Source organism: Mesorhizobium sp. CNPSo 4688, assembly GCF_057784295.1.
Window position 1 is genome coordinate 341144 of record NZ_JBWLUY010000004.1, and the last position, 57120, is coordinate 398263.

51 protein-coding genes are annotated in these 57120 nt (G+C 63.2%); 21 read left to right on the forward strand and 30 right to left on the reverse strand.

Features of this window, described 5'->3' with window-relative positions; genetic code table 11:
- Positions 1–113 precede the first annotated feature (113 nt).
- From AC04SH_RS09705 to AC04SH_RS09735, 7 genes are all read right to left on the reverse strand, one after another.
- Entirely contained in the window at positions 114–1355 is a 1242-nt protein-coding gene (locus AC04SH_RS09705) for a glycosyltransferase (protein WP_488574834.1), read from the reverse strand.
- 237 nt (positions 1356–1592) lie between these two features.
- Positions 1593–2672 (reverse strand): glycosyltransferase, encoded by a 1080-nt coding sequence (locus AC04SH_RS09710; RefSeq protein WP_352582270.1) that lies wholly within the window; start codon positions 2670–2672, stop codon positions 1593–1595.
- 31 nt (positions 2673–2703) lie between these two features.
- Positions 2704–4035, reverse strand: a complete 1332-nt coding sequence (locus tag AC04SH_RS09715) for a UDP-glucose dehydrogenase family protein (protein ID WP_488574835.1) — start codon at positions 4033–4035, stop codon at positions 2704–2706.
- 55 nt (positions 4036–4090) lie between these two features.
- Complete coding sequence (gene exoK / locus AC04SH_RS09720; RefSeq protein WP_488574836.1) at positions 4091–4972, reverse strand: endo-1,3-1,4-beta-glycanase ExoK; 882 nt, start codon at positions 4970–4972, stop codon at positions 4091–4093.
- Between the two features lie 122 nt (positions 4973–5094).
- Positions 5095–5490 carry a hypothetical protein gene (locus AC04SH_RS09725; protein WP_488574837.1) on the reverse strand — a complete coding sequence of 132 codons (396 nt, stop codon included), beginning with the start codon at positions 5488–5490 and terminating at the stop codon, positions 5095–5097.
- Between the two features lie 127 nt (positions 5491–5617).
- Positions 5618–6640 (reverse strand): glycosyltransferase family 2 protein, encoded by a 1023-nt coding sequence (locus tag AC04SH_RS09730; protein WP_488574838.1) that lies wholly within the window; start codon positions 6638–6640, stop codon positions 5618–5620.
- 145 nt (positions 6641–6785) lie between these two features.
- A complete protein-coding gene (locus AC04SH_RS09735; RefSeq protein ID WP_488574839.1) occupies positions 6786–7913 on the reverse strand; it encodes a nucleotidyltransferase family protein in 1128 nt (375 codons plus the stop codon).
- A gap of 496 nt (positions 7914–8409) precedes the next feature.
- Between AC04SH_RS09735 and AC04SH_RS09740 the strand changes: the two genes are divergently transcribed.
- The 6 genes from AC04SH_RS09740 to AC04SH_RS09765 all read left to right on the forward strand — a co-directional run bounded on the left by AC04SH_RS09740 (position 8410) and on the right by AC04SH_RS09765 (position 14145).
- Positions 8410–8562 carry a lasso RiPP family leader peptide-containing protein gene (locus AC04SH_RS09740; protein ID WP_454587615.1) on the forward strand — a complete coding sequence of 51 codons (153 nt, stop codon included), beginning with the start codon at positions 8410–8412 and terminating at the stop codon, positions 8560–8562.
- Positions 8563–8737: 175 nt separating this feature from the next.
- On the forward strand, positions 8738–9007 hold the full coding sequence (locus tag AC04SH_RS09745; protein WP_352582279.1) for a PqqD family protein: 270 nt from the start codon (positions 8738–8740) through the stop codon (positions 9005–9007).
- A complete protein-coding gene (locus AC04SH_RS09750; protein ID WP_488574840.1) occupies positions 9000–9407 on the forward strand; it encodes a lasso peptide biosynthesis B2 protein in 408 nt (135 codons plus the stop codon). The genes AC04SH_RS09745 and AC04SH_RS09750 overlap by 8 nt, the downstream gene beginning before the upstream one ends.
- Before the next feature lie 3 nt (positions 9408–9410).
- On the forward strand, positions 9411–11330 hold the full coding sequence (locus tag AC04SH_RS09755) for a lasso peptide isopeptide bond-forming cyclase (protein WP_488574841.1): 1920 nt from the start codon (positions 9411–9413) through the stop codon (positions 11328–11330).
- Entirely contained in the window at positions 11327–12304 is a 978-nt protein-coding gene (locus AC04SH_RS09760; RefSeq protein WP_488574842.1) for a phosphoenolpyruvate carboxykinase (ATP), read from the forward strand. Before AC04SH_RS09755 ends, AC04SH_RS09760 begins: the two co-directional genes overlap by 4 nt.
- Positions 12305–12309: 5 nt before the next feature.
- The gene (locus tag AC04SH_RS09765; protein ID WP_488574843.1) at positions 12310–14145 is read left to right on the forward strand and encodes an ABC transporter ATP-binding protein; all 1836 of its coding nucleotides are present in this window, start codon (positions 12310–12312) and stop codon (positions 14143–14145) included.
- 46 nt (positions 14146–14191) lie between these two features.
- On the opposite strand, the gene AC04SH_RS09770 is transcribed toward AC04SH_RS09765, so the two are convergent.
- The gene (locus AC04SH_RS09770; protein WP_488574844.1) at positions 14192–14464 is read right to left on the reverse strand and encodes an exopolysaccharide production repressor protein; all 273 of its coding nucleotides are present in this window, start codon (positions 14462–14464) and stop codon (positions 14192–14194) included.
- A gap of 607 nt (positions 14465–15071) precedes the next feature.
- On the opposite strand from AC04SH_RS09770, the gene AC04SH_RS09775 reads away from it, so the two are divergent.
- The 3 genes from AC04SH_RS09775 to AC04SH_RS09785 all read left to right on the forward strand — a co-directional run bounded on the left by AC04SH_RS09775 (position 15072) and on the right by AC04SH_RS09785 (position 18383).
- Positions 15072–15749 carry a sugar transferase gene (locus AC04SH_RS09775; RefSeq protein ID WP_112560555.1) on the forward strand — a complete coding sequence of 226 codons (678 nt, stop codon included), beginning with the start codon at positions 15072–15074 and terminating at the stop codon, positions 15747–15749.
- Between the two features lie 175 nt (positions 15750–15924).
- A complete protein-coding gene (locus AC04SH_RS09780) occupies positions 15925–17175 on the forward strand; it encodes a polysaccharide biosynthesis/export family protein (RefSeq protein ID WP_488574845.1) in 1251 nt (416 codons plus the stop codon).
- Between the two features lie 116 nt (positions 17176–17291).
- Positions 17292–18383: an acyltransferase family protein gene (locus AC04SH_RS09785; protein WP_488574846.1), complete on the forward strand. Its 1092-nt coding sequence runs from the start codon at positions 17292–17294 to the stop codon at positions 18381–18383.
- A gap of 64 nt (positions 18384–18447) precedes the next feature.
- On the opposite strand, the gene AC04SH_RS09790 is transcribed toward AC04SH_RS09785, so the two are convergent.
- The 5 genes from AC04SH_RS09790 to AC04SH_RS09810 all read right to left on the reverse strand — a co-directional run bounded on the left by AC04SH_RS09790 (position 18448) and on the right by AC04SH_RS09810 (position 25788).
- Positions 18448–19731: an O-antigen ligase family protein gene (locus tag AC04SH_RS09790; RefSeq protein WP_488574847.1), complete on the reverse strand. Its 1284-nt coding sequence runs from the start codon at positions 19729–19731 to the stop codon at positions 18448–18450.
- Positions 19732–20033: 302 nt separating this feature from the next.
- Positions 20034–20861: an SDR family NAD(P)-dependent oxidoreductase gene (locus AC04SH_RS09795; RefSeq protein WP_488574848.1), complete on the reverse strand. Its 828-nt coding sequence runs from the start codon at positions 20859–20861 to the stop codon at positions 20034–20036.
- 96 nt (positions 20862–20957) lie between these two features.
- Positions 20958–21443: an acetone carboxylase subunit gamma gene (locus AC04SH_RS09800; protein WP_488574849.1), complete on the reverse strand. Its 486-nt coding sequence runs from the start codon at positions 21441–21443 to the stop codon at positions 20958–20960.
- Positions 21440–23644: a hydantoinase B/oxoprolinase family protein gene (locus AC04SH_RS09805; RefSeq protein WP_488574850.1), complete on the reverse strand. Its 2205-nt coding sequence runs from the start codon at positions 23642–23644 to the stop codon at positions 21440–21442. Before AC04SH_RS09805 ends, AC04SH_RS09800 begins: the two co-directional genes overlap by 4 nt.
- A gap of 14 nt (positions 23645–23658) precedes the next feature.
- Positions 23659–25788, reverse strand: a complete 2130-nt coding sequence (locus AC04SH_RS09810; RefSeq protein WP_488574917.1) for a hydantoinase/oxoprolinase family protein — start codon at positions 25786–25788, stop codon at positions 23659–23661.
- Between the two features lie 159 nt (positions 25789–25947).
- Here AC04SH_RS09810 and AC04SH_RS09815 point away from each other — a divergent pair, with 159 nt between their 5' ends.
- Positions 25948–26727: a helix-turn-helix transcriptional regulator gene (locus tag AC04SH_RS09815; protein WP_488574851.1), complete on the forward strand. Its 780-nt coding sequence runs from the start codon at positions 25948–25950 to the stop codon at positions 26725–26727.
- A 20-nt stretch (positions 26728–26747) separates the two neighbouring features.
- Here AC04SH_RS09815 and AC04SH_RS09820 read toward each other — a convergent pair whose 3' ends face one another.
- From AC04SH_RS09820 to AC04SH_RS09855, 8 genes are all read right to left on the reverse strand, one after another.
- On the reverse strand, positions 26748–27329 hold the full coding sequence (locus AC04SH_RS09820; RefSeq protein ID WP_477233466.1) for a DUF1349 domain-containing protein: 582 nt from the start codon (positions 27327–27329) through the stop codon (positions 26748–26750).
- An 8-nt stretch (positions 27330–27337) separates the two neighbouring features.
- The gene (locus tag AC04SH_RS09825; protein ID WP_477233465.1) at positions 27338–28777 is read right to left on the reverse strand and encodes an aldehyde dehydrogenase family protein; all 1440 of its coding nucleotides are present in this window, start codon (positions 28775–28777) and stop codon (positions 27338–27340) included.
- 164 nt (positions 28778–28941) lie between these two features.
- Positions 28942–29427, reverse strand: coding sequence for a hypothetical protein (locus AC04SH_RS09830; protein WP_477233464.1), 486 nt, complete (start codon positions 29425–29427; stop codon positions 28942–28944).
- Between the two features lie 105 nt (positions 29428–29532).
- Positions 29533–30396 (reverse strand): ABC transporter permease, encoded by an 864-nt coding sequence (locus AC04SH_RS09835; protein ID WP_488574852.1) that lies wholly within the window; start codon positions 30394–30396, stop codon positions 29533–29535.
- 20 nt (positions 30397–30416) lie between these two features.
- Entirely contained in the window at positions 30417–31376 is a 960-nt protein-coding gene (locus AC04SH_RS09840) for an ABC transporter permease (protein ID WP_488574853.1), read from the reverse strand.
- A 37-nt stretch (positions 31377–31413) separates the two neighbouring features.
- Entirely contained in the window at positions 31414–33057 is a 1644-nt protein-coding gene (locus AC04SH_RS09845) for an ABC transporter substrate-binding protein (RefSeq protein ID WP_488574854.1), read from the reverse strand.
- Positions 33058–33093: 36 nt separating this feature from the next.
- Positions 33094–33870, reverse strand: a complete 777-nt coding sequence (locus AC04SH_RS09850; protein WP_488574855.1) for a DUF427 domain-containing protein — start codon at positions 33868–33870, stop codon at positions 33094–33096.
- Between the two features lie 16 nt (positions 33871–33886).
- The gene (locus AC04SH_RS09855; RefSeq protein ID WP_488574856.1) at positions 33887–35245 is read right to left on the reverse strand and encodes an LLM class flavin-dependent oxidoreductase; all 1359 of its coding nucleotides are present in this window, start codon (positions 35243–35245) and stop codon (positions 33887–33889) included.
- A gap of 192 nt (positions 35246–35437) precedes the next feature.
- Here AC04SH_RS09855 and AC04SH_RS09860 point away from each other — a divergent pair, with 192 nt between their 5' ends.
- Complete coding sequence (locus tag AC04SH_RS09860; RefSeq protein ID WP_488574857.1) at positions 35438–37246, forward strand: dipeptide ABC transporter ATP-binding protein; 1809 nt, start codon at positions 35438–35440, stop codon at positions 37244–37246.
- 90 nt (positions 37247–37336) lie between these two features.
- Here the strand turns inward: AC04SH_RS09860 and AC04SH_RS09865 are convergent, their stop codons facing one another.
- From AC04SH_RS09865 to AC04SH_RS09875, 3 genes are all read right to left on the reverse strand, one after another.
- On the reverse strand, positions 37337–38347 hold the full coding sequence (locus AC04SH_RS09865; protein ID WP_488574858.1) for a sugar-binding protein: 1011 nt from the start codon (positions 38345–38347) through the stop codon (positions 37337–37339).
- Positions 38348–38423: 76 nt separating this feature from the next.
- Positions 38424–39404: an ABC transporter permease gene (locus AC04SH_RS09870; protein WP_488574918.1), complete on the reverse strand. Its 981-nt coding sequence runs from the start codon at positions 39402–39404 to the stop codon at positions 38424–38426.
- 52 nt (positions 39405–39456) lie between these two features.
- Positions 39457–40200: an ATP-binding cassette domain-containing protein gene (locus AC04SH_RS09875; RefSeq protein WP_488574859.1), complete on the reverse strand. Its 744-nt coding sequence runs from the start codon at positions 40198–40200 to the stop codon at positions 39457–39459.
- A gap of 139 nt (positions 40201–40339) precedes the next feature.
- Between AC04SH_RS09875 and AC04SH_RS09880 the strand changes: the two genes are divergently transcribed.
- The 5 genes from AC04SH_RS09880 to AC04SH_RS09900 are packed head-to-tail and all read left to right on the forward strand — an operon-like array spanning position 40340 to position 45196.
- Positions 40340–41575 (forward strand): ROK family transcriptional regulator, encoded by a 1236-nt coding sequence (locus AC04SH_RS09880; RefSeq protein WP_488574860.1) that lies wholly within the window; start codon positions 40340–40342, stop codon positions 41573–41575.
- 15 nt (positions 41576–41590) lie between these two features.
- Entirely contained in the window at positions 41591–42670 is a 1080-nt protein-coding gene (locus tag AC04SH_RS09885; protein WP_488574861.1) for a Gfo/Idh/MocA family protein, read from the forward strand.
- Entirely contained in the window at positions 42670–43506 is an 837-nt protein-coding gene (locus tag AC04SH_RS09890) for a sugar phosphate isomerase/epimerase family protein (protein WP_488574862.1), read from the forward strand. The genes AC04SH_RS09885 and AC04SH_RS09890 overlap by 1 nt, the downstream gene beginning before the upstream one ends.
- The gene (locus tag AC04SH_RS09895; RefSeq protein WP_488574863.1) at positions 43503–44306 is read left to right on the forward strand and encodes an alpha/beta fold hydrolase; all 804 of its coding nucleotides are present in this window, start codon (positions 43503–43505) and stop codon (positions 44304–44306) included. The genes AC04SH_RS09890 and AC04SH_RS09895 overlap by 4 nt, the downstream gene beginning before the upstream one ends.
- Positions 44303–45196, forward strand: coding sequence for an ROK family protein (locus AC04SH_RS09900; RefSeq protein ID WP_488574864.1), 894 nt, complete (start codon positions 44303–44305; stop codon positions 45194–45196). Before AC04SH_RS09895 ends, AC04SH_RS09900 begins: the two co-directional genes overlap by 4 nt.
- A gap of 19 nt (positions 45197–45215) precedes the next feature.
- Here AC04SH_RS09900 and AC04SH_RS09905 read toward each other — a convergent pair whose 3' ends face one another.
- The 6 genes from AC04SH_RS09905 to AC04SH_RS09930 all read right to left on the reverse strand — a co-directional run bounded on the left by AC04SH_RS09905 (position 45216) and on the right by AC04SH_RS09930 (position 51936).
- The gene (locus AC04SH_RS09905) at positions 45216–46214 is read right to left on the reverse strand and encodes an ABC transporter ATP-binding protein (RefSeq protein WP_488574865.1); all 999 of its coding nucleotides are present in this window, start codon (positions 46212–46214) and stop codon (positions 45216–45218) included.
- Between the two features lie 220 nt (positions 46215–46434).
- Positions 46435–47496 carry a Gfo/Idh/MocA family protein gene (locus AC04SH_RS09910; protein WP_488574866.1) on the reverse strand — a complete coding sequence of 354 codons (1062 nt, stop codon included), beginning with the start codon at positions 47494–47496 and terminating at the stop codon, positions 46435–46437.
- Positions 47493–48332 (reverse strand): carbohydrate ABC transporter permease, encoded by an 840-nt coding sequence (locus AC04SH_RS09915; RefSeq protein ID WP_454575885.1) that lies wholly within the window; start codon positions 48330–48332, stop codon positions 47493–47495. The genes AC04SH_RS09910 and AC04SH_RS09915 overlap by 4 nt, the downstream gene beginning before the upstream one ends.
- A 227-nt stretch (positions 48333–48559) precedes the next feature.
- Positions 48560–49489, reverse strand: a complete 930-nt coding sequence (locus tag AC04SH_RS09920) for a carbohydrate ABC transporter permease (RefSeq protein ID WP_112561217.1) — start codon at positions 49487–49489, stop codon at positions 48560–48562.
- A gap of 228 nt (positions 49490–49717) precedes the next feature.
- Positions 49718–50977: an ABC transporter substrate-binding protein gene (locus AC04SH_RS09925; protein ID WP_488574867.1), complete on the reverse strand. Its 1260-nt coding sequence runs from the start codon at positions 50975–50977 to the stop codon at positions 49718–49720.
- Between the two features lie 2 nt (positions 50978–50979).
- Positions 50980–51936, reverse strand: a complete 957-nt coding sequence (locus tag AC04SH_RS09930; protein WP_488574868.1) for an N-acetylmuramic acid 6-phosphate etherase — start codon at positions 51934–51936, stop codon at positions 50980–50982.
- A gap of 198 nt (positions 51937–52134) precedes the next feature.
- On the opposite strand from AC04SH_RS09930, the gene AC04SH_RS09935 reads away from it, so the two are divergent.
- The 5 genes from AC04SH_RS09935 to AC04SH_RS09955 are packed head-to-tail and all read left to right on the forward strand — an operon-like array spanning position 52135 to position 57114.
- Positions 52135–53013, forward strand: coding sequence for a glucosamine kinase nucleotide-binding domain-containing protein (locus tag AC04SH_RS09935; RefSeq protein ID WP_488574869.1), 879 nt, complete (start codon positions 52135–52137; stop codon positions 53011–53013).
- Positions 53010–53792: a GntR family transcriptional regulator gene (locus tag AC04SH_RS09940; RefSeq protein WP_488574870.1), complete on the forward strand. Its 783-nt coding sequence runs from the start codon at positions 53010–53012 to the stop codon at positions 53790–53792. Before AC04SH_RS09935 ends, AC04SH_RS09940 begins: the two co-directional genes overlap by 4 nt.
- On the forward strand, positions 53789–54820 hold the full coding sequence (locus tag AC04SH_RS09945) for an SIS domain-containing protein (protein ID WP_488574871.1): 1032 nt from the start codon (positions 53789–53791) through the stop codon (positions 54818–54820). The genes AC04SH_RS09940 and AC04SH_RS09945 overlap by 4 nt, the downstream gene beginning before the upstream one ends.
- The gene (gene nagA / locus AC04SH_RS09950; protein ID WP_488574872.1) at positions 54817–55992 is read left to right on the forward strand and encodes an N-acetylglucosamine-6-phosphate deacetylase; all 1176 of its coding nucleotides are present in this window, start codon (positions 54817–54819) and stop codon (positions 55990–55992) included. Before AC04SH_RS09945 ends, nagA begins: the two co-directional genes overlap by 4 nt.
- Before the next feature lie 9 nt (positions 55993–56001).
- The gene (locus AC04SH_RS09955; RefSeq protein WP_488574873.1) at positions 56002–57114 is read left to right on the forward strand and encodes an NAD(P)/FAD-dependent oxidoreductase; all 1113 of its coding nucleotides are present in this window, start codon (positions 56002–56004) and stop codon (positions 57112–57114) included.
- The last annotated feature ends 6 nt before the right edge of the window (positions 57115–57120 follow it).

Here is a 57120-nt window from a genome sequence, read left to right on the forward strand (position 1 = left end):
GCCCACCCGCGCAGACGTTAGTACAGGTCTTGCTGCACTGCAACATTTTTGGTGCAGCGTAGCAAGATTCCCTCGATTTGGCGTCTCTGCCGATCAATCGCTCAAGGGCGGTGTCAGCCGGCAGACGAAGGATCCGCCCAGCCCTCGGCAACGCCGACATGCCTGGCAGGTTCAGGTGCAAAGCCTTGCGCGGCCAGTTGGACAACGATCTGCGCAAAACGTTCGTTCAGAGCATCTGCGTTGAAGTCCTCCTCGACCTTGCGGCGTGCGGCAAGCGCGATACGCTCGCATTCCGCCGGATGCTCCGCGGCCCAGGCAAGCTTGCCGGCAAGCAGTGAAACGTCTCGCTCGGGTGCAAGCAACCCTGTCTCACGATCCTCGATGAGCTCCGGGATTCCGGAATGATACGTGCTCACCGCAATCAACCCGGCGGCCATCGCTTCCATGAGCGCGACCGGAATGCCTTCCATGTCACCATCACTGGCGGTGATACTCGGCAGCAAGAAGAGATGCGCCTTGCGAAGCCGCTGTTTCACCTCCGCGTGAGGGAGACTGCCGAGGAATGTTACGCGCCCGGTCAAGCCCAGTTCCAGCGCCAGCTTCTCCAGATCCATCCGCAGGGGGCCATCGCCGATAATGTCGTAGCGCCAGTCTATCTCAGGATGGGAGGCCTTGAGGGAGGCCAGGGCGCGCAAGGCGAACTCGACGCCTTTCTTTTCGACCAGGCGGCAAACCGTCGTCACGACCAATTGGGTGCCTTCCCACGATTCCCAGCGATAGCCGATTTCGAGGGAATCAATTCCCATATGATGAACCGTCGTGCTCGACTGGGACAGGCCGGCCTCCAGCAACATCGTGCGGAAGTAATCGTTGACGGGCAGGTTCAGGGTCCCATGCTTGATCAGTCCAGCGTATTGCGTCGAGAGCACTGCCTGCCGCGCCGGGATCGCCACGTCCGCGCCGTGAAAGATGGTTATGACCGGTGGTTTGAGAACCTTCCATTTCTTCAGCGCGGCTGCTCTCTCGCCGTTCTGTCCGAAGTGAGCGACAATCACGTCACAGCGGTTCAAGCGGCTTGCAAAAACAGCATCAAGAGCGGTCGAAGCCTTGTATCGCAGGCGCGGCGGCAGCCGCCGTACAAATTTGCTGAGTCCCGTGGCCCATCGCCACCAATGTTGAGTTCTGGCGACCAGCGTCGCCATCGGCTCGCTCTGCCGGTCGATTCGGTCGTCACCTTTCGTCTTGTCGCATACGACCTCCACGTCGAAGCCCCGCGCCAGCAGCCCAGCCATCTGGTCTGCGACGAAGGTTTCCGAAAGGAGGGGGAATTCGCCGACAACAAAGCCCACGCGCATGACCCGCCCATAAGGTTGGGGCTTGCCCGGACCCCCAAGCGGTCCATATCGCACAAGCCCTAATGTAGACAGGCAGAATACACGTTGATTGTTGCGGTGCCACAAAAATATTGCACTGCAGCAATCAAAAGTGATCAGGAAGCATCGGCACGCGACACCTGGAACTGGCTCATGGAGCCTTGCGCGACTGCCATCGCCCGGCGCCGCAGCGTGTCAGATGAATTCCAGCGCGACGCGTTAGGCTGCGCGCTCCAGGCCGAGACGCCTTGCGCTGTCGAGCACGCCCATGAACGTGGCAAACTGACGGTCCGGGTTCATTTGCGGCCGCTCCGAAAACTGACGTGCTGCCGCTGACAGCCGCTTGTACTCGGCCTCATCGCTCCACAGCCGTCTGACCGCTGCGACCCAGTCGGCGAGCGGGGCATCGTAGTCCAGCACCACGCCACCGGAGCCGATCGCTTCCGGCAGCCCGCCGCGCCGCGAGCCGACCACAGGAATGCCGCTGCAATGCGCTTCCGACGCCACCCGGCCCCAGGCCTCTTCCCATTTGCTGGGCGCAAGCAGGATTTTCGTGCGGCCGTAGACCGTCTTCATGTCGCTGGTGCGGCCTTCCAGCTTGACGTTTCGGAGGGGAGAGATTGTTGCTTCGATCCGGGCTCGATGATCGTCGTCGAGCTTCCAGCTTTCGACGAACAGGAACGGGATCTCGGGACAGGCGGCGGCAATGCGCACCGCAAGATCGAAGCCTTTTTCCTCATAGGGATTGATGAGGGTGACAAATTCACCGGTCGTCGGTGTGCTGTAGAACGCGGGATTGATGGTCGGCGGAATGACCGTCGAATCGATATCGAATTTTGCCTTGTAGGTACGCGCCGTGAACTCGGAATTGGCAATATAGAGCGCTGAATGCAGTTCGCGCAGATCACCGGCCAGTTCATGGAATTCGACGTTCCTGAGGTAGACGACGACAGGCACGCCTTTGGCCTGCAGCGCCTTGCCGATCGGAACCGAATTGTGGCACTGCACGACCGCGACATCCGGCCTCAACTTTTCGACGGCGAAGCCCGCCGCTTCCCAGGGAAACCACGCCCGCACCACCGGATAGCCCGGGAAATTGTCGATGACCGCGCGCTGACGAAGGAGCTTCATCTTGGCGCGCGCCCTGAAGCCGAACATGCCGTCGCCGAACAAAGCTGCCAGCACGGATGCCTCGTGACCGTTCTCACGCAATTGTTCGACCAGGTGGTGGGTGCTCGACTGAACGCCGCCGCTGAATTGCGGCGTGTAGCCGGTGCCGCCTGCAAACAGAACTTTCATGAACCTGGCTCCTCGTTGTGCCGCCCTGCCCTCACGCGGCCATCCTGCCGATCGAGAAATACTCGATGCCGTGGCGGGCGATGACCTTGGGATCGTATAGGTTGCGGCCGTCGAAGATGACCGGCGTGGTCAGCGCATCCTTGACCGCGTCGAAGGACGGGGCGCGGAAACTCTTCCACTCGGTGGCGATCAAAAGCGCGTCGGCGCCGCGCAGTGCCGCCTCCTTGGTGCCGCACAACAGAAGATCGTCGCGCAGGCCGTAGATGGCCTGGCATTCCTGCATCGCCTCGGGATCATAGGCTTGCACCTTGGCGCCGGCCTTCCACAGCGCTTCCATCAGGACGCGTGCCGGCGCCTCGCGCATGTCATCGGTGTTGGGCTTGAAGGCCAGGCCCCAGAGCGCGAAGGTCTTGCCTTTGAGGCTACCCTTGAAATAGCGGTGGACCTTGTCGAACAGAACGGATTTCTGCTCATTGTTGCGCTCCTCGACGGCGCGCAGCAGCTTGGCATCGAACTTGACGCCTTCGGCGGTCTTGATCAGGGCGCGGACATCCTTCGGGAAGCACGAGCCGCCATAGCCGAGGCCGGGATAGATGAAGTGGTAGCCAATGCGCGGATCCGAGCCGATGCCCTTGCGCACCTCCTCGATGTCGGCGCCGAGCTGCTCGGCCAGATTGGCCATCTCGTTCATGAAAGAGATCTTGGTCGCCAGCATGCAATTGGCGGCGTATTTCGTGAATTCGGCGCTGCGCACGTCCATCACGATCATCTTCTCGTGGTTGCGGTTGAACGGCGCATAAAGCTCGCGCATCACCGCCTCAGTGTCCTCGCTGTTGGTACCGACGATGATGCGGTCGGGCTTCATGCAGTCGGCGACGGCGGAGCCTTCCTTGAGGAATTCCGGATTGGAGGCGACGTCGAAAGCCAGATCCTGGCGGCCGCGCGCCTTCAGCGTCTCGGCGATTTTGGCCTTCACCTTCTCGCAGGTGCCGACCGGCACGGTCGACTTGCCGACCACGATCTTGGGGCTGTCCATCTCACGGCCGATGGTCTCGGCCACCGCCAGTACATATTTGAGGTCGGCCGAGCCGTCCTCGCCGGGTGGCGTGCCGACCGCGATCATCTGGATTTCGCCATGCTTGACGGCGGCGACGGCATCGGTGGTGAATTTGATGCGGCCGGCGGCGTGGTTCTCCTTGACCAGGGCCTCCAGTCCGGGCTCGAAAATCGGCACGAAGCCCTGGTTGAGCCGCTCGACTTTCTTTTCGTCGACATCGACGCACACCACCTGGTGCCCGACTTCCGCCAACACCGCGGCCTGCACGAGACCGACATAGCCAATTCCAAAGACCGTCAAATTCATTCGGGTTAATTCCTGTTCATGCCCTTTGGCCTGATATGGCCGAGCCGGTTCAGATCTACTTTATGCTGCTTACACTACATGCCAGCGATTCCGGAAACTGGCACGGCTGGCCGAGCGCGGTGAAGGCGACGCGTTGCACCTGCATCGACACCTGGCGGCCGGGATCCGAAAAAGCGCCCATCCAGTTGGTCAGCGTGTCGCTGCCCCACAGGCTGAAGAATATCTTCTGCGAATGGGTCGGCAATTGCTCGGGATTGGTCACTTCCTGGACCAGCTTGCCGTTGACGTACCAGCGCAACCGGTCCTTTTCCCAGATGAAGGCATAGTCGTTGAAGCCCTTGTCGGTGCCACCTTCGACTTCGGCCAGCTTCTCGTTCTTGGGTTTGCCGGCGATGTAGCTGTTGACCTGCACCTTCGACGTGTCCTTGGTCAGGACCTCGAAGTCGATCTCGTACCAGGGCTGTTTGTCGGCTGGGCCGATATAGGTGAAGAAAGCGGCGTTGAGGCCGGAACCGGTGTCCGTCTTCATCCGCGCTTCATAGGTTCCGTAGCCAAAGCGCTGCTTGGTCTGGATCTCGGCGCAGGCGAACTCGCGATCCTTCAATTTGCGCTTTTCGAAGCCGAGCGTCAGCACGTTGTCGGAAAGTTTGACCAGGCTTTTCGACCAGGTGCAGTTCTGGTGGTTGCCGTTCGACCAGCCGTCGGAGACAAACCAGCGCGATCGATCGAAACTCTTGAAATCGTCGACGAAGGACGGTGCGCTTTTCATCTCCGGCGAGGCGTCCTGGGCACGGGAGGGCTGCGCGGCGCCGAACAGAGCTGCGGCTGACGCCAGCAGAAGCGCACCAACGGACAGAAGACGCAACGGCCGATTTGGCTGCGCCGAAATCATGGCATCGACTGCCATGATAGGGGTCGTCTTCGGATCTACGTTCATATCAATTCACCTTTGTGCTGTTCCGCCCCAACCCAAAGTCACCGACTGGCCCACGTCCCAACGGGCCGATCCCGATCCTCCGTCCCCTCGAACTTTCTCGTTTGTGCCTCGTATGACCGGCTTCAGCCGGAGCGGCCTGCGGATTTGACGTATTCGGCCTGAGAATCAGGAGCCAAGGCATTCTCGTCGACAATCGCGTCGAGTGAATGACGCAGTTCCTTCATCCGGCTGGTCTGGCGCACCAATTCGGCGATGCGCTGTTCGCAGTTCAGGATCGATTTCGTCAACTCGCCGACCTCAGACATCCTGCTTGCCGAAGCCGAGCCATTCTCCATCGACTCGACCAGGAAGGCCGCGTTGGTGGACTTCGACCGATAGCGATTCTCCAGCCCGGTTTTCTCAGCCGCGATCTCGGCCGTGATCTGATCCAGCAACTTTGCCAGACGGTCGAAACGCGCCAGATCGGTCTGCTTGTCCCGGGCCGGGTCCCTGGACCTGAAGCCGAAAATTGAAGCCATCCGGTTGGCCTTCCAAAATTGCTGCACCGCAACATACAGTGCCATCGTCGGGACGCGGAGGCAACCTCCGAGTTTCAGAAAGGCAATTTTTTCAGTTTCCGTGCTCGTTGCCGCGCAATGGAGAGGCCTACTTGTTCGGGGCCGTGCTGGTCCCCGCCATCAAATACCGCAAGGGCGGCACCGGCTGCTGTCTCGGTGATAGACCGACGTGACGAAACAACGCATCGAGCTTGTCCGAGGCCACGCCGCGAACGATGGGAATGAGGTTCGACTGGCTGGCCAGCGCATAGGCGGCAGCCGACGCCATGCCGCGCTCGGCCTTCACATCGAGGAAATTGCGCAGCCGGTATTTGTCGCGCACATGCCGCTCGTGCTTGCGCAGAACGGCCTTGGAGCCTTCCGGCAGGCTGTCGATCTTGAGAAGCGCCAGATCGGCATCGGCCAGGCGCTTCAGATCCTGCGTCTTGTGCCGGCCGCTCAGCGAATCGGCGCGCACGATCGCGCCGTAGCCGCAGGACCGGATGACCTTGAAGCGCGCGCCGAGGGCAAAGGCACGGGCATAGAGTTCGTAATCTTCGCCCAGACGCAGGTTTTCATCGTAGCGCAGGCCGTGCCTGTCGAGGAAAGCCCTTGATATCACCGGTTTGAGAAAGCCGAGTTCGCCGCGCTGGACGCGCCGGCTGGAGATGTTGCCTTCGATGAAACGCTCGAAGTCGAGGAACTCCGGATCCGCCGAAAAGGCCGGGGCGACGATTTTGGAAACATCGGTCGCCGTATCGTCGCGGATCAGCATGATGTTGTCGGCGGCAAAATCCCAGTCGGTGCTGGCAAACAGCTGGCGGAACCGGCCTTCGAGAAAGAAATCGTCGGCGTCGAGAATGCTGATGAAGGGCGATTTGGAGCCGGCAATGGCGGCGTTGCGGGCGAAAGAAGGGCCGCGATTGACGTCGAGGCGGATAACCGACAGCCGGCCGCTGCCATCGTCGGCAGCAGTGGCGACTTTTGCGGTGTCGTCGGTGGAGGCATCGTCGACGACGACGACTTCCGCCACCTCCGGCTCGCGCAGCGCCGAGGCGACGGCCGCGGGAATGGTGCGGGCCGCGTTGCGGGCAGCGATGATCACGCAGACCTGGGGTACTGTCATGGACATAGGGTGGCCTTTCGATTGCATAAATTGTTGCGAGGCCCCTCGCCCTTCCGGCGCGCGGCGCCGGATCCCGATCCATCCTCCCCTGATCCATCGCCAGCGAATCGGGACGGAACTTTCTCTGCCTGCTGTCTGACGACCCTCGTCATCACCGGCCTTCCGGTCGCTCAAAGATCCGCCGGCTGAGGTCGGCGGACGCGGCCCAGCTGGCTTCGGTCAGGTAGCGGACAGGTTCGCGGCCGCATAGTTCCCACAAAACGGTGCGCCGCTGCGGCCATCTCAGCGACGATAGCCACGGCGCGATAACCATGTGGAACAGGTCTTCATTGCCGATGCGTGACAGGATCCTGGTGGCCCGATCCGAGAGCAGCGTGCCGGCGCCGCCAAGCAGCACGTCGGCGGCGCGCAAGCCCAGGAGCAGCGTGTCGGCCAGCCCCTGCTCGGCCGCGTAGTCGAGCACATTCTGCTGCTCGGCCTCGCTCAGGCGGCTGGCCGCGGCCCTGATGTCGCAGACATAGCCCGCGCATGGCTCGCGGTTGAACAGCGCCTTGGCGACGCTGATGCAGGACAAGAGCAAGGTGTCGGAAGCCGAGATGAAAGGTACGCTGGAGCCGGCGATCGCAAGTGCGCGCTTGCGGCGCAGAAAGCCGTCCGTGTCGCGTGGGCTTGGCGATCCCGGCTGCTGCAGCCGGTAGTGGAGATCGACGGTGGACAATTTCGGACCCTGGCTGCGAACCATATGCTGTTCGCCCAAAAACCGCACCCACCAGACGGAGCGGGACTTGCCGGCGACCTCGTAGCCGATCGAGCGCAGCGCATCGCGGGCTTTGAAGAAGCCGGCTGGCGACACCAATATGTCGACATCGCCGGACGGCTTCATGAAATGGTCGCCATAGAGCAGTTGCTGCTGGAACGGTCCCTTCAGGAAGACGAAATCGATCTTGCTGTCGCGCAGCGCCTTGTCGATGGCCATCGAATCCATGATGCCGGACGAGTTCATCGCGATCGTGCGCCGGCGGTAGGTGTCGAGCCACTCGAGCAGCCCAGGCGGGGTCTCGCCCACGGGTGGGCGCGACAGCGCCTTCAGTACAAAGGTCGCGACCTTGTTCAGCCGCGCGATGTCGCAGACATCGGCAACGGAGATGGCCGGTGCAGGTGCTGCGCTGGCGCTCGCCTCCGGGTTGAAGAACAGCCGCAGGCACGCCTGCACATAGGCTACTTCGTCGGCGCAGCCGGCGGCGCGCAACCTCTCGAAGGTCCCTTCCTGCAAGGCCATATGCTGCAGCATCTCCGCAAAAAATTTGTGAGGGGCGTTATATTGCAAGTGCGAAGCAAAGCATCGTCAAATTCAGCTGCCGCGTCCAGTTTTTCCTTCGGGACCAGTTTTACCACAACCATAGCGTTTAGCGGCACAATTGTGCAACGCAGCACAGGCGCCGCCGGAATCGGATCCGCCGACGGCACGCCTGCAGCAACTTCCGTGCGACTTCGCTCGAGCCTAAAACGCGGGCATTCCAAGTGAAAAATTTAGTATAATTAAATCATATGCTTAATTAATGGCCACGGATACATTGTTGAATTCAACTGGGATGCGCGGCTAGAGTGCAGGTGCAAGCGTTTTGATCACCATTGACGGCAGCCGCAACCGAGAATTGATTAACGGCAGGTAAATCAGACTTGACTCATAAATGCTGCCATGCAGCTATTGCGGTGCAGCAATAGATCGCTGCCGGCAATCGACAGGCCGCTTCCAGTCCGTATTGGAGAGTAAAATGGAACAGAATGTTGAAAAGCATGAGTACGAAACCCCAAGCCTGACGGTCCACGGCTCGATCGAGACCATCACGCAAGGCGGTAGCGGCACCACGGCACTCGACGCGTCGTTCCCGGCGCATACGCCGATCGGCGAACTCACCTTCTCCTGAGACTCTTCTCGTTGGGGTGACAAAGTACAGACTCTGAAACAGAGCGCACTACGGAGAGTCGGGGCTCGGGCCCCGGCTCTCGCGACCTGTCAGGAATTGCCGAAGCGTTGGTGTTGTAAGCAGTGTCGTGTGAGCGAGGTTTAGGATGGACTGGAACCCCTCGGAGCATGATCGGGTGAGCGCGAGCAAGGATGCGGTTGCCTGCGAATTCGGCAACGGCCTGGCGCTGCTCGATATGCGGTCCAACATCTATTACAGCCTGAACAGCGTCGGGGCCTACATTTGGGAACTGATCCAGGAGCCGAAGCCGATTGTGGAAATCCGCAGCGCCGTGCTCGAACGCTACAATGTCGAGCCCGAACGCTGCAAGGCCGATGTCGACGGATTGTTGAAAGGCCTGGCGGACGCCGGGCTTGCGAGGCTCCATGATGAGGAACTTGTCTAGAGTTTTCTCGCTGAGCGGGCCGGAGATGCTCTTCCTCGCCCACTGCCTTGCGGTGGTTGCAGCGGTGAGACTGGGGCTGACGCTGCTTTCCTACAACAGAGTTCGCAGCATAGTGACGCGGCTCGACGCTAGCGAGCCGGCCGGCATCGGCGATCTAAGGCGCGTCGCCTGGGGCGTCGCGGCCGCGGCGCGGCTGGTGCCGGGCGCAAGCTGCCTCACCCAGGCGCTTTCCGGCCAGTATTTGCTTGCCCGCCAGGGCAACGCTTCGAAGATCCGCATCGGCATCGAGCGCGATACCGGCACTGAGTTGAAGGCGCATGCCTGGCTGGTGAGCGGCGACCACATCGTTCTTGGCGGCTCGCTTGGCAGGTTTACCCATCTCGTCGATCACGGCCAGTGACCGATGAGCGGCGTCGCCGGAATTCTGCTCAGGCAGGAAGGCAAGCCGGCCGCCGCGGCTGACATCCAGCGCATGCTTGCCCGCATGCAGCATCGCGCGCCCGACGGCAGTTCGTGGTGGATGGACGCAAGCGTCGTTCTTGGCCACGCCTGGCTCAACACCACCGATGAAGCCGGCCCCGGCCCGGTGACGATGGCGGGCGGCAAGCTCGCGATCACCGCCGACTGCCGGCTGGACAATCGCGACGAATTGCTGGCCAGGCTCGGCATCAGGGACAGTTCGGTCGCTGACGCCGTGGTGTTGATGCGCGCCTATCTGCGCTGGGGCGAAGCCTGTCCCGAACATCTGCAGGGCGACTTCGCCTTCGCCCTCTGGGATGGCGAGCGCCGGCAGCTGTTTTGCGTGCGCGACCATTTCGGCGTCAAACCCTTCTACTACCATTCGAGCGACCGGCGCTTCGTCTTTGCCTCGGAGATCGGGCCGATTCTCGATGTCGGCGGCGTCGACATGCGCATCAGCGAACACCAGATTTCCGGATTTCTCGCTGGGCTGCCCGACGATCCGCAGTCAACAGCCTACGCCGACATTTTCCGCCTGCCGGCGCGCCACAGCCTGACCGTGACCGGCAATCAGGTAGTGTTGCGCCGCTACTGGCAGATCGAGCCATCACCAAGGCCGATGCGGGCGGACGCGGCCGAGGAATTCCGCCATCTGTTTTCGCAATCGGTCCGCAACCGCATGCGCGGCACGCCGGCGGTCGGCGCGATGCTGAGCGGCGGGCTCGATTCCTCCTCGATCGCCTGCGTGGCCGGCATGCAGAATGCGGCGCAGCGAAAGCCGAGGCTGCCGACCTTCTCGCTGGTGTTCGAAAAGGGTTCGCCGATGGACGAGCGGCCTTTCATCGAGGCGGTGCTGGCGCAGCAGAAGGTCGACGGGACCCTGATTTCCGTCGGCAACTATGCGCCCTTCGCCGAGTTCGAGCGCATCCTGGAAGAGCAGGAAGAAACGTTCCTGGCGCCTGGCCTGTCGCTGACCCGCGACATCTACAGAACCGCCAGCGCCAAAGGCATGAAGGTGCTGCTGGACGGCCATGGCGGCGACGAGGTGGTTTCGCAGGGCCACGGCCATCTGCACGAACTCGCCGATGCCGGCAAATGGATGGAGCTGTGGCGGGAACTGCGCAGCGCCTCCAACACTTATGGCGACGGCATGCTTGGCCTCTACTACCAGTTCCTCACCCTCTACGGGCCGGCCTGGCGCATCGCGAAAATCAGGCGGTTCGCCAACCGTGCGCTGAGCAAATTGCGGCGCCATCCCACTGGGCGGCCGGCCACAAGCTGGCGCGGCCTGATCAATCCCGATCTGGCGATGCGGACCGACCTTGTCGAGCGGTTCCGCCGGGCCGGCTACATGCCGCCCGCGGTCAGCGCCAGCGAGACCTTGACCCATCGCTGGCTGCTGTCGAACGGGATGGTGCCGCACGCTTTCGAGGTTCTCGACAAGGCCGCGGCGAATTTCGGCGTCGAGCCGCGCTACCCATTCTGGGACAAGCCGCTGGTCGAGTTCTGCCTGGCGCTGCCTGGCGCGGAAAAGCTGAACCAGGGCTTTGGCCGTTCGGTGCTGCGGCGCGCCATGGAAGGAATTCTGCCGCCGGCGGTGCAGTGGCGGCGCGACAAGATCGATTTCACCTCCAATTTGGTCAAAGGCATGCTCGGCAATCACCGCGATCTCCTCGACAGGGTGCTGGTGGCGGATGCGGCGCTGATTGCCCCTTACGTCAACCTGCCCGAAGTGACCGCCGCCTACGGCCGCATCTCGCGGCAACCGGACGAAGCCACCTTGCCCGATGTCCAGTATGTCTGGCGCTCGATCGCGCTGTCGCTGTGGCTAAGGCAGGTGCAATTGCGCGAGAGCCACGCATGATGCCGGCCAATATGCCACTCACCGCCGATCCGAACCGCGAGGCCGGTCATCCCAAGGCTCGCGCGCGACATTTCTACAAGGCTTATGGCCTGACGATCGCTTCGCAGATCGAGCTGCCCGAGCTGGAGCCGGGCGCACCAACTGCTGCCGACGTCCTGATCACGGTCGGCCCAATCGACTTGCCAAAACCTTCGCCTCAGACCGGAACTGCTTTCCGCTTCGAGCCGCGGCAGCAATATCTGGCATGGCAGACCGTCGGCGCCTTCCTGATCACCGATGCCTGCCGCATCGAGGTCGAGCCGGCGCCTGATGTCGACGATGCGCTGCTGGCGTTTCCGCTGCTCGGCCCGGTCATGGCGCTGCTGCTGCACCAGCGCGGCCTGCTCATCCTGCATGCCAGCGCCATTGCCGTCGGCGGCAAGAGCGCTGTTTTCATGGGCGACAAAGGCGCCGGCAAATCGACGACCGCAAGCGCTATGATCGGGGCCGGACATCGCTTGCTGACCGACGATGTCGTAGCGCTCGATCTCACCGAACAGCCGATGATCGTTCCGGGCTTTCCGCAGTTGAAGCTCGCCGCCGATGCCGCCGCCGCGTTTCCCATCCGGCAAGCAGAGATACGCCCGCAGGTGCATGCGGCGATCGACAAGGTGCAGCATCGCCTGCGTGGCGGATTTTCAAGCGAGATGGTGCCGGCAACGCGGATCTACATCCTCGAGCGCGGCGAAAAGGCAGCGATTACGCCGCTGCCGAACATGGGCGCCCTGCCGGCTATCATCAAATTCTCCTATGTGACGCGGTTCGGCCGCCCGGCCCTGGTCGGCGATTTTGCCACGACGCATCTTCGCCAGTGCGCCGCCTTGGCCAGCCAGGTCGGGGTCTGCCGCCTCGAAGTGCCGACCGGGCTCGACCGTATCGGCGAGGCCGTCGCCCTGATCGAAAACGATCTGGCCGCCGACAACGTGCCGCGGTGAGCAACATGTCGGGATCCAAGATCTTGCAACTGTCGTTTTACCGAGATGTCGCCGGGTTCGGCGCCGCCATGGCCCGGATTGGCGGGCGCAGGACACTGACGGCGCTGCTGTTCCTGATCCTGGGGAGCCTGACGGAAGGCATCTCGATCCTGCTTCTGGTGCCGCTGCTGCATCTGGTCGGGCGGCCCGAGCAGAATTTTGCGGTCAAGCTGCCGAACAACGACTTCGTGCGCTGGCTGGTGCCTGACGGGACGCTGCAGTTGACCACGGTGCTTTGCCTGCTGGTCGGGCTTGTCGCGCTGCAAGCAGCGTTCAATCGCTACAAATCCGTCTACATGGCGCGGCTGCTGCTCGACTTCATCAATCGCGTGCGCATGAACCTGTTCGAGAGCATCGGCAAAGCGCAGTGGGGCATTTTTGCGCGCATGCGCAGTTCCGACCTCGACCATGCGCTGACCGGCGACATCGACCGCGTTCAGTCAGCCGCCTTCTCGCTGCTGATGCTCGTGCAGATCGCTGTGCTTCTGGCAGGTTATCTCGTGGTTTCGCTGTTCATTTCGCCTGTCATGACGGCCTTCGCCATCGTCGTCGGCATCGTCACGTTCCTGGCTCTGCAGCCGTTTCGCGCGCGAGCCAGCGCTTTCGGCCGGGTTCTGACCACCAATCGTCAGGCGCAGTACCGCACGGTCTCGGAGTTCCTCGGCGGCATCAAGGTGGCCAAGAGCCTGAATGTCGAGGAGACCTATTACGCGCAGCTTCGCGCGACACTGGAGAAGATGAAGGCCGACAACATCAACTATGTGCGCAACAGCACCATCGGCACCGCTTTGTTCCAGGTCGCCAGCGTCATCGGCCTCAGCCTGTTCATCTATGTCGCCCTGGTCCGCTTCAACCTCTCGCTGGCCGAGATCGTTGTGCTGCTTCTGGTGTTCATGCGCATTGCGCCGCGCTTCATGGATATGCAGATGCAGGCGCAGCAGGTGCTGATCAATCTGCCCGCCTATGCCTCGATGCGTGACATGCAGGCGCGTTTCGACGCCGAGCGCGAGCCTGCGAACCTCGAATCCGATGCCAAGCTGTCGCTGGATATCGGGCTCAACATCCGCAATGTTTCCTTTGCCTATGAGGCCGGCGGCAAGCCGGTGGTGAGCGACATCACCTTCGGTCTTCCCGCCGGCAAGGTAACGGCACTGATCGGCCCGTCAGGCTCGGGCAAGAGCACGCTTGCCGACATGTTGCTCGGCCTGCTGGAGCCGAGCGAAGGCAAGATCCTGGCCGACGGGGTCGAGATCAGTGGTGCCAACCGGCGGCACTGGCGCGATCGGGTGGCCTATGTGCCGCAGGATGTGTTCCTGCTCCACGACACGATCGCTGCCAATCTGCGCCTTGCCGCGCCACAAGCCAGTGACGAAGAGCTGTGGACTGCACTTCGCGCGGCACACGGCGCTGACTTTGTCGAAAAGCTGGAACTGCGGCTCGACACGGTGGTCGGCGACCGTGGCGTGCGGCTCTCAGGCGGCGAACGCCAGCGCATTGCACTGGCGCGCGCGTTGCTGCGCAAGCCCTTGCTGCTCATTCTCGACGAGGCGACCAGCGCGCTCGACTGGCAGAACCAGTCTCTGATCGCCAAATCGATTGACGGCTTGCGCGGATCGATGACGATCCTGACCATCGCGCACAGGCCGTCGATGATCGCCTTCGCCGACTGGGTGGTTGCGATCGAAACCGGCCGGATCGTCGAAGTCGGGCAATATCAGAGGTTGAAGGCGAAGGCCGGCAGCCGCCTGTCGAGGATGCTTTCAGGCGAGCAATCAAAACCCGAGCCGGCCGAAGCAGGCTGAGTCCGATTGCAATGTGTCCGAGGTCGCGTACGACCTCAGCCTGTGTTCAATGCATGCTGCGCCTTGCCGAGAGTTTCTCACCTTCGGACGCCTTTTCCGCGCCGAGGCTTCGTTCGGCGCCGCGAGCCCTGTCAGCCGATGTCGGCGCGCTCCTGGCGATCATCACATAGACCAGCAGGAAATAACCGATCTGGATGAGGACAGCACAGCCAATGACGCGAAGCACCGTTGTGGAGAGCGACGCGCCGTCGAAGTACGACCACGCGACCACGATCGCGAGGGCGAAAACCATTCCGATGACGAATTTTGGTAATGACATGGTCGGCGGCCCGTCAACCGGCCCGAGCATGCAAAAGCGATGACTTACCCACCCGAGTATCTCCCCATTCGCCATGCGAGCTTATTCAGCTGCTCTTTTTCGGCCGGTTGCTTCCGGCCTTCCCAACCCATTCAGACTCTAACAGAAATAATTTGCGACTCTATTAAGGCGGGAAACTGACGGCAAGGGCAACCAGCGATAATTTTCAGTCTGCCAACGCGTTCGACTCTGCCATGCTGCGATGCACACGCAGGGGTGGTGGCCTAACTCGTCAAACGATTCTTACTTCAGTAGAATCTACAATCTTGATTAGTATTTTATTTGATTAATCCAGCAAAACGAGGGATTCGAAACCGAGCTAAAGCCATTCCCTCTGGGGCGAAGGACGATTCGTCCAAAATTGGCCGGAAAAAGGCATTACATTTCCTACCGTTGCTAATTATTCGTCACAAACTTGCCATAAAGGGCAAAATTTGGGCAGGGCGCGTTTATTATTTAGTCAATTCATGACGTGACTATTTCACTCGTATGGGAAATTGTGTGTTGCGCTGCAGCATTTTTTTGATATCGTGACATAAACCATCCGTTCAACGTATGGAGCTTTTGCATGAGGGACGTTGCCAAGTCGGCCAATGCGGCATTTTCGCAGGTCGGCGTAGATTTTCCGCCACCGATCGGCGGGCTGCTAAAGCGCAGCTTCGATATTTTCGGTTCACTTGTCGGCCTGGTGGCGCTCAGCCCACTGTTCCTGATGGTGGCCCTTCTGGTCAAGCTTTCCGACGGTGGCTCGATCTTCTACGGACACAAGCGAATCGGACGCGGCGGACGGATTTTCCCCTGCCTCAAGTTCCGCACCATGGTCGAAGACGGCGAACGCGTGCTGACCGCTTATCTCGCGGCCAATCCGGAAGCCAACGCCGAATGGATCGCGACCCGCAAGCTGAAGAACGATCCGCGCGTCACCCGCGTCGGCGCCGTTCTGCGCAAGCTCAGCCTCGATGAGCTGCCGCAGATCATCAACATCCTGCAGGGCGACATGAGCCTTGTCGGGCCTCGTCCCGTGGTGCGCGACGAGCTTGAGATCTATGGCAGCGCCGCGGTCTACTATTTGAAGTCGCGGCCGGGCCTGACCGGGCTCTGGCAGGTCAGCGGACGCAACGATGTCTCCTATGACAGCCGCGTCGCGTTCGACCGTCACTATGTCGAGAACTGGTCGCTGTTCGAAGACGTTCGCATCATCCTCAAGACTGTGCCTGCGGTGTGGATGTCGCGCGGTTCCTACTGACCGACCGCAACTGGTCAGCAATCGGGCCGGTCCGGCCCGAAGCCAATCCGGCCCAAAGCCATTCGGCGATGGGCCGGCCTTGCATTGCAGTCGAGGTGCTCAACCGGCATTCGGCAGCAGGCCTATCGGGCGGATGGGGCCAAAACGGATCGGAAACGTTCAGTTGAAAACAGATATGTCAGCCTATTTTCGCCTTGCCGGCCCGATGCGGCCAGCACGGCTCGTCGCCACATGCCTCGCTCTGTCGCTCACGGTACCGGCCATGGCCGACGAGTACCGGCTCGGCTCGCAGGACAAGCTCAACATCCGCGTCGCCGAATGGCAGACCGTCGAAGGCACGTTCCGTGACTGGGCGGCGGTGAACGGCGAATATTCGGTCGGCCCGGCCGGCAATTTGTCGGTGCCGTTCGTCGGCGAATTGCCGGCCGCCGGCAAGACCACGTCGGAGGTTGCGGCCGCCATCAGCGTTGCCCTGCAGCGCAAGCTTGCCCTGTCGGACAAGCCGGAGGCCTCGGTGGAAATGGTGCAGTTCCGGCCGTTCTACATCTCGGGCGAGATCCAGACGCCTGGCCAGTTTCCCTATGTGCCCGACCTGACCGTGCTCAAGGCGGTCAGCATCGCCGGTGGGATCCGGCGCAACGCCGACTATGGCCCGCAGATTGGCAAGGACCTGGTCACCGCCAAGGGCAATTTCGATATCTATGACGACCAGCGCGTGCGGCTGATCGTCAAGCGTGCCCGCATCGATGCGGATCTCGCCGGCAAGGCTAGTTTCGACGTGCCGAAGGAGGTCGAGGGCGATCCGCGCTTGCCAGCCATCGTCGCCGACGAGATGCAGATCCTGACGGCCGATCAGAAGGCGCTGAAGCTGAAGCTGCAGGCGCTCGACGAGTTGAAGGGTGTCCTGCAGGCCGAAATCGAAGCGCTTCAGAAGAAGATCGTCAACCAGCAGCGGCAGGTCGACCTTGCCAAGCAACAGCTCGAAAGCATCGGCCCGCTGGTGCAGAAGGGCCTGGTCGTCAACACGCGCGTACTAAGCTCGGAACAGTCCGTCGCCAATCTGCAAGGCCAGATTCTCGACTATGAGACGGCCATCCTGACCGCCAAGCAGTCGATCAGCAAGGCGTCGCAGGATGCCATTGATGTCCAGAACACCTTGAACTCGAACCTTGCCTCCAGCCGCCAGCAGGTCGAAGCCGACCTGAACGAGGCAGCGCTCAGGGTGGGCATGCAGAAAGGCCTGATAGCCCAGGCATCGGATCCCGCCACGACCGCCGCCATCACAAGCGGTGAGGAGCCGACGCTTCTCTACTCGCTGGTGCGCGTTGCCGACGGCAAGACGAGCGAGATCGAGGCCAAGGAAGACACGCCGGTTCTGCCGGGCGACGTCATCAAGGTGAAGCTGGCGCCGACGGCCAGCCAGTAGTTTCGCGCAGGGCTCGTTCCGTGAGACCGGCACGGCGGAGGCGGGAGGAACAATTTTGGCTCGTTCGCGCCCAGGCGCGGGCGAGCAATTCTATCCGGACCGCTTGAAGGCATACAATGCAGCCCGCCGCCCCGCGCCATGTCTACCTCAATCTCGACGCCATCCGCGGCGTGGCGGCGATCAGCGTGATGCTCTACCATTTCTCGCCGTTCCTAGCCGCCGGCAAGGTGCTGCCGTCGAGCTATCTCGCGGTCGATCTGTTCTTCCTGCTCAGCGGTTTCGTCATCGCGCATGCTTATGACCGGAAGATCGAAAACGGCATGGGCTTCGGCACGTTCGTGGCGATCCGCCTGATCCGCCTCTACCCGCTTTACCTTGCCGGCACGTTGCTCGGCTTCTTCTATTTGCTGGTCAAGAATCGGCTGATCCCGACGGAATACATGCCCCTCTCGGAGATCGGCACTATGCTGACGACCGGCATGTTCTTCATCCCGCTGGTCAGCGATGCCTATCACACGATCTTTCCGCTCAATCCGGCGTCGTGGTCACTGTTCTTCGAACTGATCGTCAACATCGCCTATGTCGCTGTCTTTTTCCTACTGTCGAAGCGCGTGCTGACAGTCCTCATCGCCGTCAGCCTGGCGCTGCTGGTGGTCGCCTCGATCGTTGCCGGCACGCTCGACTTCGGCATGACTGGCAAGACCATCGTCAGCGGGCTGCCGCGCGTCTTTTTCTCCTTCTTTCTCGGCGTGCTGCTTTGCCGATCCATGGCGCGCTACCAAGGCGGGCTCGGCTTGCTGCGGCGCGGCTGGTGGGTCGAGGCTGCGATCGCCCTGACGCTTGTCGTCTTCGCCATCGCCCCGGCCGGTGACGCGCGCATCGCCTACGATCTCGCCTGTGTCGTCTTCATCTTCCCGGCCCTGGTGGTGATCGGCGCCATAGCGCCGACGGCACCCCGCTTGTCAGGTCTTTATGGCTGGCTCGGGCGGATTTCCTACCCGATCTACATCATCCACACGCCGATGCTGATGATCATCGCCGGCGCAGGCAAGGCCGCCTCGATCGACCCGTTCGCGCATCATCCCTGGTTCGGCATCGTCATGGCGGTTGCGGTCATCGTCATCGCCGACATCGCCACGCGCATCTATGACGAACCGTTGCGCCGCTTCCTGCAGCGCCTGATGCAGCGCAAGCGGGCCGTCGCCTGAAGCTTTTTGTATTGACGCAATTCCCGACGGAAAACCGCTCACACTTTTCCTGGAATTGCTCTCGTCAGACTCGTGCCGGCATGCGGCCGCCGGCGGCCTTCTCGTCCTGCACGGGAGCGTAGGCCCGCCTTGCCCGGACAACCGGCACCGGGCGCAGCTTGAACAGGCCGTAATAGACGATGAACGAGGCCGTGAAATAGGGGCCGAGTATCTCGACCTCGAAGAAGGAGCGGATCAGCATCAGGCCGACCGCGCCGGCAAGCACCACCGAATCGGCACTCCAATCGCCGAACACCACTTTCGAGACATGGCCCCAGAAGGAGCGCAGGATGATCAGCGCCAGTATGGTCATGCCGATGAAGCCAAGCTCGACCAACGTCTCGATGTAGGTGTTGTGGAAATGGAAGCCGGTGCGGGTCGAGATGTAGAACTCCGCCCAGAGCCTTTCCGGATCGGCAAAGCCCTGTATCCAGTAGGCGGCGTAGCCATAGCCGAGCACTGGATGCTGCTGCGCCGCCAGCCAGCCCTGTTCCCAGAGATAGGTGCGGCCCGTCAGCGTCGAATCCTTGCCGAAGATGCCGAGCACGAAGTCGAGCAGGCCGAGGTTGAGCGCGGCCACCACACCCGTGACAAGCGCGACGGCGCCGACGACAAACATGACGCGCCGATAGGCGCGCGACAGGATTTTGCTCATGGTGAGCAAGGCAACGATGCCGATCACCGCCGGCAGCGAAGCAACCGAGGTCGCCGAATGGGCAATCGCCAGCATGTAGACCGACAACAGCATGATCGGCGTGGTCCAGACGAAGCTCATCCAGTTGCGCCGGTAAAAGACGAGAAAGGCAAGGCAAAAGAAGATGCCCAACGAGGCGAAGAAGCCGACCTGGTTCTTGGAGCCGAAGGCGCCGACGAAATTGGTGGTGCCGTCGATGGTGTCGAGCGCATAGCCGCCGACTTTCAGCGAATAAAGCAGCACGACGAAGATGCCGATCAGCGAGCCCAGCACCAGCGTGCGCACGCTTATGGTGCGCGCGGCGACGTAGGCGCACAGGATGTGCGAGAAATATTGCAGTCCCGCCCGCGCACTGGTGCCGGCCGCTTGCGACCAGAAGACCGAGAGGCAGATATAGACCACGAAGACAAGCGGCAGCCAGGTGCTGGAGAGATCGCGCGTGAAGCGCCGGTAGTCGACGAACAGCAGCGGCAGCCACACCAGATAGTAGGCAAGGATCAGGATCTTGCCGAAATTGGTGGAATAGGCGAAGGCAAAGACCGACACGGCAACCGCGAAGGCGGCATAGGCCTTGTTGCTTTCCGGATCGATCAGAATGGATTTCGGAATCTTCATATCCGTACCGGATTTCTCATTCCTGCCGCCTTCCAACTGGGCACGCCGCCTTTCAACCGCGCATAAGCGCCCATGAACCGGCTTTTCCGCGTCGGGCCTCGGGCGTGACGCTCGCCGGCGGCCGCACGCGACCGCCGCCTTTGCCGGACCCCGATCTACGGGCATCCATTGTGCAGTGCAATATAACCTGTATCGCCTGTCACTCAATCGAAAAGTTGTCACGGGCAAGTGCGCCGGCCAGAACGACCATGCAACAGCCAGATGGCGCGAATGCGGCATCGCCCGAGATCAGGGCTTGGCCGCTACCACAGCGCTCCGCCTGTGATCTGGATGTTTTCCATGGTGATGCCCTTAGCGAGGTCCGAACACAGGAAGACGGTCAGGGCCGCAATCTCCTGCGGCTGCAGCAGGCGCTGCTGCGGATTGCCCCTGGCAATCTCGGCCATCGCTTCCCCGGCCGTGCGGCCCTTGCCCTCGCGCTCGACAACCTGCGCGACGTTGCGGCGCATCAGTTCGGTCTCGACCCAGGTCGGGCTGATCATGACGCAAGTGACGCCATGCGCAGCGCCCTCCAGCGCGACGCAACGCGTGAGGCCGAGAAGCCCGGCCTTGGAGGCGCAATAAGCCGGATTGTCCTTCCAGCCGACGGTGGCGGCCGTCGAACCGATGTTGACAATGCGACCCCAGCCGCGCTCGATCATGCCGGGCAGCACGGCGCGGGTGACGCGGAAGGCGCCGGTCAGGTTGGTGTCGACGATCTTGTCCCACAGCGCGTCGGAATGGCCGCAGACCGGCTGCTCGGCGGTGGTGCCGGCGGCGTTGACCAGTATGTCGGCCGGGCCGATGACGGATTCGGCGTCAGCCGCAAACCGGTTGGTCACCTCGCTGTCGCGGACATCGAGATGAGCCGCGTGAACCTTGGTGCCATGCGCCGACAGGGCGGAGCGCACACGCTCGATCTCGTCGGCGCCCGGATAGTAGGCGGCATCGGATCTGTCCGCGCCGGCGGGCGCGATGTAGGAGCCGACGGCGACATTGGCGCCGGCTTCAGCCAGTGCCGTGGCAATGGCGAAGCCCATGCCGGAAAACCCGCCCGTGACGATGGCGCTGCGGCCGGAAAGGTCTGTCATAGGCAATGGATCTCCGACGCCGAAATCTGATGCGATAGTCTTAGACCCAGCCCGGCAACGAGCGCTACCTTGCCTGCGGCGCCGGCCACGACATCACTAGAGCGGTTTGCCCAGCCACTCGCGATAGAAGCCTTCTAGATCCGGCTCGAAATCGTGAACAATGGGATAGCCGGGTGCCGCCGCTTCGACCTCGTGCATGGTGCCGCATTCCGGGCAGATGAACTCGCGAATTTCCATCCATTGCGGATCGGGGATATCGCTGTTGGGGTAGATCTCGCGCAGCGCCTCCTCGGTGTTGCGCACGATGATCGCGGCCTTCAGCTTCCAGTTCTTGCGGTAGTCGCCGAAAGAATGGCCGCATTCGCAGAGGGTGATCCGCTCATCGCCGCTCTGGCAGATGAAGAGGTGATCTGAGACCGGCAGCAGGATCGGGTCCTTCCAGGCGACACGGTCCTGATAGACGGCGACCATCTTGAAGAAGCGGTCATCATCCTTGTAGGCGCTCATGATGCGCCGCGTCTGCGGCCAGGGCAGCTGACCGGCGGCCAGATCGCCGAGGACTTCCTTGCTGTACGAGGTCATGGCTTTGCTCCCGGCATGAAGATCGATTTGGCGTCGACGGTCCAGAAATCACTGAAGTCTTTGGTGAAGCGCGACGAAAGTTTGATCGCGCTGGCATACATTTTCTTCACTTCCGGCGCGAAGTCGGCTTTCTCGACGCGGCTTCGCTCGGCGTCGATCCAGTCCGAAACCGGTATTGCCTTGGCCAGACGCTCTCTGCGCATGGCGGCGCGGCGTTCGACGGTGGCATCGATATCGGCAAGGGGATAACCGTCGGCGTCGTCCTTCAGCACGATGCCAAAAACCTGGATCGCCGCTTCGCGGGTGAGGTAGCCGTTCTCGACATCCCATGCGGTCTTGATCGGATCGCGCTCCAACACGTCGCCGTAACCGCCGCCGCCATTGTAGGAATGGCTGAAGATGTCGCCGGACTTGTGCGGCGAGGTGATGTAGGGGCCCTCGACCAAAACATGGTCGCCGCCGATATTCTTCTCGTAGTCTGAGACGTGCGGGTCGATGCCCGGCGCATGCGCCAGCGGTTCGCCTTTTGCCGCCAGTTCATGGATGTTGGAATTGCGCACGGCGCGATGTTTCTGGCAGGTCGGCGCCGGATAGCCGCCGCACATGCCGCCATTGTCGAACACCCGCGAGGAGTGTTCCGATGTGTGCAGCCGCAGATGCGAGGTCTTGTTGATCAGCCAGGTCGAGACAAAGGAGCAGCCGCCGCGATATTTGCCGGCGCCGCCCGAATTGGGGACGATCGAGCGGCCGATATAGACCATCGGCATCGACTGTTCCCAAACCTCGATGTTGCCCATGTCGGATTCCGGGTTCCAGCCGACATAGGCGGTGTCGAGGCCATCGGCGATGGCCAGCGCGCCGGAGCCGGCGGCGGCGCATTCGAAATGCGCCATGCCGAACGGCGTGCCGTACTGGCTTTCGCCGCCCATCTCGATCATCGGGCTGTTGACCTGGCCGACGAAGGCTTCCTCGACGAAGCCGCGCGCGACGAAGCCGCGCGACAACAGCCGCTGGAACACACCATAGGCCGGCAGCAGCAGCGCCCATGAGGTGGCGGTCGCCACCATCTCATTGTCGGGGTTGGTCCAGGTACCATGCGGCAGTTTCAGCTCGGTCGCCATCCAGGCACCGTCATTGACCAGCCCTTCGAAATTCATGTGCTGGGTCAAGGTGACGAACATGCCGCCATCCATGCCGGCTGGCGTGCAGTTCATCGAATGGTAGCCCCAGGGCTGGGTGCCCTCGAAGTCCATGGTGATCTTGCCGTCGGTGGTGATCTCCATCTCGATCGGGATGTTGTAGAGCCAGTCCGGATCGCCGAGAAGCTGGAAGCCGGGCTTGCCGGCGGTGACGTGGCCATAAAAGGTGTGGCCGCGATAGATGCCGGGAACGGTGAGCTGCCGGGTGCGGGCGAGTTGGGCGCGGCGGCCTTCCTCGATGAACTCCTTCGACACCTTCATCCAGTAGTCCAAACCGATCTCGGAGATCAGCTGCTTCACGCTTTCGCGCATGTCGATGCAGGAGGCGACCTTGGCCTTCTCGTCCAGCACCCAATAGATCGGCATCCGGAGATTGCGCTCGCAGCGGATGACATAGTCGCGGCGGATTTCGTCATTCTCGCCGATCTTCTCGGCGCAGACGAACAGGCCTTCGGTGAAGCGTTCCTGCGCAAGACAGACGTCGCCGCCAGGCGTGATGCCGCCAGCCTCCAGCTCGTGGCAAACCGCACCGGCCCAGCCGACCAGCGTGCCTTCATGGAAGATCGGCACCACGTCCATGACATCAGGCACCTGCACGGTTCCGATGAAGGCGTCGTTGTTGGCGAAGATGTCGCCTTCGCGGATCTTCGGGTTTTCCTCGTAATTGTTCTTGATCATCCATTTGATGAAACGGCTCATCGTATGGACATGCACCATGATGCCGTTGGACAGCGCGATGGCGTCGCCCTCGGGCGTGTAGATGGCGACAACCATTTCGCCGACCTCGCGCACGCCGGGCGAAGCCGAGATGCGGCGGGCCATTTCGCGTGCCGAGACGCAATAGGCGCGCAGCTTGGTGTGCAGAGTCTCGAATTTCAGCGGATCCTGGTTGCGCAGATGGAGTTCCGTGATGCCGTCATAGCAGCCGGTCTCTTCCATGAGCCGTTCGGATTCGATCAGCCGTTCGCGGAGGCGCAGGGCGGAGGCGGGTTTGTCCAGCATGGCGTTCGCCCTTCTCAAGCGTGGGTGTAGTGCAGCAGCGTCCATTCATCGACATGAACACGGTCCTGCGGGTGAACGACGAGCGTTGTCGCCGGGTGTTCGATGATGGCCGGGCCGATGACCTCGTGGCCGGGCTGCAGCAGGTCCATCTCGTAGAGATTGGCCTTGTGCCAGCGGCCGCCAATATAGGCTTCACGCACGCCCTTGTGGGCGGCTGCCGGGTCGGACTTGCCGAGCGGGCGCTTGAGCAGCACCGGCTTGACCTTGTCGGCGGTGGCGATCAGCCCGAGTTCAGTGATGGTGAAGCCAGCTTCGCCATAGCGCGACACGCGGTGGTTGACCTTGGCATAGACCGCCTCGAACTCGTCGATGACCTTGCGCATGTCGTCGGCCGAATTGACCGCGGCCAAGGGTGCCATGACTTCGACATCCTCGAGCTGGCCGGTGTAGCGCATCATCAGGAACGGCACGGTCTTGATCTTTTCGCGTGCGTGGCCGTCTTCGATCATTTCATCGACCGCCGCCTTGGTCAGATCGTTCCAGACATTGGTGACCTTTTTGCCGAAGGCGAGCAGTTCGTCATCGCTTGCCCGCGCGCCGATGTCGTGCTGCGTCGACACCGAATGGCGGCGCATGAAGTCGGCGGTGGTGCAGCCGAAGGCCGAGAAGGCGGCGGCGAACTGGAAGGTGATGATGTCCTTGAAGCCGATGCCCCTGGAGCAGCCGGCCAGGTGCAGCGGGCCTGAGCCACCATAGGACAGCAGGGTGAATTCGGAGGGATGGATGCCCTGGCCGGAAATGACGCGGCGCAGTGCGTTGTTGGCGTCGGCTTCCAGCATTTCGATCATGCCTTCGGCCGCCTCTTCGACGCCGACGCCAAGGATGCTGGAGCACTTTTCCTCGAAGGCCTTGCGCGCCTTCTCGACCTGCAGCACGACCTTGCCACCGAGAAAATAATACGGGTTGAGACGGCCGAGGATGGCGTCGCAATCGGCGATGGTCGGTTCGGTGCCGCCCTTGGCAAAGCAGATCGGGCCGGGATCAGAGCCCGCACTTTCCGGCCCGAGTGAAACCTTCTTGGTCAGCGGGTCGACCTTGAGGATCATCCCGGCGCCGGCGCCGATCGTGTCGAGATGCAGCGTCGGCACGTTGAGCTTGAAACGGTCCATCAGCGGCTCGTTCTCGATCCGGGTCTGACCGCGTGAGATGACGCCCATGTCGAAGGAGGTGCCACCCATATCCGAGCAGATCAGCGAGTCGTTGCCGATGAGCTTGCCGACATAGGCGGCGCCCAGAATGCCGCCGATCGGGCCGGAGATCATGGTTTCGTGCAGGCGCGGATGGTTGATCGAGGTCAGGCCGCCGAAGGACAGCAGCGTCTGCACGCCGTATTTGAAGCCGTATTTCTTCGAGACGTCCTCGATTCCCTTGAGTTGCTTGCGGCCGCGCGATGTGGCGTAGGCCTCGATCAGAACCGAGTTCAGCCGCGACTGTTCGCGGATGACCGGGCGGACTTCGTGGCTGGTGTAGACGAGGATGTCGGCGCCGGCTTTCAGCACTTCCTCGCGGCAGATCTCGGCGATGCGTTTCTCGTGCACCGGATTGACGTGCGAGAAGATGGTCATGATGCAGATCGCTTCGACCTTGTCGGCGATCAGCTTCTTGGCCGCAATCGCGACCTCATGCTCATAGAGCGGCAGCACGATGTCGCCGAACTGGTCGATGCGCTCGGTGACGCCATGGGTACGGCGGCGCGGCACAAGCGGATCGGGGTGATGATGGGTGACCGCATGCAGCCGGTCGGCATAGGAATAGTCGGCCCAGGCCTGCAGGCCGCGGCCCATCAGGATCATGTCTTCCAGACCCTTGGTGGTGATCAGGCCGAGTCGGCGGCCGGTGCGCGACAGCAGCGTGTTGAGCATTCCGGTGCCGGAATAGAGCACGACGTTGACGCCGGAAAACAGTTGCTCCAGCGAGATGCCCCAGGCATCGGCCGCGTCTTCTGCCGAGGCCAGAAAACCCTCGGCTTCGTTCTTCGGCGTGGTCGCCGACTTGCCGATCTTGAAGTGGCCGTCCTGATCGACAAGGATCGTGTCGGTCATGGTGCCACCGGCGTCGATGCCGATGACGATGGGATTGCCAATGATTGGCGGATTGCCAGCGATGGGGCCGGTGAGATTGGGCTGGGTCACGGTCGCCTCGGATCTGGTCTAGGTTGACGCCAGGCTAGATTCGACAGGCGGCCTCGCGCCATATGCCTAAAGACACAATGACGGCTGGGCTGACATCGCCGAGAAAAGGGCATGCGCATGAGCACTATCTGGGGGCCGCTGGCAAAGGCGATTGCCGCCACCGGTACGGACAGGCATGTCGACTGCCTGATCGACCTGATCGGCGCGGACATCGATCACGATCTGGTGACGGTGACGCGCTATTCGGCGACGCAGACGCCGGAGTTCGTCAAGCACCGGCGCTTCTCGGACGAAATGGTCCGGCGCTATCTCGACAATTACTATGTCTTCGACCCTTTCTATGCCTCGTGGCGGCGTGAGCGGAGGCTCGGAATCATGCCGCTGAAGCGGCTTGCCGATGACGAGGCCAAGCGCGGCCAGTACATAGCCGGTTTCCTGGCGCAGTCGGAGATTTGCGACGAGGTCGGGATCATGCTGGCCGATGGCGGCGACTGGTGCCTCGGCATCTTTCTCGACCGCTCGACCTCATCGTTCAAGGACAGCGAGATCGCCCTGCTGGATGATCGCCTGCCGGTGTTCGAAGCCTTGCATGCGCTCGACATCAAGGCGCGCGGCACCGAGTTCTCCCGCACCTCGGCGCCGACCGGGCCCGGCGCCTCGCCGCAGCAGAAGCCGACCATCCCGACGAGCCTGTGGCCGGAGCTTTCGCTGCGCGAACGTGAACTCGTGCAACTGATCCTCGCCGGGCATCCGACGGCGAATATCGCCGAGCGGCTCGGCATCACCGTCGGCACGGTGAAGAACCACCGCCGCCGCATCTACGAGAAGGTCGACATCACCACGGAACGGGAACTGTTCTTGCAGTTCTTCCAGCACCGCGCCGACGGTTAGTCCGGCGATGGAAATCGCCGTCAGTCGTGCAATTGCCTGGAAATCGGCGGGCCGACGGTAAAGCCGGAGAATGTGACTTCAAAACCTTCGCGCTGCGGCGAACAGCACATCATGCCGATATCGACAGATTTCGAGACCGGGAAATAGGCGAGCCGCACCGGCTTCCAGTGGCTGTCGGTGGAGTCCAGATACTGGATGCGGATCGCCTCGGCGTGGCGGGTCAGGCGGATGCGCACACCATCGGGGTCGTTGGGGATGCTGACCAGCGACCAGTCGGAGGTGTCGTTGGTGACGACAACGGAAAAATAGGCCAGCCCGTCGGTGTATTCGATGCCGGCCTTGATCCAGTGCGTTTCGCTCAGCCGCAGCATCAGCCCGGCCTGGTCGTAAAGCACCTTATAATCGCCCTTGACGGTGACCTCAGCACTGAAGTCACCCTCGACCGGGCGATAGAGGAAATGACCATTGTCACGCCAGAAGCCGTAGAAGGTTTCGCGCCAGAAATCGGTTTCCTTGCCGGTGCGTACGTGCACCGTGTCGTCGCCGAACACATGGTGGGGCGGCGGGTTGAGCCAGGTCAGCTCCTCTTTCACCGATGTCATCGGTTCGATTAGCCGGCAAATGTGTAGGCTGTCTTCACCGTGGTGTAGAACTCCGCGGCATAGCGGCCCTGCTCGCGCGGGCCGTAGCTCGAGCCCTTGCGGCCACCGAACGGAACGTGGAAATCGACGCCGGCGGTCGGCAGGTTAACCATCACCATGCCGGCTTCGGAATTGCGCCGGAAATGCGTGGCGTGCTTGAGGCTCGAGGTGCAGATGCCCGAGGTCAGGCCGAACGGCGTGTCGTTGGCCACCGCCAGCGCCTCGTCATAGTCCTTGACGCGGATGACGTTGGCGACCGGCCCGAAGATCTCCTCGCGCGAAATGCGCATGGCGTTGGTGCTCTCGGTGAACAGCGCCGGCCGGAGGTAGAAGCCGGGCGTTTCGCGATCGAGCCGCTCGCCGCCGAAAGCGAGGTTGGCGCCTTCCTTGCTGCCGATGGCGATGTAGTCCTCGTCCTGCTTCAGCTGGGTCGCGTCCACGACCGGTCCGATCTGGGTCTTGGCGTCGAGCGCATCGCCGATGACTAGTTTTTCCAGGCGCTCCTTGAGCGCGGCAACGAGGCGGTCGTGAATGCCTTCGGTCACCACCAGGCGCGACGAGGCCGTGCAGCGCTGCCCGGTCGAGAAATAGGCGCCGTTGATGGCGCAATCGACAGCGATCGCGAGGTCGGCGTCATCCAGCACGACGAGCGGGTTCTTGCCGCCCATTTCGAGCTGGAACTTTCGCATATGTTCCACGCTTGCGGCAGCGACGCGTTTGCCAGTGCCGACCGAGCCGGTGAAGGTGATGGCGTTGAGGTCGGGGCTGTCGAGCATGGCCTGGCCGACCACCGAGCCCTTGCCCATGACGAGGTTCAGCACGCCTTTCGGCAGGCCGGCGCGGTGCAGGATGTCGACAATGGTCCAGGCGCTTTCGGGGACGAGTTCGGCCGGCTTGAAGACGATGGTGTTGCCGTGGGCGAGCGCCGGGGCGATCTTCCAGGTGGGAATGGCGATCGGGAAATTCCACGGCGTGATGATGCCGACGACGCCGACGGCTTCGCGGGTGATCTCGACGCCGACGCCCGGACGCACGCTGGGCACCAGTTCGCCCGACAGGCGCAGCGTCTCGCCGGCGAAGAAATCGAAGATCTGGGCTGCGCGGATGGTCTCGCCAATCCCTTCAGCCAGCGTCTTGCCCTCTTCGCGCGACAGCGCGCGACCAATCTCGTCCTTGCGCGCCATGATCTCGTCCGAGGCCTTTTTCAGCACGCTGTGACGGGCGAGCGGCGCCGAGCGCGACCAAGCCGGGAAGGCGGCTTTGGCCGCCGCGATCGCCTGCTTGGCCTGTTCGGCACCGGCCGAGGCATATTCGCCGACGACATCGCCGGTGTCGGACGGGTTGATGTTGCGCGAGCCGGCTTCGCCGACCCACTCGCCATCGATCAGATTCTTGCGGAACAGGGTCATGTCGCGGTTTCCTTGTAATTGTCAGTGGCGGTGCCGTATGCCTGAATCATTTATCAGACAAATGACGACACTGTGAGGGCAGAGATTAGCTGCGGACTGGATAGCCGATGACGCGCCGCGACGAAAGCCGCGACCTCAAGATGGACGATATGAAGCGGCCCCTGTCAGGTCGGAAAAGTCCAGAACAGGCAGGCCAGCGTTGCCGCGGCGAAGATGACGAAGAACAGGCTTCTGAGCAGGATGTTGCGGCGCAGCTCGTTCATGGTGAAATGGCTGCCGACGATTGCCGCGGCGAACAGGAAGCGCCAGTTGACCAGTGCCCACAGCACGCTGCTCTGGCCGAAGGCCCAGCGGGCGACGAGGCAGCCGACAATGGTAGCGAACAGGGCGATCACCGCCCAGAACAGCGCGTCCGCAGCATGGGTCAAGACGATGCCGGCGGCTCGAATGGGCAGGATCATCATCAGCATGGCGCTGAAGAAGTAGACGGCGGCGAGCGGCAGGAACGAACCGGCATCGGCAATGCCGTCCAGCCGCCGCACCCCGATCGCGCCATAGGGATAGCCGTGCCTGGCGACCGCCAGGCTGAGCGCCATCAGCAATGCGGTGAATACTGCAACCAATGCGAATGTACTAAGAGCCTTGCTCATGCCGTTCCTTGTCTAGAGGCCCTATCGGGACCGAATCACAAGGGACGATTTTAGCGCACGGTCAAAAATTGCGCGTCAGCTTTGCTGAGCGCCCTAGTCCACCCTTCACCTGTCGCTGTTTTCGAAGGCGCCCATGCCTTGCGCGATCAGATTGGTTGCCATGACCAGCGAGACGATGGCCGCGGAATTGAAGATCACCACCCACCATTTGCCGCCGGTCAGGAAGCCGTAGCCGTCGGCGACCGCCAGTCCCCAATCGGCGGAAGGTGGCTGGATGCCCAGGCCGAGAAAGCTCAGCGTGGCGATCGAAAAGAAGGCGTAGCCCAGACGGGTGACCAGCTCGATGAGGATGGTTTCCCGGACATTGGGCAGGATCTCCAGGAACATGATGGCCAATGCGCTCTCGCCGCCGAGGCGGGCGGCGCTGACATAGTCGCGTTCGCGCTGCTCGCGCACGGCGGCGCGCACTGTTCGCGCCACCAACGGCGCATAGGCGATGCCGATCACCAGGATGACGGTGAGGTTCGATGGCCCGAGTGCGACCAACGTCATGGTGACCAGAACGATGAAGGGAAAAGCCATCAGCGTATCGAGCAGCCTGGCACCGATGGCGTCGACCAGTCCGTCGAAATAGCCAAGCACCAGCCCAAGCACGCTGCCGGCGGCAACACCGAGCAGGGTTGCTGCCGGCGCGACCAGCAGGATGTCGCGCGAGCCGACGATAATGCGCGACAGCACGTCACGGCCGAGTTGGTCGGTGCCGAACCAGTGCGCGGCGTCGGGCGGCGTCAGCATGACGAGAAAATCCTCGGCATAGGGGTCGTAGGGCACAAACAGGCGGCCGAAGACGGCGCAGCCGACCCAAAACAGCAGGAGCAGCGAGCCGACGATCACCGAGGGCGGGAGCTTTGAGGCGGCCTCTCGGATCCGGCTCGCCGCCCGCCAGCCGAGCGCGCCGCGTCGCGGCACGGGAAACTCCATCAGTTCCATCATGGCGACACACGGCGGCGTTGCCGCGGATCGAGCAAGGCGTTGACGAGATCGCCCGCCGCGGCCGACAGCACGAAGATCGTCGCCATGACCAGCACGCCGGCTTCGAGCATCGGGAAATCGCGCGACTTGGCGGCGTTCAGCACAAGGTTGCCGAGGCCCTGTATGCCGAACAGCGCTTCGATGACCACCAACCCGCCCAGCATGTAGCCGGTCTGGGTCGCCAAAACGGCGATGGTCGGCGTCAGCGCATTGCGCAGCACGTGCCGGATGAGGATTTCGCGCCGCTCAAGGCCTTTGAGGACTGCGGTGCGCGTATAGTCGGCGGCCAGCGCCTCGATCACGCCGGCCCGCGTCATGCGGGCGATGTAGCCGGCGAGATTCAGCACCAGCGGCAGCGCCGGCAGGATCAGATAGTAGCCGCTGACCCACAGCCCGGCGCCATCGGGCGCTGCGCCGGTGATCGGGAACCAGTTCAGCCACAGGCCGAAGACGATGAGCAGCATCAGGCCGGAGACGAAGTCCGGGACGATGCCGAAGGACACGCCGGCCAGCACGATCAGCCGGTCGATGAAACGGCCCTGGTTGAGCCCGGCAATGATGCCGGCGCCGATGCCGAGCGGCAGCAGAAAGGCGAGGATAATTCCGGCAAGGGCTGCCGAGCGCTTGAGGCTTTCGAGCACGAAGGGCGTCACCGGCAGGCGCAGCGACAGCGAGGTGCCGAAATCGCCCGACAGCGCGTTGCTGAACCAGTGCCAGTATTGCACGAGCACCGGCTGGTCGGCGCCGAGTTGCTTGTTCAACGCCGCGACGGCCTCCGCATCGGCGAACGGCCCGAGCATGAGGCGGCCGACATCGCCGGGCAGAACCTGCCCGGCGAAGAACACCAGCATGCTGACCAGCCACAGCGTGAGCAGAAGCGAGGCTGCCCGCACCGACAAAGTGCGGCCGCTCAGCATCGCGTTGCGGCTCCCCGCATGGCCAGACGTCTCACGATCACGCCTGGGCGAAGGTGACGCGGTCGAGCAGCAGATGCGAAATCGCCGTGAAGCGAACGCCCTCGACCTTCGACGAGACGATGCGGCTATACTGCGAGAAGTAGCTGATGATCAGCGGCGTCTCGTCGAGCAGCAAGGTCTGGATCTTGCCGGCGGCCAAGCGTTGCGCCTGCAGATCGCGGGCCTTGCCGTATTCAAGCAGCAGCCCGTCATAGGTCGGGTTGTTGAAATGCGCTGCGTTCCAGGCGCCCGAGCTCTTCAGCGTCGCGTTGAGGAAGATGTCGGGCGTGCCGCGATGGCCGAAATCGGTGATGCCGAGGTTGGAATCGAGCCACGGCGAGCTGCCGAACTTCGCCGAGCCGTAATAGGCATCCTGCGGCAGAACGTTGAGCTTGATGTCGATCCCGGCCTTCTTGGCGAAGTTCTGGATCAGCACCGCATAGTCGGGAATGTCATAGGCGCGCTCGGTGGTCAGTGTCACCGGGAAGCCCTTCGGCACGCCGGCTTCGCCAAGCAGGCGCTTGGCCTCGGCAATGTCCTGCTTGCGCTGCGGCACCGACGGATCAGCCGAGGGGAAAATCGGCGCAAACGGCGTGTCGTTGCCGACAATGGCGCGGCCCTTCAGCAAGCCCTTGACCACGGCCTCGCGGTCGATGGTGAGCGCCAGCGCGCGGCGGATGCGCTTGTCGGTGAACGGCGCCTGGTCGGTCCGCAGATGCACCTCGTCATGCGAGCTGGCCTGCACGCTGAGCAGCTTGAAATTGGGATTGCCCTCGATCGCCAGTTCCAGGCGCGTCGTGCTCGGGATGACGTCGAGCTGGCCGGCTTGTAACGCCAGCACCTGAGCCTGTTCGTCGTCGAAGAACTTGATCTCGACCCGGTCAGGCAGTGCCTTGTCGCCCCAATAGTCGGGGTTGCGCACGAAGCTCGCGCCCTGTTTGGGGCGGAAGGATTCGAGCTTGAACGGGCCGGTGCCGTTGAAATTCTTCTCGAAATCGCCGGCATAGTCGGCCGGCAGGATGACGGCGTTGTAGACGTCGGAGGAGACATAGAAGGGGAAGTTGCTGTTCGGGCCGTCGAGATCGAAGGCGATGGTTTCATCGTCGACGACCTTGGCGCCACCCTTGGACAGGATGCCCTTGTAGGCCGACAGAGCCGACGAGCCGCTGGCCGGATCGACCAGGCGCTCGAAGCTCGCCACCACGTCCTTGGCGGTGACGGTACGGCCATCGTGGAATTTCACGCCCTGCCGTAATTTGAAGGTCCAGCGGCTGGCGGTCTCGTCGGCCTCCCAGGACAGAGCGAGCTTGGGCTGCAGACCGTCCTTGGGATCGTCGAGGATGAGATATTCGCCGACCTGGCTGATGACGCCGATGCTGGCCGGATCGGTGATCGAGACCGGATCGATGGCCTTGGTCGGCCGTCCTAGCCCGACACGGACCGTGCCGCCGGCGCCGGCAGCGCGTGCCGAGCCAAGACCAACCAGTCCTTGCGAGGCGGCAAAGCCGGTGAGGCCGATCAGGGCGGCATATTTCAGGAGATCGCGGCGCTTGAGGAAGCCGGACTGGTGTTCGTCGACGGCGACGTTCCAGATGTCTCCCGACAGATTGCGAAGCGTATCGATGTCGTTGCGTTTGGTCATTTTGAAACCCCTGTCTGAAATGACTGTTGAATTGCTTTAGGCGACTGGTTCGCCGTCGAGATGGATGCGGTCGACGGCCTGCGGGTAGAAGGCGATGAGGCCCTTGATCTTGGGCATTTCGGCAATCGGATCGCGGTAGCTCCAGGCGATGTCCGGGCGCACCGAACCGTCGGCGCGTCGGCCGGACCAGTAGGAAGCGATGCCCTTGTAGGGACAGCGCGTCGTGCTGTCCGAGGCGACGAGCCGGTCCAGCCTGACATCGTCCGGATGCAGATAGAACCGCGTCGGCAGATGCGTCTCGAACAGCAGCACCGGCCGATGGCTGTCGACGATCAGTTCGCCGTCGAACCAGATCTGGACATGGCTTGAACTCTGCAGCACGTCGATGCGCGCGTATGGGTCGCGAGCGTGGACGAAGACCTCTTCCTCCTCCTCGAACCATTGGTCAACCGCCTTCCAGGTAAAGGCGATGCGGCCTGCCAGCGGCGACAGGTTTTCATCCGGCGGCGCGACAAAAGACCAGGCGGCATTGGGAGACGCTTTCTCTCCCGTCTCCAGGTCCCAATAGGTGGTCTCGCCGCCGACGGGATGCGGCTGCCTGTGCTCGGAGGGCTTCAGCAGCGAGCGATCCACGGACGAGGCCGGGAAGAAATAGATCGGCAGGAAATGGTTGGAGCGCAGCACCAGCACGTTGCGGCTGTCGGCGATGGTGCGGCCGGCGAATTTGACCCGGATACGCTTTGGACTGTGCAGGACATTGATAAGTTGCGGAGCCGTGGCTTCGCGAGGCTGGAGTTTGGGCGCTGCTGTCATGATCGTTGTTCCTGGGTCAGGATACGGCGCGGGCGTTGTCGCGCTGCTCGGCGAAGCGGTTGGCCGGCCGCGCCAGGCCGAAGCGGTCGCGCAGCGTTCCCGGTGCGTATTCGGTGGGGAAGACGCCGCGGCGCTGCAGCTCCGGCACGACCTGCTCGGTAAAGTTCACCCAGTCCTCGGGCAGCAGCGGGAACATCAGGTTGAAGCCGTCGGCAGCACCTGCCTCGAACCAGTCCTGCAACTGGTCGGCGATCTGGTTGGGCGTGCCGACGACGGTCGGCACCGAACCGCTGTTGGCGAGCTTACGGGCGATCTCGCGCAGACTGAGATTCTGCTTCGACCACTCCTTGACCCGGTTCAGCGAGGTGCGGCCGCCATTGAAGGTGCTCTCGTCCGGCAGCGGCGGCAGCGGGCCGTCCGGCGGGTAGACCGAGAGATCGACGCCGCTCCAGCTTGAGAGAAGATCGATGCCGACGCGATCGGGCAGCAAGCTCTGCAGGTACTCCTGGCGCTCGCGGCCTTCCGCTTCGGAGGCGGCGACGATGGGCAGGATGCCCGGCAGGATCTTGAAGCTCTCGGGCCTGCGGCCATAGCGAGCGAGGCGCTCGTTGATATCCTGCCGGTATCTGATGCCGTCTTCCTTGCTGCTGTAGATGGCAAAATGCGCATCGGCGTGCGCAGTGGCGAAATTCTTGCCGTCTTCGGAGGAGCCGGCCTGGACGATCAGCGGATGGCCCTGCGGTGGACGCGAGACATTGAGCGGGCCGCGTACCCTGAAGTGCTTGCCCTTGTGGTCGATGGGATGGACCTTGTCGGGGTCGGCGAAATAGCCTGACGCCTTGTCGATGAGCAGCGCCTCGTCTTCCCAGCTGTCCCACAGCGCCTTGACGATATCGAGGAATTCGGTGGCGCGTTCATAGCGGAAGGCATGCTCGATGTTGCCGTCGCGGCCGAAGTTGCGCGCTTCTTCGTCCATGGCCGACGTCACGACGTTCCATGACGCCCTACCCTTGCTGATATGGTCGAGCGAGGCGAACATGCGGGCGACATTGTAGGGCTCGCTATAGGAGCTCGATGCCGTGGTGATCAGGCCGATATGCTTGGTCGCGCCGGCCAGGGCCGACAGCAGCGTCAGCGGCTCGAGACGGGCATTGGCATAGTGGGCGACGCCGCTTTGCACCGAATCCCAGATCGCGACATGGTCGGCGACGAAGATCGTATCGATCCTGGCGCGCTCGGCCGCCTGCACGAGATCGCGGTAGAAGTCGAAATCGAGCACTTCGCGGCCCGGCGCCCGGGGGTGGCGCCACGACATGCGGTGATCGCCCTGCGGATTGAAGAAAAATGCGCTGAGGATCATGTGGTCACGTGCCATGCCGGCCTCCTTCCAGAACTGCTCCAGCGGACCGTCGCGATGCCTCGACCGGCCGCGACAATCTCACCTGAGCGATGAAAGGTAGATTGCGCTCCAGCTTAATTCGAGTAATTTTATAGAGATTGTGCATTGCGAAAGCGGAAGCGATTGCCCTTGATGGCGGCGCTGGAAGAAAGTGGTTTCAAGGACCCCATGTCGGCATCGGTTCTGAAGATAGAACAGCTCACCGTTGCCTATGATGGGCGACGGGGATCGCATCCGGCGGTCAACGGTGTCTCGCTCACCATCGGCGAAGGCGAAGCGCTCGGCCTTGTCGGCGAGTCCGGATCGGGCAAGAGCTCGGTGGCGCTTGCTATTCTGCGCTACCTACCGCGCAATGCCCGGATCGCTGCGTCGACGCTCGAATTTCAGGGTCGCGAGATCCGCGATCTCTCGCCCGAGCAGCTGCGCCGGCTAAGGGGCGATCGCATCGCGGCCGTCTACCAGCATCCGGGCGCGGCGCTCAATCCAGCCATGACGATTGGCCGGCAGATCACCGAGACGATCATGCGACATCGCCCGGCTCGGCCGGACGAGGCACGCGTGCGCGCCGCCGAACTGCTGAGCCGCGTCAGGGTGAGCAATCCTGAGCGGGTGCTCGACCTTTACCCGCACGAATTGTCCGGCGGCATGCAGCAGCGCGCCAACATTGCCATCGCCATCGCACTCGACCCGTCGCTGCTGGTGCTGGACGAGCCGACGACGGCGCTCGACGCCAGCGTCCAGTCCGAAATCATCGCTATCCTGCAGGATTTGCGGCGCGACCACAAAACCAGTGTCTTGTTGATCAGCCACGACATCAACATGGTCCGCCGCGCCTGCGACCGGGTGGCCGTCATGCAATCAGGAACAGTGGTCGAAAGCGGCGCCGCGAACGATGTCTTCGAGAACCCGGCCCTCGCCTACACCAAGGCGTTGATCGCCTCAATCCCGGCGCTCAACTTCACCAAGCGCGATGGCAGGCTGGCCGAGACGCACGCAACCGGGCCCTCGGCCCGGCTGCCTGTCCCCAGCGATCAGCCGGAAGCAGCGCGCCCGATCGCCGTCGCCTGCAAGGGCATCAGCCATGCCTTCGGCGCCCAGGCCGTGCTGCATGATATCGACCTGGAGATAGGCCTGGGCGAGACATTCGGGCTGATCGGCGAATCCGGTTCCGGAAAGTCGACATTGGCAAGGATCGTCACCGGCCTGCAGACGCCGAACGCCGGATCGGTCGAACTGTTCGGCCGAACGGTCGCGCCGCGCGTCGAGAAGCGAAGCCTGAGCGAACGGCACGATGTGCAGATGGTCTTCCAGTCACCCGACCGCACGCTCAATCCGCGCCAGCGGATCGGCAGGATTCTGGGCCGTCCGCTGCGGCGGCTGGCCGGCTTGCGCCGCAACGAAATAAAGCAGCGCGTCGGCGACCTGCTGGCCTCGGTGCGTCTTGCCGCTGCCACTGTCGACCAGAAGCCGCGGTCGCTGTCCGGTGGCCAGCGCCAGCGGGCGGCCATTGCGCGCGCCTTCGCCGGCGTGCCGAAGCTCGTCGTGCTCGATGAGCCGACCTCGGCGCTCGACGTGTCCGTGCAGGCGACGGTGCTCAATCTGCTCAACGACCTGCAGCGCGACAAGGACTCGACCTACCTCTTCATCAGCCACGACCTCAGGGTGGTGCGCTACATGGCCGACAGGATCGGTGTGCTCTATCGCGGCCGGCTGGTCGAGACCGGTTCGTCAGAGCAGGTTTTCCGTGGGCCCAACCATCCCTATACAAAGCTGCTGCTGGCCGCGGCCTCGGATGAGACGGCGCCGAAGGCTCCGGCTCAGCTTGATCTCGCGGCACAAGCGCCCGAAACCGCCGGGTGCGCCTTCGCCAGCCGCTGTCCAATGGCCCTGCCCGACTGCCGAAAGATGCAACCGCCCGTCAGGCAGGCCGGCAACGGTCATCGGATCGCCTGCTGGAGAGACGCAAGCGATCTCTGATTTCGAAGCCGGCTAAGCCAACCGACAAGCCTGCCCTCGAAGAGATGTCCCCCGGCCGATACGGCCGGAGGACAGGCTTGGGAGGCCTGATCAGTTGGCGACCTTGCCGCAGGTGGTGAGAGCGTCCTCAGGCGTGCAGACTTCGGTGCCGGTCTTGATGAACGGTTCGACCGTGCCGCCCTTGCTCAGTCTGTCCAGCGCCATGATGGTCTCGAAGCCCATGTCATAGGGGCGCTGGCCGATATTGTAGTGGCTGAGGCCGGCGGCAAGCAGCGGCAGCTGCGGGCCGAAATTATCGCCGAAGACAACGACGAGATCCTTGCTGTCGAGCCGCGCCTTGAGCGGCGTCATCGCTTGCTTGTAGGCCTCCGGCGCGTATTGCGCCCAACCGCCGACAGCAACGAAGGCGCTGAGTTCGGGATTGTTGGTCATGACGTCGCGCACCTGCTGGGCGGCGAGCGTGATGTCGTCATTGTTGTAGACCGGGCAGCCTGCCGGCTCGGTCCAGCCGTTCTGGCCGGTCAGCGTCTCGACGCCCTTGTCCTTGGTGACGCCGGCAAGTGTGTCGCGGATGCCTTGCACGCGCGCCTTGAGGTTTTCGGAAGCCGGCGCGTCGGACTGGATGCAGACGGTGCCGTTCTTCTTCTGGGCCAGCACCTTCTGCGCCAGCGCCACGCCGAATTCGTAATTGTCGGTACCGATATAGGTCGAGCGCAGGCCGGCATCTTCCGGCAGCACGTCGGTGTCATAGGTGACGACCGGAATGCCCTTTTCCTTGGCCATCTTCATGATGCGGGCCATGGCTTTCGGATTGCCGGCCGAAATGCCGAGGCCGGCGACGCCGCGCGTGACCATGTCCTGCGCCAGTTGCACTTCCTTGGCCTCGTCATATTCCGTCGGCCCGATATAGGTGCATTTGACGTCGCCCAGCTTTTTGGCGGCGGCTTCGCAACCGGCCTGGATCGGCGGGCTGAAGGCGTTGTTGAGGACCTTGAAGACGAGCGCGAATTCCCGCTCTTCGGCGTTGGCCTGGACCGCCGTCATACCGATTGCAAGGCAGGCGATGGAAAGCGTGGTTCTAAGCGTTTTCGACAGCGACATTGTTTCCTCCATTTGGGTTCGCCGTGACGTGTCCGCTCGGGTTTTTCTTGGAGCATGATCTTTTCGAGATCACGCTCTAGCGTCGCACAGAGCGGATTCTTTCCAGGAGGACGGCTGCAAGGATGAAGCACCCCACAAACGTGCCCTGCCAGAACGGGTTGACGCCTGCCAGAAGCAGCGCGTTGCGAATGGTTTCGACGAGAATGGCGCCGATGCCGGCGCCAAGTGCGGAACCGAAGCCGCCGGTCAGCGAAGCGCCGCCGATGACGGTCGACGCGATGACCTGCAGCTCGTAGCCGGTGCCGATGGAGTTGGTGACCGCGCCCAGCCAGCCGACGAGGAAGATGGCGGTTACCGCAACCATGAAGCCGCTGAACGCATAGGCCGAGATCTTGATCAGATCGACCGGGATGCCCGATAGCCGCGCCGCCGGTTCGTTGCCGCCGATGGCGAAGAGATAGCGGCCCCAGCGCGACATGGTCAGCAGGAAATGCAGGACGATCACGCCGATGACCAGGGCGTAGACCACATTGGGCAGGCCGAATGTGTAGCCGCCGCCGAGCGCGACGATCGCATCGCTTGCCCGGCCAAATTCGTAGAACACCTGGTTGTTGGTCAGCACCAGCGCCAGGCTGCGGCCGATCGACAGCGTCGCGAGCGTAACGATGAAAGGCGGCAGCTTGACGTAGGCTATGATCGTGCCGTTGACGGTGCCGCACAATATGCCCATCGCCAGCGTCGCCACGATGCCAACGACCAGCGGCATGTCGGCGTTGAGCACGATGCCCAGCGTGACGCCGCACATCCCCAGGATCGAACCGACCGAAATATCGATGCCGCCGCTGATGATGACCGGCGTCATGCCGATCGCCATGATGCCGATGAAGCAGGCGTTCTGGAAGATGTTGAGCAGGTTGCCGGGCGTTGCGAATTTTGGCGCGATCATCGACACGACGAGGCCGAGCACCAGTATGGCGATGGCGATCCAGGTTTCCTGCGCCAGTAGCACGCGGTTCAACAGCGTGCGGCTCGACCCTTTCAGAAGGTCGATCTCCATTCCGGGATGGTCGTCGGGGGCGCTCATGGCATGGCTCCGTGAAGAGGCTGTTTCAGGCGGTCTGGATGGCGCCGGTGATCAGGCCGGTCACTTCCTCGGGGCTGGATTGGGCGATCGGCTTGTCGGCGACCTTGCGGCCGCGACGCATGACCACCACCCGGTCGCACACCTCGAACACGTCGGGCATTCGGTGGCTGATCAGGATGACCGAGAGGCCCTGGTCCTTCATGCGGCGGATCAGGGCCAGCACTTCGGCGACCTGCCTGACGCTGATCGCCGCGGTCGGCTCGTCCATCAGCACGATCTTGGATTTGGCCAGCCGGGTCCTGGCGATGGCCACTGCCTGGCGCTGGCCGCCCGACATGCGCACGACCAGATCGGCGGGTCGTGTCTCCGACTTCAGCTCGCGAAAGATCTCGGCCGAGCGCTGGTTCATGCTCTTATGATCGAGCACCTTCAGCGGGCCGAGCTGCTTCATGATCTCGCGGCCGAGGAAGACATTGGCCGACGCCGTCAGGTTGTCGCAAATCGCCAGGTCCTGGTAGACCACCTCGATGCCGTGCCTGCGGGCGTCGGCCGGCCCCGACAGCAGCACCGGTTTGCCTTCCAGAACATAGGTGCCGGACGTTGGCTGGAAATTGCCGGCTATGGTTTTGACCAGCGTCGACTTGCCTGCGCCATTGTCGCCCATCAGGCCGAGAACCTCGCCTTCATTGATGTCGAGCGAGACATTGTCCAGCGCGCGGACGGCACCGAAATCCTTCACGATATGTTCGAGACGCGCTAGAACCTTCATCGCATCCTCCCATGCAATTTGTAAGTTTTAGATACAAAACATCGTTTGGTACTTGGGTCAATAGGCTTGCAAGGCCAGAATATTTTATTGCATTGCACGCTATTTTGGCCCTTTCAAACCGCAGAGAAAGTCGATTAGTATGTCAATCAAACAAATCGAGGAGGAAAACGTGCTGGTGTCGACCGATCTTCGGCCGAATGAAACGCGGGCCCTTGCGGCGCTGTTTCGTGCCGGCGCGTTGAGCCGGGCAGCGCTTGCACGCGACCTCGGCCTGACCCGGTCGACCACCGGCGCCCTGGTTCTGGGATTGACCGAAGCCGGTCTGGCACGTGAGCGGTCGGATGGAGCGGATGACGAGCAGAATGGCGAGGGCCGGGTCGGCCGCCCCGGAATCCTGGTCGAGATCGAAGGCAATGGCGGCTTCTTCCTTGGCGCCTATATCGGCGTGAACTGGATCGCGGCCGTTGCTGTCGACCTTGCCGGCGCGCGGCGTGCCGGCGCCTCGAGGGCGTTTGCCGGCCCGGGCAGCACGCCTGAAGCCGCAGTCGCCATCATCAAGGAGATAGTGGGAGAGATCCGGGCGCAATTGCCCGAGGGTGCGCGTCCATACGGGCTGAATGTCGCCGTGCCCGGCTTCCCCGCCGCCGACGGCGCTTCATACCACGCAACCATCCTTGGCTGGCACGGAGTCAATCTCGCCGAGCTTTTGGGCAAAGCCTTTGGCGACGATTTTCCGATCCTGCTGGAAAACGATGCCAATGCCGTCGCGGTGGCCGAGACATACAGGTCGCAGCCGGGAAAGGATGACGAGGATGCCCTGGTCATCCTGATCGAGAACGGCGTTGGCGGCGGCATCATCAATGCCGGCAGGCTGCATCGCGGCCGGCTCGGCGGCGCTGGCGAAATCGGTCATCTGCGCATTGGCGACGAAGGTTTTGTCTTCGACGCCAAGCGCCCGGGACGGTTTGAATCCTATGTCGGCAAGGATGCTTTGCTCGCTCGCTATCTCCACATAAGCGGGCGGCGCGCCGGCGTGGATGAGTTTGTCGCAGCGCTTGCCGGCGGCGATCCGGCAGCCGTCGCCACGGCGCGCGACTGGGCGCTCTGGTTCGGCCGCGGCCTGGCGACGCTCGCCTGCACCTTGCAGCCGGAACGCATCATCCTCTCCGGCTCGGTCAATGCCGTCTATCCCTTTGTCGCCGAACAGGTGGAAGCTTTCCTGCTGGACTTCCTCGCCGAAGGTTATCCCGTTCCCAGGATCGAACTATCGCGCGTCGGCGCCGACGGTCCGGCACTGGGCGCTGCCTGTCTGCTGCATCAGGCAGCTTTGTCGGGCGATCCGCAATTTCAACTTCGCGGCCTCGCCGCACGCTAATCAGGAGAAAGTTCCATGCCTCGCAAAGACGAAAAGCGGCTGCGTGTCGGGGTGCTCGGCTGTGGTCCGATTGCGCAGGCAGCGCATTTCGAATCCTGCACCAAGGCGCGCAATGCCGATCTCTATGCCATCTGCGATGTCGCCGACGATCTGCGCGACAGGATGGCGGCCATTTTCGCGCCCGAAAAATCCTATGCCGATTATGGCCAGATGCTGGCCGATCCCGACCTCGATGCCGTCATCATCGCGACATCGGACACGTTTCACGTGAAGGCCGCGGAACTGGCGCTGGATGCCGGCAAGCATGTGCTGTGCGAGAAGCCATTGGGCGTTTCGGTCGAGGAAGTCGAAGGCTTGCGGGCCGCGCTCGACAAGAGCGGCAAGGTGCTGCAGGTCGGCCATATGAAGCGCTTCGATCCAGGCATCCAGGCGGCAAAGGCCTTCGTCGACGACGAGATGGGCGAGCGGCTGGCGTTCAAAGGCTGGTATTGCGACAGCACCCACCGCTATCCCATGACCGATGCGGTGCAGCCGCTCATCATCACCAGCGCCAAGGCGCGCAAACCTTCGGTCAATCCCAAGGCGGATCTGCGCCAGTACTACATGCTGGCGCATGGCAGCCACCTCCTCGATACCGCCCGTCATCTGCATGGTCCGATCGAGGCCGTCGAGGCCCGGCTTACCGAGCGCTACGGCGCCTATTGCTGGTTCGTCACCACCATCTTCGCCGACGGTTCGGTCGGCCATCTCGACCTGACGGTCGCCGTGCGCATGGACTGGCACGAAGGGTTCCAGATCTACGGCCAGAACGGCAGCGTCCTCGCGAAGACCTTTAACCCCTGGTACTACAAGAGCAGCGAGGTCGACATTTTCCGAGAGGCCGATGGCAGTTGGCATCGCACGCTTGGCGCCGACGGTCACTTTTATCGCCGCCAGCTCGAAGGCTTTGCCGATGTCGTGCTGAATGGCGCGCCCATGGTCGGCGCCGGCATCGAGGACGGCATCGCATCGGTCAGAGGAATGGCGGCAATCGCCCGCTCCGCCGCTACCGGCGGCCGTGCCGTCAACCTCGCCGACGTCGACGGGGTCGTCTGATGCAGCTTGGGATTTTCGCCAAGACCTTCACTGCCACCGGCGCCTTGCCGGTGTTGCGCGCGGTGGCGGATGCCGGCTACGCGGCGGCGCAGTTCAATATGGCGTGCCTTGGCCTGCCATCGATGCCGGACAGCATCGAGCCCCATGCGGCTCGATCCGTCGCTGCGGCAAGCGGCAAGACCGGCGTTTCGATCGCCGCGGTTTCGGGAACCTACAATATGATCCATCCGGATCACTCGGTTCGTGTGTCAGGTCTTGCCCGGCTTGAGGTGCTCGCCGCGTCATGTGCGGATATGGGCACCAGGCTCATAACGCTGTGCACCGGCACCAGGGATGCGCAGGATCAGTGGCGCTGGCATCCCGACAACGCCAGCGAGGCCGCCTGGAGCGATCTCCGGGTGGAGATGGAAGCGGCGGTGGCGATTGCCGAGCGCTTCGACATCGAGCTTGGCATCGAACCCGAACTCGCCAATGTCGTCTCCAGCGCGCGGGCCGCGCGCCGCCTGCTCAACGAGATGAAGAGCAAGCGGCTGCGCATCGTGCTCGACCCGGCCAATCTGTTCGAAGTGGCCGATGCAGCCGAGCGTCATCGCCTCATCGACCAGGCTGTTGAGTTGCTGGCCGCGGAGATCGGTATGGCCCATGCCAAGGACCGTCATGCGGATGGCAGCTCTGCCGCCGCTGGACAGGGCGTGGTCGACTTCCCGCATTTTATCGACCGCCTGAAAGCCGCCGGCTTCGACGGTCCGTTGATCACGCATGGCCTGGCAGAGGCCGAGGCGCCCGGCGTCGGCGCATTTCTGCGCAGCGTGCTTGAAGAGAGCGACAGAGCGTGAAGAAGACTTTCAGCCGCGACGGCGCCGATCTTGCCTACCGGGATGCCGGCGTCGGCCTTCCCGTCGTCTTCCAGCATGGGCTGGGCGGTGATGAAGCGCAGGTCGCCGACGTGTTTCCCGATCTGCCGCAGACACGGCGGGTGACGCTCGAATGCCGGGGTCAGGGCGGATCCGGCTACGGGCCGGTCGAGCGGCTTTCGATCGCGACGTTTGCCGAGGACGTCGAAGCGCTGGCCGAGGCTATCGGAATCGGTCCGGCTGTCCTCGGCGGCATCTCGATGGGCGCCGCGCTGGCGCTGCGTCTGGCGGTGCACAAGCCGGCTCGCGTGCGCGCACTGGTGCTCGCCCGGCCTGCCTGGGTGTCCCAGGCTGCACCGGCCAATATGAAGCCCTATGCCATGGTCGGCGATCTCTTGATGCGCCATTCGCCCGAAGACGCCAGGCGTCTGTTTGATGACAGCACCACGGCCGCCGAACTGGCGAGGCTGGCGCCGGACAATCTCAGCAGCCTGCAAGGCTTCTTCAATCGCCCGGACCCGGTTCTGTTCGGCAGGCTGCTGGTGGCAATCGCCGGCGATGGTCCCGGCGTGAGCGAGGCCGACATCCGTTCCATCGCGGTTCCGACCCTGGTCATCGGTCACGACCATGACCTCGTCCATCGACTGGCCGACGCGCAGGCGCTGGCCGGGCTTATTCCGTCCGCCCGGGTTTGCACCATCACCGCCAAATCGCAGGATCGTGCTGCCTACCGGCGGGAATTCCGCGCCTGTCTTTCGGAATTTCTGGAAGCGCTCGCATGACCGACAATACGACGGACGACACGATCGCCGTGGTCGAGATCGGCGGCACGTCGGTCAAGGTTGGCTTTGCCGACCATGGCATCCCGGTGGAGTTTGCCCGGACCTACCCGACCGTGCAGCTGCGCCAGGGAGCGCCGGTGGCGGGGTTGGCCGATGCGGTCACCGCGGCCTGCCGCGATGCAGGCTTCAAGCCCGCGCGCGTCGTTGCGACCGTGCCTGGCTTCATCGACCGCGACTTCGACACGGTGCTGCACACCGCCAACATTCCTGAACTGAACGGCATCCGGCTGGGCACCGAACTTGCTCAGAGGCTCGGCGTTCCCGTCCGGCTCGAACGCGATGTCGTGCTGCAATTGCTGGGCGAAAGCGTTGCCGGCGCGGTGAAGCAGCAAAAGGAGGTTCTGGCGGTCTATCTCGGCACCGGCATCGGTGCGGCCTATCTCGGCAAGGACGGCATTTTCAGGGGTGGCGGCTGGGCGCTCGAGATCGGCCACATGCCGATCTACCGGCCCGGCGAGGGCGAACCACCAAGCCGGGTCGAGACCTATGCCTCAGGGGCAACGCTTGTCGAACTCGCGACGGACTACGATATCCCCGTGGCCGAGCTGTTTTCGGCGACCGGGCAGCCGCCGTCGTTGCGCGAATGGCTCGATGAGATCGTCTGGCAGCAGGCGGTGACCATCGCAACGGCAGCCGCCCTGTTTTCCCCGCAGACGATCCTGATCGGCGGCGGCATCGTCGACATGAAGTCCTATCCCCACCAGAGGCTCAAGCAGCGCATCGCCGAGAGCTTGCCGCATTCGCTACTTGTTCAGCCGCTCGACATACGCTGGGCGGCGCTGGGCTGGCAGGCGGCCATTCATGGCGCGGTGCTGCTCGGCGCGGCGTGATCGCTCTGCCCGCAGCGGATTATTTGATCGTCTTGCCGTCCGCCCCGAACCGATACGTCTTCCCCGGCTCGGGGGTTGCATAGAGCGTCGCGCCCGGTTCCGCGTCGTAGACACCGAAAATGCGCACCGTGATCAGCCCGGCCTTTTCGCAGTCGAGATAGAGATTGGTGTCGGCGCCGAGATGCTCGGCGTGCACCACCGTGCCCTTCCAGGCACCGGACTTCGCATCGACCGTCAAGTGCTCCGGCCGCACGCCGATGGTCTTGGCCGTCTCGCCCAGCCGCGCGCCGTCGATGAAGTTCATCTTCGGTGAGCCGATGAAGCCGGCGACAAACTCGTTTGCCGGCGAATTGTAGAGCTCCATCGGGCCGCCGATCTGCTCGATACGGCCAGCATTGAGCACGACGATCTTGTCGGCCAGCGTCATCGCCTCGACCTGGTCGTGGGTGACGTAGATCATCGTCGCCTTCAGCCGGCGATGCAGCTGCGCGATCTCCAGCCGCGTGTTGACGCGAAGCGCTGCATCGAGGTTCGACAGCGGCTCATCGAACAGGAACAGTTTCGGTTCGCGCACCACCGCGCGGCCGATGGCGACGCGCTGGCGCTGGCCGCCGGAGAGTTCGGCCGGCCGCCTTTCGAGATAAGGCTCCAGCGACAGCATCGACGAGGCGATGCCGATGCGACGGTCGATCTCGGCCGCCGGCGTGCCGGCCTGTTTCAGGCCGAGACCCATATTGTTCTTCACCGTCAAATGCGGGTAGAGCGCGTAGGTCTGGAACACCATGGCGATGCCGCGTTTGGCCGGCGGTGTCGCCGAAACATCGGCGCCGTCAATGACCACCCGGCCCGAGGTTGAATCCTCCAACCCGGCAATGACCCTGAGCAAGGTCGACTTGCCGCAGCCCGAGGGGCCGACGAAGACGACGAATTCGCCATCGCTCACTTCGAGGTTGATGCCCTTCAGCACCTCGACCGGCCCGAAGGCCTTCTTCACATTTTCGATTACCAGCGAGCCCACGGCAGTCCTCCAAATTGATGAGCGGGCGCCAAGGCACCCCCCTCAGTCCTGCCGGACATCTCCCCCTCAAGGGGGGAGATTGGCAGCTCCGACCGAGGCATTTTTCTTGCAAAGTCGGTGATTGACGAAAGCAGGCGCGACAGCTGATCTCCCTCCTGGAGGGGGAGATGGCCGGCAGGCCAGAGGGGGGCAGTGCCGGCCACGACCCGAGAAAACAATGTCACAACCGCACCGCCTTTCCGCTGCGCACGCTCTCATCGGCGGCAAGACAGACGGCGAGCGATTTTACGGCATCGTCCATGTGGCGGGTCAGGTCGATATCTTCCCGGATCGCCTTCAGCACAAAGGCCTGCTCGAGATCACAGAGGTCCTGGTGGCCGGGTTCGCCTTCCATCGACAGCATTTCGTCCGGCCTGGCGAATTTGCCGTCCGCCCCGGTCGCCGCACTGTGCAGGCGGATGGTCGAGGTCTTGGTGTGGGTGTCGATATCGTCGGACTTCACGCCTTCCTTCATGACGATCGACACGCAGCCATTGGGCGAGATTACGTCCTTCACGAAGAACGCGGTTTCCGAGACCATCGGTCCCCAGGCGGCCTCGTACCAGCCGACCGAACCGTCGTCGAACAGCACTTGCAGATGGCCGTAATTGTACATCGTCGGCGCGATCTCCTCGGTCAGCCGCAGCCCCATGCCGCGCACCTCGACCGGCTTGGCGTCGGTGATCTGCAGCATCACGTCGAGATAGTGGACGCCGCAATCGACGATCGGCGACGTCGTCTGCATCAATTGCTTGTGCGTCTGCCAGGTCGGGCCTGACGACTGCTGGTTGAGGTTCATGCGGAAGACATAAGGGCCGCCGAGCTTGCGCGCCTCGGCGATCAGCCGGACCCAGGACGGGTGATGGCGCAGGATGTAGCCGATCACCAGCTTCTTGCCGTTGGCCTTGGCCGCGGCGACGACGCGCTTGGCGTCGGCCACCGTCGTTGCCAGCGGCTTTTCAACGAAGACATGGCAGCCGGCCTCCAACGCCTTCACCGCATAGTCGGCATGGCTGTCCGAATAGGTGGCGACGCAGGCGACATCGGGTTTTTCGTCGCGCAGCGCCTCGTCGAAGGAACGCCTGATGCCATAGCCCGACAGCCCGTCCGGCAGCGGCACGTCGGAACGGTTGATCAGTGCGGCGATCTCAAATCCCGGATTGGTGTGGTAGGCCAGCGCATGGCTGCGGCCCATATTGCCGAGACCGGCGACGACGACGCGAAGGGGCTTTTCTAAACTCACTTGACGGCTCCGGAAGTGATGCCGCGGATCAGCTGCCGCGAGAAGATGACGTAGAGGATCAGCACCGGCATGATCGCCAGCGACAGGGCCGCCAGGATGGCGTTCCAGTTGGTGACGAACTGGCCGAGGAACAGCTGGGCGCCGAGCGTCACCGTCTTGGTCTCTTCCGACGGCGCCAGGATCAGCGGGAACCATAGATCGTTCCAGATCGGGATCATGGTGAAGACGGCGACGGTCGCCATCGAGGGCCTGACCAGCGGGAGCACCAGCCGGAAGAAGATCGTGTATTCCGACAGGCCGTCGATGCGGCCGGCATTCTTCAGATCGTCCGACACCTGCTTCATGAATTCCGACAGGATGAAGACTGCCAGCGGCAGGCCTTGCGCGGTGTAGACCAGGATCAGCGCCGTCAGCGTGTTGACCAGCCCGCTCGCCACCATCAGCTGCAGGATGGCGACGGTGCCGAGCCGGATCGGGATCATGATGCCGAGCGCGAGATAGAGCCCCATCAGCGTGTTGCCGCGGAAGCGGTATTCCGACAGCGCAAACGCCGCCATGGCGCCGAACAGAAGCACGAAGAACAGCGAAGCGACGGTGACGACGAGACTGTTCTGGAAATAGTGGATGAAGTCGCCCTGGCCGATCACCGTGTTGTAGCCGATCAGGTCGAAGGTCTTCGGCGTCGGCGGCGTCAGCGGTTCGCTGAAGATGCCGGCGCGGGACTTGAACGAATTCATGATGACCAGGATCACCGGAAACAGCGCGATCACCGTATAGGTCAACAGGATCGCGTGGGCGCCGATGGTGCGGGGCAGAGAACGGGTTGCGGTGCTCATTGGAAAGTCTCCTGACGAGCCAAAGCAAGAGAGGTTGGCGCCAAGGCACCCCTCTCTGTCCTGCCGGACATCTCCCCCTCAAGGGGGGAGATTGGCAGCTTTGGACTCGGCGCCTTTTCTCCAACGCTGGTGATTGGCGAAGGCAATCGTGCCATCCAATCTCCCCCCTTGAGGGGGAGATGCCTGGCAAGGCAGAGGGGGGTGTTCAAGCTCGACATCTCGCCCCCTCAGAACTGGTAGCGACGCAGGCGCGTCTGCACGAGGAACAGGTAGACGCAGACGCCGCCGAGGATGATCAGGAACATCATCGTGGCGATCGCCGCCCCCATGTTCGGGTCGCCGACCTGCAGCTGGAAGCCGAAGAAGGCGCGGTAGAGGAAGGTGCCCAGAATATCGGTGGAATAGTTCGGCCCGGCCAGCGCGCCTTGCGCGGTGTAGATCAGGTCGAAGGCATTGAAATTGCCGACGAAGGTCAGGATCGAGATGATGCCGATCGACGGCAGGATCAGCGGCAGCTTGATCTTCCAGAACTGCGACATCCCGGTGATGCCGTCGCATTCGGCGGCTTCGATCACCTCTTCGGGGATCGACAAAAGGGCTGCATAAATCAGCATCATCGGGATGCCGATAAACTGCCACACCGAGATCAGGCTAAGCGCGGTCAGCGCATATTGTTCCTTGCCGAGCCATGGCGTGAAGAAGCTTTTCAGGCCGACCAGATCCATCAGATGCGGCGCCACGCCCCACAGCGGCGACAGGATCAGCTTCCAGGCGAAGCCGACAATGACGAAGGACAGGATCGTCGGCACGAAGATCGCCGTGCGGTAGAAGGCGGCGAACCTCAGCCGTGGGCTGGACAGCAATGCTGCCAGCATGACGCCGATCGGGTTCTGCACCAGCATGTGGATGATGAAGAACCAGACATTGTTGCGCAGCGCATTCCAGAAATTGACCGACCAGTTGGGGTCGCCGAACAAGGTGCGGAAATTGTCAAAGCCGACGAACACCTGGTGCTGTTCGATGTTGCGGAACAGCGACAGTTGAAGCGTGCCGGCCAGCGGCAGGATCATGATCGCCGTGTAGACCAGCAGCGCCGGCGCCAGGAAGACGCCGATATGCCAGCGGAACGGTCGTTTCGGTCGTGTTTCTGCAGCCATGAGTGCGGTCCCTGCCGTCTCTCGGTTCCAAAGGGTGTCGATGCCAGATGATGCCTCGATGCACGGCCCCGAGGTCCTTGCCCCGGCATGGGCAGGACGAAGGCCTGCGACTGGTCAGCTAGCCTTTCCCCACAGACGAGAGGGTAAGGCCGAGAGGCAGTGCCGACAATCGCATTCTGTAAAGTGAAGGCCGGCCGGGCACGCGCCCGGCCGGTCTTTCTCTGAGCCTTACTTGCCCGGCTTGTACCAGCTGTCGAGGCCGTCCTGCAGCTTCTTGGCCGCAGCTTCCGGCGTATCGGTGCCGTTGATGACGTTGGCCGATTCGACCCAGGTCTCGTTTTCCAGGTTCGGCGTGCCGCGCGACAGGATCTGGTAGGTCGAGCGGATCGTCGACTTGCACTTGTCGCGCCAGGAGACGAATTCCTGCGCCAGCGGGTCTTCCATCTTCACCGGGCTGGAGTTCAGGCTGAAGAAGCCCGGCAGTGCGTTGGCGTAGATGGTGGCGAAGTCCGGCGAGGCGACCCAGGACAGGAAGGTCTTGGCCGCATCGGCATTCTTCGACGCTGCATTCAGACCCATGCCGATATCGGTATGGTCGGAGATGTAGCAGGTGTCGCCGGCCTTCTCGACCGGCGGCGGGAAGGCGCCCATCTTGAACTGCGCCTGGGTGTTGAACAGGCCGATCTCCCACGAGCCGGCCGGGTAGATGGCGGCGCGGCCGAGCGTGAACAGGTTCTGGCTGTCCGGGTAGGTCTGGGCTTCGAAGCCGTCGCCGAGATAGGGCTTCCACTTCGCAAGTTCGGCAAAGGGCGCGACCCAGGCGGCATCGGTCAGCTTCTGCTCGCCCTTGATCAGCGCGGCGCGGCCCTCTTCGCCCTTCCAGTAGTTCGGGCCGATGTTCTGATAGCCCATGGTCGCGGCTTCCCAGAGATCCTTGGTGCCCATCGCCATCGGGATGTAGGTGCCGTCGGCCTTGATCTTGTCGAGCGCGGCGAAGAATTCGTCACGCGTCGTCGGCACCTTGATGCCAAGCTTGTCGAAGGCGTCCTTGTTGTAGATGAAGCCGTGGATGACCGAAGCCATCGGCACGCAGAAGCTCGACTTGCCGTCGTCGGTCTGCCAGGCGGCCTTGGCGACGGGCGAGAAGTTTTCCATGCCGGGCAGCGCCGACAGATCGGCAAGGTTGCCCTTCTTGAACAGTTCGAGCGACTTGTCGAACGGGCGGCAGGTGATCAGGTCGCCAGCCGAGCCGGCAGCGAGCTTGGCGCCGAGTGCGGCGTCATATTCAGTCGGCGCCGACGGTGCGAACACCACCTTGATGCCGGGGTTCTTGGCTTCGAAGGCCGGGATCAGCTTGTCCTTCCAGATGGTGAGGTCGTCGCCGCGCCAGCTTTCGATATTGAGCGTTACGTCAGCGGCGTGAGCCAGTCCGGCGGTGCCGAGAATGCTGGTGCCGAGAAGCAGTGCCGTCAGTAGTTTCGTTGTCATGCTTAGTCTCCCTGTTGACCTTTTTCAGGTTCGGTTTTGAGAACAGGGGCCTTCGCGCCCTTGTTCCCCTCGATCGCGGAAAGGGCTGGCCTGAGCTTCTGGCCGGTCCTTTCCAGTATCTTCTCGGCCACATCAGCGTTGGCAGCGCCGGCGGCGAGCAGAATGGCTGTCTTGACAACGCCGCCGCTCGCTTCGAGCAGGCGCGCGGCAGCGTCCTTGTCATGGCCGGTGATGGCGGCGACGATGCGGGCCGCGCGGTCGCGCAGCTTGATGTTGTCGGCGGTGAGATTGACCATGTAGCCGTCATGGACGTGGCCGAGATGAATGGCGGTCAGCGTCGACAGCATGTTGAGCGTAATCTTCTGCGCGGTGCCGGCACCCATGCGCGTCGAGCCGGCAATCACCTCCGGCGGTGTCTCCAGCAGGATGGCAACGTCGGCCAGCTTGAGCAGCGGCGTGTCCTTGTTGTTGGCGATGGCAATGGTCGCGGCACCCAGGCTGCGTGCATCCTTCAGCGCCTGGACCGCATAGGGCGTCGAGCCGCTGGCCGAGATCGCAACCAGGCAATCGCCCTTGCCGATGCCGGCGCCGGCAACAGCCGCCGAGGCTTCGTCGGTATCGTCTTCCGGCCCGCCGGCCAGCGTCTTGAAGGCCTCGTCGCCGCCGGCGATCAGGATGACGATACGCTCGCGCTTGATGCCGAAGGTGCCGGGCAATTCCAGCGCGTCGGCCAGCGCCATCAGGCCGGAGCTGCCGGCCGCCGCATAGACAAGCTTGCCGCCGCCGTTCAGCCGGCCGGCGATGATCTCGGCTGCGGCAGCGATGGCGGGAATGGCGTCGCGGACTGCCTTGGCGGCCTCGATCTGTGCATTGACCAAAGAAGAGAGGATGGTGTCCGGGGCCTGGATGTCCAGTCCCTCGGCATTCCTGTGAAGCGCTTCGGTGCGCGGTTCGGCCATCCCTGTCCCTCCGATGAAGGAACAATACCAAAAAAATACCACTTGTCCACACGCATTAACGGATTTGAGCGTCAGAAATCACATAGCCGACGAAATGCCTAGGTTTTTCAATAAAATACGCCTTAATCTTTTTGAAACGGAAATTAATCCTTGGCTATTGGTATTTTATTGGTATTATCCGCCCCGAGGAGAAATCGCGTGAATTTCGTGCTCGGTATCGATGGCGGCGGCACCAGCTGCAGGGCAGCCCTTGCGACAGGCGATGGCGCTGTCATTGGCCGTGCCAAAAGCGGCGCCGCCAACATCCGCACCGATCTCACCGGCGCCAGGACCCACATCGTCGATGCAGCACGACAGGCCTTCATCGCCGCCGGGCAAGACCCGGACTTGATCCCGCAGACACCAGCCATTCTTGGCCTTGCCGGCGCCAATGTCGGCACCTACCGGCAGCAGCTCGAAGCAATCCTGCCATTCAGTATCAGCCGCGTCGAGACCGACGCCGAGATCGCGCTCGAAGGGGCGGTGGGCTCGGGCGACGGCGCCATGGCCATCCTCGGCACCGGCACCGCCTATATGGCGCGCAAGGGCGGGATATCGCGGGCCATAGGCGGCTGGGGGTTCCAGGTCGGCGACCAGGGCAGCGGCGCCCGCATCGGCCGCGATTTGCTCGAACAGACGCTGCTCGCCCATGACGGGGTTCGCCCGCGCTCAGCCCTGACCGACAGCATGATGGCCACCTTCCGCAACAATCCTGAAGACGTGGTCGAATTCACCACCAACGCCAAGCCTGGCGATTTCGGCGGCTTCGCGCCCAAGGTGTTCGAGCATGCCGAGAAGGGCGACGCCGTCGCCACCTGGATTGTCGACAAGGCGGTTGCCGATGTCGAGGCGGCCCTTGGTGCGCTCGATCTTTCGCAAGGCGCGCCGCTCTGCCTGCTCGGCGGGCTGGCGCCGCTTTATGCGCCGCGCCTTTCCCAACGCTACCAGGCGCTGCTCAAGGCGCCGCTCGACGATGCGCTGGGCGGCGCCGTGCAGATGGCGGCTCGCATCTTCGCCAAGGCGGAGGCGGCGCGATGAGCGACGCCGCCGACCAGATCTTCGCCACGCTGAAGCAGTCGTCGCAGAGCGGCGCGCCGCTCTATCTGCAGCTCAGGAAAAGCATCGAGGACGCGGTCAATCGCGGTCTGATCGGACCGGGCGACGCGCTTCCCTCCGAGCGCGACATCGCGACCAAGGCCGATATTTCGCGCGTCACCGTGCGCAAGGCGGTCCAGGATCTGGTCAAGGGCGGCATCCTCGTGCAGCGCCACGGCTCCGGCACCTTCGTCGCGCCACGCATGGAGCGCGTCGAGCAGTCGCTGTCGAGGCTCACCTCCTTCACCGAGGACATGGCCCGGCGCGGCATGGCGGTGCGTTCGGCCTGGCTCGATCGCGGCCTCTATGCGCCCTCGCCCGACGAGATGATGGTGCTTGGCCTTTCGTCGAACGAACTGGTAGCGCGGGTGTCGCGTCTGCGCATTGCCAACGACACGCCGCTGGCCATCGAACGCGCCTCGCTGTCGGCCAGCGTGCTGCCGGACCCTGCCGGGATAGGTTCGTCGCTCTATGCGGCGCTGGAATTGACCGGCAACCGGCCGGTGCGGGCGGTGCAGCGCATTTCGGCCGCCAATCTCGGCGATGGCGATGCACGCCTGCTCGAAGTGCCACCGGGCATTGCCGGACTGCACATCGAACGCATTTCCTATCTGGCGAGCGGCAAGGTGATCGAATTCACCCGTTCCATCTACCGGGGCGACGCTTATGATTTCGTCGCCGAACTGCGGCTGACAGGGCCGAGCGAAGAGGGCCGACCATGATCCCCAACACCACTCATATGCGGCGCGAGATCGACGAAATCCCGCAAGCCGTCGCGCGCCTGCTCGACGGTTCGGCGGCGGTGCTGACCGAGGCGGGACGCGGCATTCGCGAGCGCGACCCGAGCTTCATCGTTACCGTCGCGCGCGGCTCGTCCGACCATGCCGCCACCTTCATGAAATATGCCGTCGAGCTGACCGCTGGTCTGGCCGTCGCTTCGGTCGGCCCGTCGATCGCCTCGATCTATGGCGCCAAGCTCAAGCTCGCCGGCTCGGCCTGCCTGGCGATCTCGCAGTCGGGCAAGAGCCCGGACATCGTCGCCATGGCCGAGACGGCCAGGGCCGGCGGATCGCTCACCGTCGCCATCACCAACACCGCCGATTCGCCGCTGGCACGGGCCTCGGATTTTGCCATCGACATCCTGGCTGGGCCGGAGCGTAGCGTCGCGGCGACGAAAACCTTCGTCAATTCGGCGGTTGCCGGACTGGCGCTGATGGCGCATTGCACCGGGGACGACAAGCTGCTGGCCGCCCTCGCCCGCCTGCCCGAACATTTCAGCAAGGCGATCGCCTGCGACTGGATGGCGCTGGCCGGCGCATTGGAGACGCCGCAATCGCTGTTCATTCTCGGCCGCGGTCCGTCCGCGGCGATGGCCAACGAGGCGGCGCTGAAGTTCAAGGAGACCTGCGGCATGCATGCCGAGGCCTATAGTGCGGCCGAAGTCATGCACGGCCCACTGGCATTGGTCGGGCCGGGCTTCCCGGTGCTGGCGCTGGCCGCCCGCGATGCCTCCGAGCCGTCCGTGGCCGAAGCCGCCGACAACCTTGCCGGCAAGGGTGCCGCCGTTTTTGTAACCTCGGATAAAGCCAAGAGCGCCGCACGGCTGCCGCATGTCGCCACCGGCCATCCGCTGACCGACCCGCTGACGCTGATCGTGTCCTTCTACGGCTTCGTCGAGGCCTTCGCCCGCCATCGCGGCCTCGATCCGGATGTGCCGCGCAATCTGCGCAAGGTGACGGAAACCGTATGAGCGACCGTTTTGCCCTGACTGGCGCCCGCATTTTCGACGGCGACGACTGGCACGACAATGCCGCCCTTGTCGTGCAGGGTGATGCGGTCGAAGGCATTCATCCTGTCGGCGCAATTCCTTCCGGCGTTGCCCGGATCGACACCGGTGGTGGCATGCTTGCGCCGGGCTTCGTCGACCTGCAGGTCAATGGCGGCGGCGGCGTGATGCTCAACGACCATCCCGATGTCGCCTCGCTGGCAACCATATGCCGGGCGCACGCGCCGTTCGGCACTACGGCGCTGCTGCCAACCCTGATCACCGATACGCCTGAGATCACCGCCGCGGCCATTGCCGCCGGCGCTGAAGCGGCACGGCAGAAGCTGCCGGGCTTTTTGGGCCTGCACCTCGAAGGCCCGCATCTCTCCGTCGCCCGCAAGGGTGCGCATGACCCGGCGCTGATCCGGCCGATGACGGATGCCGACCAGGCGGGCCTGATCGCGGCGCGGAAAAATCTGCCGGTGCTGCTGACAACGATTGCTCCGGAATCCGTCGAGGCCATCCGCGTCGCCGCCCTCGCCAAGGCCGGCATCGTCGTCAGCCTCGGCCATTCCGACACCGGCTACGCCACGGCCAAAGCCTTTGCCGAAGCCGGCGCCAGCGCGGTCACCCATCTGTTCAACGCCATGAGCCAGATCGGCAACCGCGAGCCGGGGCTGGCCGGTGCTGCCATCGACATAGGCGGCCTGTCGGCCGGCATCATCGCCGACGGCATCCATGTCGATCCCGCCACCATGGGAATCGCGCTGCGCGCCAAACAGGGGCCGGGCAGGATCGTGCTGGTCACCGACGCCATGGCGACGATCGGCACCGAGATGACCTCGTTCACCCTCAACGGCCGCATCATCTATCGCAAGGACGGCAGTCTGCGATTGGCCGACGGCACGCTGGCCGGGGCCGATCTCGATATGATCTCGGCCGTCCGTTATGTGCACAGGATTGTCGGGCTGGACCTGTCGGAGGCATTACGCATGGCCTCGCTCTATCCGGCGCAAGCCGTCGGCCAGGCGCACCGGCTCGGCCGCTTCGCCAACGGCACCGCGGCGGATATCGTCGCGCTGTCGAACGATCTCAACGTTGAGGGCGTGTGGATCGGCGGCGACAGGGTTTTTGCAGGCGCGGACAGTCGGCGCTAAAGTCCATCCATGCATGATGTCGATTGCGTTGTTGCCGGGGCGGGTGTTGTCGGCCTCGCCATTGCCCGTGCGCTGGCGCTGGCGGGCCGCGAGGTGCTGGTGGTCGAGAAGGCCAATGCCATCGGCACAGGCACCAGTTCGCGCAATTCGGAAGTCATCCATGCCGGGCTCCACTATGCGCCGGGCAGCCTGAAGGCCCGGCTCTGTGTCGCGGGTCGCGAGCGCCTCTATGCCTATTGCCGCGAACACGGCGTCGCTCACCGGCGCACCGGCAAGCTGATCGTTGCTGTCGAACCCGACCAGTTGGACAGGCTGCAAGCGATCCAGATCAACGCGGCGCAATGCGGAGTAGGTGACCTCACGCTGTTGACGCGCACAGAGGCCGAAAAGCTCGAACCCGCGCTGACCTGCGCTGGTGCGTTGCTGTCGCCGTCGACCGGCATCGTCGACAGCCAGGCGCTGATGCTGTCGCTGCGTGGCCACGCGGAAGCCGCTGGCGTATCCTTCGCGCTGCTCACGACTGTTACCGGCGCGGCCATCGAAGCCGACGGGATCCGGATCGACACGCGTGACGCCGATGGTGAGGGGTTCCGTCTCAAGGCCGGCGCCTTCATCAACGCCGCCGGCCTCGACGCCCAGGCATTGGCCAGACGCATCGAAGGCTTCCCGCAAGACCTCGTTCCGCCGCTATGGCTGGCGCGCGGCAACTATTTCGCGCTGTCCGGCCGCTCGCCCTTTTCGCGGCTGATCTATCCGGTGCCAGTCCATGGCGGTCTTGGCGTTCACCTGACCCTCGACCTCGGCGGCAGCGCGCGCTTTGGCCCTGATGTCGAATGGATCGATCGCGTCGACTATACCGTCGATCCCGGCCGAAGCGCCGCCTTCTACGAGGAGATCCGGCGCTACTGGCCCAACCTTGCCGATGGCGCATTGCAGCCCGCCTATGCCGGCGTCAGGCCAAAACTTTCCGGTCCAGGCCAGCCGGCGGCAGATTTCATCATCCAGGGCCCGGCCGAGCACGGCGCTGGGCCGATCGTCAATCTGTTCGGCATCGAGAGCCCCGGCCTGACGGCGAGCCTGGCAGTCGCCGACCATGTTGTGGAGCTGCTCAGCCTGAAATGACAGGGC

Bases quoted from the DNA above. Each gene is read 5' to 3' on its own strand.
- AC04SH_RS09705 (WP_488574834.1), bottom strand. From the start codon at position 1,355: ATGCGCGTGGGCTTTGTTGTCGGCGAATTCCCCCTCCTTTCGGAAACC.
- AC04SH_RS09710 (WP_352582270.1), bottom strand. From the start codon at position 2,672: ATGAAAGTTCTGTTTGCAGGCGGCACCGGCTACACGCCGCAATTCAGC.
- AC04SH_RS09715 (WP_488574835.1), bottom strand. From the start codon at position 4,035: ATGAATTTGACGGTCTTTGGAATTGGCTATGTCGGTCTCGTGCAGGCC.
- exoK (WP_488574836.1), bottom strand. From the start codon at position 4,972: ATGAACGTAGATCCGAAGACGACCCCTATCATGGCAGTCGATGCCATG.
- AC04SH_RS09725 (WP_488574837.1), bottom strand. From the start codon at position 5,490: ATGGCTTCAATTTTCGGCTTCAGGTCCAGGGACCCGGCCCGGGACAAG.
- AC04SH_RS09730 (WP_488574838.1), bottom strand. From the start codon at position 6,640: ATGTCCATGACAGTACCCCAGGTCTGCGTGATCATCGCTGCCCGCAAC.
- AC04SH_RS09735 (WP_488574839.1), bottom strand. From the start codon at position 7,913: ATGGCCTTGCAGGAAGGGACCTTCGAGAGGTTGCGCGCCGCCGGCTGC.
- AC04SH_RS09740 (WP_454587615.1), top strand. From the start codon at position 8,410: ATGGAACAGAATGTTGAAAAGCATGAGTACGAAACCCCAAGCCTGACG.
- AC04SH_RS09755 (WP_488574841.1), top strand. From the start codon at position 9,411: ATGAGCGGCGTCGCCGGAATTCTGCTCAGGCAGGAAGGCAAGCCGGCC.
- AC04SH_RS09760 (WP_488574842.1), top strand. From the start codon at position 11,327: ATGATGCCGGCCAATATGCCACTCACCGCCGATCCGAACCGCGAGGCC.
- AC04SH_RS09765 (WP_488574843.1), top strand. From the start codon at position 12,310: ATGTCGGGATCCAAGATCTTGCAACTGTCGTTTTACCGAGATGTCGCC.
- AC04SH_RS09770 (WP_488574844.1), bottom strand. From the start codon at position 14,464: ATGTCATTACCAAAATTCGTCATCGGAATGGTTTTCGCCCTCGCGATC.
- AC04SH_RS09775 (WP_112560555.1), top strand. From the start codon at position 15,072: ATGAGGGACGTTGCCAAGTCGGCCAATGCGGCATTTTCGCAGGTCGGC.
- AC04SH_RS09780 (WP_488574845.1), top strand. From the start codon at position 15,925: ATGTCAGCCTATTTTCGCCTTGCCGGCCCGATGCGGCCAGCACGGCTC.
- AC04SH_RS09785 (WP_488574846.1), top strand. From the start codon at position 17,292: ATGCAGCCCGCCGCCCCGCGCCATGTCTACCTCAATCTCGACGCCATC.
- AC04SH_RS09790 (WP_488574847.1), bottom strand. From the start codon at position 19,731: ATGAAGATTCCGAAATCCATTCTGATCGATCCGGAAAGCAACAAGGCC.
- AC04SH_RS09795 (WP_488574848.1), bottom strand. From the start codon at position 20,861: ATGACAGACCTTTCCGGCCGCAGCGCCATCGTCACGGGCGGGTTTTCC.
- AC04SH_RS09800 (WP_488574849.1), bottom strand. From the start codon at position 21,443: ATGACCTCGTACAGCAAGGAAGTCCTCGGCGATCTGGCCGCCGGTCAG.
- AC04SH_RS09805 (WP_488574850.1), bottom strand. From the start codon at position 23,644: ATGCTGGACAAACCCGCCTCCGCCCTGCGCCTCCGCGAACGGCTGATC.
- AC04SH_RS09815 (WP_488574851.1), top strand. From the start codon at position 25,948: ATGCGCATGAGCACTATCTGGGGGCCGCTGGCAAAGGCGATTGCCGCC.
- AC04SH_RS09820 (WP_477233466.1), bottom strand. From the start codon at position 27,329: ATGACATCGGTGAAAGAGGAGCTGACCTGGCTCAACCCGCCGCCCCAC.
- AC04SH_RS09825 (WP_477233465.1), bottom strand. From the start codon at position 28,777: ATGACCCTGTTCCGCAAGAATCTGATCGATGGCGAGTGGGTCGGCGAA.
- AC04SH_RS09830 (WP_477233464.1), bottom strand. From the start codon at position 29,427: ATGAGCAAGGCTCTTAGTACATTCGCATTGGTTGCAGTATTCACCGCA.
- AC04SH_RS09840 (WP_488574853.1), bottom strand. From the start codon at position 31,376: ATGCTGAGCGGCCGCACTTTGTCGGTGCGGGCAGCCTCGCTTCTGCTC.
- AC04SH_RS09845 (WP_488574854.1), bottom strand. From the start codon at position 33,057: ATGACCAAACGCAACGACATCGATACGCTTCGCAATCTGTCGGGAGAC.
- AC04SH_RS09850 (WP_488574855.1), bottom strand. From the start codon at position 33,870: ATGACAGCAGCGCCCAAACTCCAGCCTCGCGAAGCCACGGCTCCGCAA.
- AC04SH_RS09855 (WP_488574856.1), bottom strand. From the start codon at position 35,245: ATGGCACGTGACCACATGATCCTCAGCGCATTTTTCTTCAATCCGCAG.
- AC04SH_RS09860 (WP_488574857.1), top strand. From the start codon at position 35,438: ATGTCGGCATCGGTTCTGAAGATAGAACAGCTCACCGTTGCCTATGAT.
- AC04SH_RS09865 (WP_488574858.1), bottom strand. From the start codon at position 38,347: ATGTCGCTGTCGAAAACGCTTAGAACCACGCTTTCCATCGCCTGCCTT.
- AC04SH_RS09870 (WP_488574918.1), bottom strand. From the start codon at position 39,404: ATGGAGATCGACCTTCTGAAAGGGTCGAGCCGCACGCTGTTGAACCGC.
- AC04SH_RS09875 (WP_488574859.1), bottom strand. From the start codon at position 40,200: ATGAAGGTTCTAGCGCGTCTCGAACATATCGTGAAGGATTTCGGTGCC.
- AC04SH_RS09880 (WP_488574860.1), top strand. From the start codon at position 40,340: ATGTCAATCAAACAAATCGAGGAGGAAAACGTGCTGGTGTCGACCGAT.
- AC04SH_RS09885 (WP_488574861.1), top strand. From the start codon at position 41,591: ATGCCTCGCAAAGACGAAAAGCGGCTGCGTGTCGGGGTGCTCGGCTGT.
- AC04SH_RS09890 (WP_488574862.1), top strand. From the start codon at position 42,670: ATGCAGCTTGGGATTTTCGCCAAGACCTTCACTGCCACCGGCGCCTTG.
- AC04SH_RS09900 (WP_488574864.1), top strand. From the start codon at position 44,303: ATGACCGACAATACGACGGACGACACGATCGCCGTGGTCGAGATCGGC.
- AC04SH_RS09915 (WP_454575885.1), bottom strand. From the start codon at position 48,332: ATGAGCACCGCAACCCGTTCTCTGCCCCGCACCATCGGCGCCCACGCG.
- AC04SH_RS09920 (WP_112561217.1), bottom strand. From the start codon at position 49,489: ATGGCTGCAGAAACACGACCGAAACGACCGTTCCGCTGGCATATCGGC.
- AC04SH_RS09925 (WP_488574867.1), bottom strand. From the start codon at position 50,977: ATGACAACGAAACTACTGACGGCACTGCTTCTCGGCACCAGCATTCTC.
- AC04SH_RS09930 (WP_488574868.1), bottom strand. From the start codon at position 51,936: ATGGCCGAACCGCGCACCGAAGCGCTTCACAGGAATGCCGAGGGACTG.
- AC04SH_RS09940 (WP_488574870.1), top strand. From the start codon at position 53,010: ATGAGCGACGCCGCCGACCAGATCTTCGCCACGCTGAAGCAGTCGTCG.
- AC04SH_RS09945 (WP_488574871.1), top strand. From the start codon at position 53,789: ATGATCCCCAACACCACTCATATGCGGCGCGAGATCGACGAAATCCCG.
- nagA (WP_488574872.1), top strand. From the start codon at position 54,817: ATGAGCGACCGTTTTGCCCTGACTGGCGCCCGCATTTTCGACGGCGAC.
- AC04SH_RS09955 (WP_488574873.1), top strand. From the start codon at position 56,002: ATGCATGATGTCGATTGCGTTGTTGCCGGGGCGGGTGTTGTCGGCCTC.